Source organism: Streptomyces sp. 4N124 (assembly GCF_052245395.1).
Lineage (GTDB): Bacteria > Actinomycetota > Actinomycetes > Streptomycetales > Streptomycetaceae > Streptomyces.
On sequence record NZ_JBQQBS010000001.1, the window covers coordinates 226,578 to 284,248 of the forward strand.

44 protein-coding genes (2 of these 44 cut by a window edge) are annotated in these 57,671 nt (G+C 69.1%); 21 read left to right on the forward strand and 23 right to left on the reverse strand.

The genetic code is table 11. The features are described from left to right. Positions 1–395 carry the end of an aromatic ring-hydroxylating oxygenase subunit alpha gene (locus ACTWQO_RS01055; RefSeq protein WP_443235253.1) on the forward strand. Its footprint begins 736 nt before the window's first position, so 395 of the gene's 1,131 nt are visible here — the last part of the coding sequence; its start codon lies beyond the left edge, outside the window; its stop codon occupies positions 393–395. A gap of 20 nt (positions 396–415) precedes the next feature. On the opposite strand, the gene ACTWQO_RS01060 is transcribed toward ACTWQO_RS01055, so the two are convergent. Continuing rightward, entirely contained in the window at positions 416–1,162 is a 747-nt protein-coding gene (locus ACTWQO_RS01060) for an IclR family transcriptional regulator (protein WP_443235415.1), read from the reverse strand. Positions 1,163–1,364: 202 nt separating this feature from the next. Between ACTWQO_RS01060 and betA the strand changes: the two genes are divergently transcribed. Then, complete coding sequence (gene betA, locus ACTWQO_RS01065; protein ID WP_443235254.1) at positions 1,365–3,041, forward strand: choline dehydrogenase; 1,677 nt, start codon at positions 1,365–1,367, stop codon at positions 3,039–3,041. 97 nt (positions 3,042–3,138) lie between these two features. Here the strand turns inward: betA and purU are convergent, their stop codons facing one another. Continuing rightward, entirely contained in the window at positions 3,139–4,020 is an 882-nt protein-coding gene (gene purU, locus ACTWQO_RS01070; RefSeq protein WP_443235255.1) for a formyltetrahydrofolate deformylase, read from the reverse strand. Positions 4,021–4,237: 217 nt separating this feature from the next. Between purU and ACTWQO_RS01075 the strand changes: the two genes are divergently transcribed. The 6 genes from ACTWQO_RS01075 to ACTWQO_RS01100 all read left to right on the forward strand — a co-directional run bounded on the left by ACTWQO_RS01075 (position 4,238) and on the right by ACTWQO_RS01100 (position 13,359). After that, complete coding sequence (locus tag ACTWQO_RS01075) at positions 4,238–5,707, forward strand: aldehyde dehydrogenase family protein (RefSeq protein WP_443235256.1); 1,470 nt, start codon at positions 4,238–4,240, stop codon at positions 5,705–5,707. A gap of 20 nt (positions 5,708–5,727) precedes the next feature. Then, a complete protein-coding gene (locus tag ACTWQO_RS01080) occupies positions 5,728–6,816 on the forward strand; it encodes a quaternary amine ABC transporter ATP-binding protein (RefSeq protein ID WP_443235257.1) in 1,089 nt (362 codons plus the stop codon). Continuing rightward, positions 6,816–8,819: an ABC transporter permease gene (locus ACTWQO_RS01085; protein WP_443235258.1), complete on the forward strand. Its 2,004-nt coding sequence runs from the start codon at positions 6,816–6,818 to the stop codon at positions 8,817–8,819. The genes ACTWQO_RS01080 and ACTWQO_RS01085 overlap by 1 nt, the downstream gene beginning before the upstream one ends. Before the next feature lie 15 nt (positions 8,820–8,834). Continuing rightward, complete coding sequence (locus ACTWQO_RS01090; protein ID WP_443235259.1) at positions 8,835–9,821, forward strand: ABC transporter substrate-binding protein; 987 nt, start codon at positions 8,835–8,837, stop codon at positions 9,819–9,821. A gap of 237 nt (positions 9,822–10,058) precedes the next feature. Next, positions 10,059–12,497 carry a GcvT family protein gene (locus ACTWQO_RS01095; RefSeq protein ID WP_443235260.1) on the forward strand — a complete coding sequence of 813 codons (2,439 nt, stop codon included), beginning with the start codon at positions 10,059–10,061 and terminating at the stop codon, positions 12,495–12,497. A 16-nt stretch (positions 12,498–12,513) separates the two neighbouring features. Next, positions 12,514–13,359 (forward strand): bifunctional methylenetetrahydrofolate dehydrogenase/methenyltetrahydrofolate cyclohydrolase, encoded by an 846-nt coding sequence (locus ACTWQO_RS01100; protein WP_443235261.1) that lies wholly within the window; start codon positions 12,514–12,516, stop codon positions 13,357–13,359. 23 nt (positions 13,360–13,382) lie between these two features. Here the strand turns inward: ACTWQO_RS01100 and ACTWQO_RS01105 are convergent, their stop codons facing one another. From ACTWQO_RS01105 to ACTWQO_RS01130, 6 genes are all read right to left on the reverse strand, one after another. Then, positions 13,383–13,775, reverse strand: a complete 393-nt coding sequence (locus ACTWQO_RS01105) for a VOC family protein (RefSeq protein WP_443235262.1) — start codon at positions 13,773–13,775, stop codon at positions 13,383–13,385. A gap of 130 nt (positions 13,776–13,905) precedes the next feature. Further along, positions 13,906–16,998: an alpha-N-acetylglucosaminidase gene (locus ACTWQO_RS01110; RefSeq protein ID WP_443235263.1), complete on the reverse strand. Its 3,093-nt coding sequence runs from the start codon at positions 16,996–16,998 to the stop codon at positions 13,906–13,908. Then, complete coding sequence (locus tag ACTWQO_RS01115; protein WP_443235264.1) at positions 16,995–19,091, reverse strand: TIM-barrel domain-containing protein; 2,097 nt, start codon at positions 19,089–19,091, stop codon at positions 16,995–16,997. The genes ACTWQO_RS01110 and ACTWQO_RS01115 overlap by 4 nt, the downstream gene beginning before the upstream one ends. A gap of 158 nt (positions 19,092–19,249) precedes the next feature. Continuing rightward, positions 19,250–19,969 (reverse strand): ABC transporter ATP-binding protein, encoded by a 720-nt coding sequence (locus ACTWQO_RS01120; RefSeq protein WP_443235265.1) that lies wholly within the window; start codon positions 19,967–19,969, stop codon positions 19,250–19,252. 6 nt (positions 19,970–19,975) lie between these two features. Continuing rightward, positions 19,976–21,361, reverse strand: a complete 1,386-nt coding sequence (locus tag ACTWQO_RS01125; RefSeq protein ID WP_443235266.1) for an ABC transporter permease — start codon at positions 21,359–21,361, stop codon at positions 19,976–19,978. Between the two features lie 106 nt (positions 21,362–21,467). Then, positions 21,468–22,742: an ABC transporter permease gene (locus tag ACTWQO_RS01130; protein ID WP_443235267.1), complete on the reverse strand. Its 1,275-nt coding sequence runs from the start codon at positions 22,740–22,742 to the stop codon at positions 21,468–21,470. 148 nt (positions 22,743–22,890) lie between these two features. On the opposite strand from ACTWQO_RS01130, the gene ACTWQO_RS01135 reads away from it, so the two are divergent. Both ACTWQO_RS01135 and ACTWQO_RS01140 read left to right on the forward strand, forming a co-directional pair. After that, a complete protein-coding gene (locus ACTWQO_RS01135; protein ID WP_443235268.1) occupies positions 22,891–23,553 on the forward strand; it encodes a response regulator transcription factor in 663 nt (220 codons plus the stop codon). Further along, entirely contained in the window at positions 23,544–24,749 is a 1,206-nt protein-coding gene (locus ACTWQO_RS01140) for a sensor histidine kinase (protein WP_443235269.1), read from the forward strand. Before ACTWQO_RS01135 ends, ACTWQO_RS01140 begins: the two co-directional genes overlap by 10 nt. Positions 24,750–24,807: 58 nt before the next feature. Here ACTWQO_RS01140 and ACTWQO_RS01145 read toward each other — a convergent pair whose 3' ends face one another. Continuing rightward, the gene (locus ACTWQO_RS01145; RefSeq protein ID WP_443235270.1) at positions 24,808–25,389 is read right to left on the reverse strand and encodes a TetR/AcrR family transcriptional regulator; all 582 of its coding nucleotides are present in this window, start codon (positions 25,387–25,389) and stop codon (positions 24,808–24,810) included. A gap of 50 nt (positions 25,390–25,439) precedes the next feature. Between ACTWQO_RS01145 and ACTWQO_RS01150 the strand changes: the two genes are divergently transcribed. The 3 genes from ACTWQO_RS01150 to ACTWQO_RS01160 all read left to right on the forward strand — a co-directional run bounded on the left by ACTWQO_RS01150 (position 25,440) and on the right by ACTWQO_RS01160 (position 28,307). Then, the gene (locus tag ACTWQO_RS01150; protein WP_443235271.1) at positions 25,440–26,399 is read left to right on the forward strand and encodes a quinone oxidoreductase family protein; all 960 of its coding nucleotides are present in this window, start codon (positions 25,440–25,442) and stop codon (positions 26,397–26,399) included. A 114-nt stretch (positions 26,400–26,513) separates the two neighbouring features. After that, complete coding sequence (locus tag ACTWQO_RS01155) at positions 26,514–27,065, forward strand: GNAT family N-acetyltransferase (RefSeq protein WP_443235272.1); 552 nt, start codon at positions 26,514–26,516, stop codon at positions 27,063–27,065. Between the two features lie 213 nt (positions 27,066–27,278). Next, complete coding sequence (locus ACTWQO_RS01160) at positions 27,279–28,307, forward strand: helix-turn-helix domain-containing protein (protein WP_443235273.1); 1,029 nt, start codon at positions 27,279–27,281, stop codon at positions 28,305–28,307. A 67-nt stretch (positions 28,308–28,374) separates the two neighbouring features. Here the strand turns inward: ACTWQO_RS01160 and ACTWQO_RS01165 are convergent, their stop codons facing one another. Further along, positions 28,375–28,926: a DUF3455 domain-containing protein gene (locus ACTWQO_RS01165; RefSeq protein ID WP_443235274.1), complete on the reverse strand. Its 552-nt coding sequence runs from the start codon at positions 28,924–28,926 to the stop codon at positions 28,375–28,377. Positions 28,927–29,187: 261 nt separating this feature from the next. Between ACTWQO_RS01165 and ACTWQO_RS01170 the strand changes: the two genes are divergently transcribed. Continuing rightward, positions 29,188–29,967 carry a DUF1963 domain-containing protein gene (locus ACTWQO_RS01170; protein WP_443235275.1) on the forward strand — a complete coding sequence of 260 codons (780 nt, stop codon included), beginning with the start codon at positions 29,188–29,190 and terminating at the stop codon, positions 29,965–29,967. A gap of 1 nt (position 29,968) precedes the next feature. On the opposite strand, the gene ACTWQO_RS01175 is transcribed toward ACTWQO_RS01170, so the two are convergent. The 5 genes from ACTWQO_RS01175 to ACTWQO_RS01195 are packed head-to-tail and all read right to left on the reverse strand — an operon-like array spanning position 29,969 to position 37,532. After that, positions 29,969–33,157 (reverse strand): glycoside hydrolase family 38 N-terminal domain-containing protein, encoded by a 3,189-nt coding sequence (locus ACTWQO_RS01175; protein ID WP_443235276.1) that lies wholly within the window; start codon positions 33,155–33,157, stop codon positions 29,969–29,971. Between the two features lie 50 nt (positions 33,158–33,207). Further along, positions 33,208–34,401, reverse strand: coding sequence for a glycoside hydrolase family 76 protein (locus tag ACTWQO_RS01180; protein WP_443235277.1), 1,194 nt, complete (start codon positions 34,399–34,401; stop codon positions 33,208–33,210). A gap of 36 nt (positions 34,402–34,437) precedes the next feature. Beyond that, a complete protein-coding gene (locus ACTWQO_RS01185; protein ID WP_443235278.1) occupies positions 34,438–35,253 on the reverse strand; it encodes a carbohydrate ABC transporter permease in 816 nt (271 codons plus the stop codon). 3 nt (positions 35,254–35,256) lie between these two features. Beyond that, complete coding sequence (locus ACTWQO_RS01190; protein WP_443235279.1) at positions 35,257–36,222, reverse strand: carbohydrate ABC transporter permease; 966 nt, start codon at positions 36,220–36,222, stop codon at positions 35,257–35,259. Beyond that, positions 36,219–37,532 (reverse strand): ABC transporter substrate-binding protein, encoded by a 1,314-nt coding sequence (locus ACTWQO_RS01195; RefSeq protein ID WP_443235280.1) that lies wholly within the window; start codon positions 37,530–37,532, stop codon positions 36,219–36,221. The genes ACTWQO_RS01190 and ACTWQO_RS01195 overlap by 4 nt, the downstream gene beginning before the upstream one ends. A gap of 240 nt (positions 37,533–37,772) precedes the next feature. On the opposite strand from ACTWQO_RS01195, the gene ACTWQO_RS01200 reads away from it, so the two are divergent. Genes ACTWQO_RS01200 through ACTWQO_RS01210 form a run of 3 tightly spaced genes read left to right on the forward strand, consistent with a single transcriptional unit; the run spans position 37,773 to position 41,501 of the window. Then, positions 37,773–39,494, forward strand: coding sequence for a class I mannose-6-phosphate isomerase (locus ACTWQO_RS01200; RefSeq protein ID WP_443235281.1), 1,722 nt, complete (start codon positions 37,773–37,775; stop codon positions 39,492–39,494). Continuing rightward, positions 39,491–40,426 carry an ROK family protein gene (locus ACTWQO_RS01205; RefSeq protein ID WP_443235282.1) on the forward strand — a complete coding sequence of 312 codons (936 nt, stop codon included), beginning with the start codon at positions 39,491–39,493 and terminating at the stop codon, positions 40,424–40,426. The genes ACTWQO_RS01200 and ACTWQO_RS01205 overlap by 4 nt, the downstream gene beginning before the upstream one ends. A 52-nt stretch (positions 40,427–40,478) precedes the next feature. Further along, entirely contained in the window at positions 40,479–41,501 is a 1,023-nt protein-coding gene (locus ACTWQO_RS01210) for a LacI family DNA-binding transcriptional regulator (protein WP_443235283.1), read from the forward strand. A gap of 39 nt (positions 41,502–41,540) precedes the next feature. On the opposite strand, the gene ACTWQO_RS01215 is transcribed toward ACTWQO_RS01210, so the two are convergent. The 3 genes from ACTWQO_RS01215 to ACTWQO_RS01225 are packed head-to-tail and all read right to left on the reverse strand — an operon-like array spanning position 41,541 to position 47,643. Next, positions 41,541–43,040 (reverse strand): glycoside hydrolase family 43 protein, encoded by a 1,500-nt coding sequence (locus ACTWQO_RS01215; protein WP_443235284.1) that lies wholly within the window; start codon positions 43,038–43,040, stop codon positions 41,541–41,543. A 17-nt stretch (positions 43,041–43,057) separates the two neighbouring features. Further along, positions 43,058–44,815 (reverse strand): ThuA domain-containing protein, encoded by a 1,758-nt coding sequence (locus ACTWQO_RS01220; RefSeq protein WP_443235285.1) that lies wholly within the window; start codon positions 44,813–44,815, stop codon positions 43,058–43,060. Between the two features lie 17 nt (positions 44,816–44,832). Further along, positions 44,833–47,643, reverse strand: a complete 2,811-nt coding sequence (locus tag ACTWQO_RS01225; RefSeq protein ID WP_443235286.1) for a PQQ-dependent sugar dehydrogenase — start codon at positions 47,641–47,643, stop codon at positions 44,833–44,835. Between the two features lie 366 nt (positions 47,644–48,009). Between ACTWQO_RS01225 and ACTWQO_RS01230 the strand changes: the two genes are divergently transcribed. Further along, positions 48,010–49,161 carry an acyl-CoA dehydrogenase family protein gene (locus ACTWQO_RS01230; protein ID WP_443235287.1) on the forward strand — a complete coding sequence of 384 codons (1,152 nt, stop codon included), beginning with the start codon at positions 48,010–48,012 and terminating at the stop codon, positions 49,159–49,161. Positions 49,162–49,191: 30 nt separating this feature from the next. On the opposite strand, the gene ACTWQO_RS01235 is transcribed toward ACTWQO_RS01230, so the two are convergent. The 5 genes from ACTWQO_RS01235 to ACTWQO_RS01255 form a co-directional block, all read right to left on the reverse strand. Beyond that, positions 49,192–49,713, reverse strand: a complete 522-nt coding sequence (locus ACTWQO_RS01235; protein WP_443235288.1) for a PaaI family thioesterase — start codon at positions 49,711–49,713, stop codon at positions 49,192–49,194. A gap of 31 nt (positions 49,714–49,744) precedes the next feature. Then, a complete protein-coding gene (locus ACTWQO_RS01240; RefSeq protein WP_443235289.1) occupies positions 49,745–50,719 on the reverse strand; it encodes an LLM class flavin-dependent oxidoreductase in 975 nt (324 codons plus the stop codon). Then, complete coding sequence (locus ACTWQO_RS01245; protein ID WP_443235290.1) at positions 50,716–53,133, reverse strand: bifunctional acetate--CoA ligase family protein/GNAT family N-acetyltransferase; 2,418 nt, start codon at positions 53,131–53,133, stop codon at positions 50,716–50,718. The genes ACTWQO_RS01240 and ACTWQO_RS01245 overlap by 4 nt, the downstream gene beginning before the upstream one ends. 90 nt (positions 53,134–53,223) lie before the next feature. Next, the gene (locus ACTWQO_RS01250; protein WP_443235291.1) at positions 53,224–54,180 is read right to left on the reverse strand and encodes an electron transfer flavoprotein subunit alpha/FixB family protein; all 957 of its coding nucleotides are present in this window, start codon (positions 54,178–54,180) and stop codon (positions 53,224–53,226) included. 26 nt (positions 54,181–54,206) lie between these two features. Then, positions 54,207–54,968, reverse strand: a complete 762-nt coding sequence (locus ACTWQO_RS01255) for an electron transfer flavoprotein subunit beta/FixA family protein (protein ID WP_443235416.1) — start codon at positions 54,966–54,968, stop codon at positions 54,207–54,209. A 165-nt stretch (positions 54,969–55,133) separates the two neighbouring features. On the opposite strand from ACTWQO_RS01255, the gene ACTWQO_RS01260 reads away from it, so the two are divergent. The 3 genes in view from ACTWQO_RS01260 to ACTWQO_RS01270 are tightly spaced (at most 4 nt apart) and all read left to right on the forward strand, a layout consistent with a single transcriptional unit that may run on beyond the window. Beyond that, positions 55,134–56,441, forward strand: coding sequence for a phenylacetate--CoA ligase family protein (locus tag ACTWQO_RS01260; protein WP_443235292.1), 1,308 nt, complete (start codon positions 55,134–55,136; stop codon positions 56,439–56,441). Then, the gene (locus ACTWQO_RS01265; protein ID WP_210569377.1) at positions 56,441–57,166 is read left to right on the forward strand and encodes a hypothetical protein; all 726 of its coding nucleotides are present in this window, start codon (positions 56,441–56,443) and stop codon (positions 57,164–57,166) included. Before ACTWQO_RS01260 ends, ACTWQO_RS01265 begins: the two co-directional genes overlap by 1 nt. 4 nt (positions 57,167–57,170) lie before the next feature. Further along, positions 57,171–57,671, forward strand: partial view of an SDR family oxidoreductase gene (locus ACTWQO_RS01270; RefSeq protein WP_443235293.1) — the 5' portion only. Its footprint extends 408 nt past the window's final position; only the first 501 of its 909 coding nucleotides appear in the window; the start codon lies at positions 57,171–57,173; its stop codon lies beyond the right edge, outside the window.

Below are 57,671 nucleotides of genomic sequence, written 5' to 3' on the forward strand. Positions count from 1 at the left end.
CCGTGGACGGCTCCGAGGGCCTTGACCGCATCCCCGGGGTCGCCGACGACCAGGACCGCCGCTACTACGCGATCACGGTCAGGCCCCAGGTGTTCATCAACCTCGTCCCCGACCATGTGATCTTCCACCGGATGTATCCGGTGGCCGTCGACCGCACGATCGTCGAGTGCGACTGGCTCTACCTCCCGCACGTCGTCGAGAGCGGCAAGGACGTCAGCCGGTCCGTGGAACTCTTCGACCGGGTCAACCGCCAGGACTTCGACGCCTGCGAGCGCACACAGCCCGGAATGCGCTCTCGCATGTACGCCAAGGGCGGTGTGCTGGTGCCCAGCGAGCACCACATCGGCGCCTTCCACGACTGGGTACAGGAGCGTCTGGGCACCTGGCAGCTGTGACAACGGGGTGCGGGGAGCACTCAGCCCAGGTGGCCCATCCGGTGGCTGATCTCCTCCGCGCCCTTACGCAGCACCGGGGAGAGTTCGTGCAGGCGCTCCTCGGTGAAGCGGTACGAGGGTCCGGAGGCGCTGAGCGCCGCGATGACCTGGCCGTCCCGGTCGCGGACCGGCGCGGCCATGGCGTGCAGGCCGACCTCCAGCTCCTCCAGGCCCAAGGCGTAGCCGCGCTCGCGGGCCTCCGCGAGGTTCTTCTCGAGCTTCGTCTTCGCGGTGATGGTGCGCGGGGTGACCTTGTGCAGGCCGGCCCCGGCGAGCAGTTTCGCGCGCTCCTTGGCAGGCAGGTGGGCCAGCAGGATCTTGCCGCTGGAGGTGGCGTGCAGCGGGGTCAACTGGCCGACCCAGTTGTACGCGCTGACGGCTCCCGGGCCCCGCACCTCGTAGAGGTTGACGGCGTAGTGCTCCTGCAGCACGGCGATGTTGACGGTTTCGCCGATCTCCTCGGCGAGCCGCTCGCAGACCGGGCGGCCCTGCTGGGTGATGTCGATGCGTCCCGTGACCGCACCGGCCAGACGTACGATGCCGAATCCCAGGCGGTACTTGCCGCGTTCGCCCGCCTGTTCCACCAGGCCGCGCGCCTCCAGAGCGCCGAGCAATCGGAACGCGGTGGACTTGTGCACCTCGATCTCGGCCGCCACCTCGCTGACGCCCGCCTCGCCACGCTGGGCCAGGATCTCCAGGACGCTGATGGCACGGTCGACCGACTGCACTCCGCCGGCCTGCGAACTTGACGTTTCGGGGTCTTGGCTGTGGTTGCTCACAGTAAAACTATACGCGTAGTAAACAACAGCGCTGCAAGCAACAGGGTCGAAACCCAGGAGTTGTAGGTTGCGTGTTTCGCAACCTAGTGCGTATAGCGCTACTGGTACTAGCATGCTTCGCGTATCTACGGCGCGAGCGAGACGAGGCATCATGGCTCCCCTGCAATACGACTTCGTCATCGTCGGCGGCGGATCGGCCGGCAGTGCGCTGGCGAACAGACTCTCCGCGGACCCGGCGAACCGGGTACTGGTCCTGGAGGCCGGCCGCTCCGACTACCCGTGGGACGTCTTCATCCAGATGCCGGCGGCGCTGACCTATCCGATCGGCAGCCGCTTCTACGACTGGAAGTACGAGTCCGAGCCCGAGCCCCACATGGGAGGCAGACGCGTCTACCACGCGCGTGGCAAGGTGCTGGGCGGCTCCAGCAGCATCAACGGCATGATCTTCCAGCGCGGCAACCCCATGGACTACGAGCGCTGGGCGGCCGATCCGGGCATGCGGACCTGGGACTACGCGCACTGTCTGCCGTACTTCCGGCGGATGGAGAACTGCCTGGCGGCCGATCCGGACGACGAGTTCCGAGGTCATGACGGTCCCCTCGTCCTGGAACGCGGCCCCGCGACCAACCCGTTGTTCGGCGCCTTCCTCAAGGCCACCGAGGAGGCGGGCTACGCGCCCACGGACGACGTCAACGGCTACCGGCAGGAAGGCTTCGCCAAGTTCGACCGCAACGTCCACCGCGGTCGCCGGCTGTCGGCCTCGAAGGCGTACCTCAAGCCCGTCAGGAAACGGCCCAACCTCACCGTCAGGACGCGCGCCCTCGTCACGCGCGTCCTCTTCGAGGGCAAGCGCGCCGTCGGTGTCGAATACCAGCGCGGCAAGAGTGCCCCCCAGCAGGTCCGCGCCAAGGAAGTCATCCTGTGCGGCGGCGCGATCAACTCCCCGCAGTTGCTTCAGCTCTCCGGCGTGGGCAACGCGCGGGAGCTGAGCGCCCTTGGCATCGACGTCGTCCACGACCTGCCGGGTGTCGGCGAGAACATGCAGGACCACCTGGAGGTCTACATCCAGTACGCCTGCAAGCAGCCGGTGTCCATGCAGCCGTACATGGCGAAATGGCGTGCCCCCTTCATCGGACTGCAGTGGCTCTTCCGCAAGGGCCCCGCCGCGACCAACCACTTCGAGGCAGGCGGCTTCGCCCGCAGCAACGAGGACGTGGACTACCCCAACCTGATGTTCCACTTCCTGCCCATCGCGGTCCGCTACGACGGCTCCTCGCCGGCCGGCGGCCACGGCTACCAGGTGCACGTGGGTCCCATGTACTCCGACGCGATCGGCTCGGTGAAGATCAAGAGCAAGGACCCGCGCGAGCACCCGGCTCTGCGCTTCAACTACCTCTCCACCGAGCAGGACCGGCGTGAGTGGGTCGAGGCGATCCGGGTCGCCCGCAAGCTGCTCAACCAGCCCGCGATGGCCCCGTACAACGACGGGGAGATCTCGCCCGGGCCCACAGTGGATTCGGACGAGGAGATCCTCGACTGGGTCGCCAAGGAGGGCGAGACGGCTCTGCACCCGTCCTGCACCTGCAAGATGGGCACCTCCGCGGACGAGATGGCTGTCGTCGACCCGGAGAGCATGCGCGTGCACGGGGTGGAGGGCCTGCGTGTCGTCGACGCGTCGGTGATGCCGTACGTCACCAACGGCAATATCTATGCCCCAGTGATGATGATCGCCGAGAAGGCGGCCGACCTGATCCTCGGCAAGGAGCCGCTGCCCGCCTCCAAGGCCGCGTACTACCGTCTCCGCGACGCCGAGAAGCAGGCCGGGTAGACCGGCGCGGGAGCCGTGACATTCGTATACGACGCCTTCGACCGTCGTATACGACAGGGGCGGGACCGGAATCCGGTTCCGCCCCTGTCATGCAGGCTCAGCGGAAGACCACCGTGCGGTTGCCGTCCACCATCACGCGGCTCTCGCTGTGCCACTTCACCGCGTGCGCGAGGACCTGCGCCTCGACGTCCCGTCCGACCGTGACCAGCTCCCCGGGGTCGAGCGAGTGGTCCACCCTGACCACGTCCTGCTCGATGATCTGCCCCTCGTCGAGTTCGGGCGTGACGTAGTGCGCGGTCGCGCCGACGAGCTTCACCCCGCGGTCGTAGGCCTGCTCGTACGGGCGTGCGCCCTTGAAGCTGGGGAGGAAGGAGTGGTGGATGTTGATGGCCCGGCCTTCGAGCTGCTTGCACAGGTCGTCGGAGAGGACCTGCATATAGCGGGCCAGCACCACCAGATCGATGTCCAGCTCGCGCACCAGCTCCAGCAGCCGCGCCTCGGCCTCGCCCTTGGTGTCCTTGGTGACCGGGATGTGGTGGAAGGGGATGCCGTAGGTCTCCGCCAGCGACTCGAAGTCGGGGTGGTTGGAGACGATCGCGGGGATCTCGATGTTGAGGGAGCCCGTGCTCCGGCGGAAGAGCAGATCGTTGAGGCAGTGGCCGAACCTGGACACCATGATGAGCGTCCGGGTCGGCGTCGAGGCGTCCCACAGGGTCCAGGAGATCCGGTAGGCCTCCGCCACGGGACCGAATCGGTAACGCAGAGTTTCCAGATCCGCGTTTGGGTCGGAAACGTCGAAGTGGACTCTCATGAAGAAGCGGCCCTGGAGTCGATCATCGAATTGCTGGCTTTCGAGGATGTTGCCGGAGTTCCGGACGAGGAAGCCGCTCACGGCGTGGACGAGTCCCACGCTGTCGGGACAGGAGAGGGTGAGGACGTACTCACGGCCAGGCTGTGATCGAGGGAACTTGGGGGACACGTCGGCCTCCGTCGGTGCGTATTGCACAACATGGTGAGCGATACGCAACATAGTTCAGGCGCACAGGGGCCTCGGTCAAGAGAGAAGGGGCCGATGGGTCCGTGCTGAATCGTCATCCATCAAACCCTTGACGTATGTCTGCACATTCGCCAAGGTGTTCCACCACAAGCAATTGGATGCACAATGCGCAACGAATTCCAGCTGAGAGGCTTGGCGCGTGGCACATCTGTATGTGGACGGTTCATGGCGGGATCCGGTGGCCGGAGGCCTCCGCGAGATCCGCTGCCCCGCTGATGGCACGCTCTCGGCGACCGTTGCGGAAGGGACGCGTCCGGACGCCGAGGCGGCGATCGCCGCGGCCCGCCGCGCCTTCGACAAGGGGCCCTGGCCGCGCACCCCCGAGCGCGAGCGCGGCGCGCTGCTGCTGCGCACCGCCGACATCATGGAGCGCGACGCCAAGGAGTTCGCCCGCGCCGAGTCGCTGGACACCGGCAAGCGACTGGTGGAGAGCGAGTACGACATCGCCGACGTCGTCTCCTGCTTCCGCTACTACGGAGGGCTCGGCGGCACCGACGCCGGCCGGGTGATCGACACCGGACGTGACGACGCCGTCAGCCGCGTCGTCTACGAGCCCGTCGGTGTGTGCGGGCTGATCACCCCCTGGAACTACCCGCTGCTCCAGGCCAGTTGGAAGGTCGCCCCGGCCCTCCTCGCCGGCAACACGATCGTCCTCAAGCCGAGCGAGCTCACCCCCTCCACCTCGATCCTGCTGATGAGGGCGCTGGAGGAGGCCGGTATCCCGGCCGGCGCCGCCAACCTCGTCCTCGGCACCGGGCCCGAGGTGGGCGCACCGCTCTGCGAGGACCCCGCCGTCGACCTGGTCTCCTTCACCGGCGGCCTGGAGACCGGAAAACAGATCATGGCCACGGCCGCGGCGAGCGTGAAGAAGGTGGCGCTGGAGCTCGGCGGCAAGAATCCGAACGTGGTCTTCGCCGACGCCGACTTCGAGACGGCCGTGGACTTCGCGCTCACGGCCGTCTTCCTGCACTCGGGGCAGGTCTGCTCGGCCGGCGCCCGGCTGATCGTCGAGGACTCGCTGCATGACCGCTTCGTCGACGAGGTCGTCCGCCGGGCCCGGCAGATCCGCCTCGGCGGCCCCTTCGACACCGAGGCCGAGACCGGTGCGCTGATCTCCGCCCAGCACCTGGCGAAGGTCGAGGCGTATGTCGCCGCGGGGATCGCCGAGGGCGCCGTCCTGCGCTGCGGCGGCGAACGGCCTTCCGACCCCGCCCTCGCGAATGGCTGCTACTATCCGCCGACCGTCCTCGACGAGTGTCGGCAGGACATGGGGGTGGTGCACGAGGAGTCCTTCGGACCCGTGCTCACCGTCGAGCGGTTCACCGACGAGGACGACGCCGTACGTATCGCCAACGACACCGAGTACGGACTCGCCGGGGCCGTGTGGACGCAGGACGCGGGCAAGGCCCAGCGGGTCGCCCGGCGGCTGCGCCACGGCACGGTGTGGATCAACGACTACCACCCCTATGTGCCGCAAGCGGAATGGGGTGGCTTCGGGCACTCGGGCGTGGGCCGGGAGCTGGGACCGACCGGCCTGGACGAGTACCGAGAGCCCAAGCACATCTGGCAGAACATCCAACCCCGGCCGCAGCACTGGTTCCGCGGCTGAACGCCGAAGAGAGGTCGATCGTGACCCCAACACAGACCGAGGTGCCGCAGCGGCGCGGCGCCCCCCAGGACTCGGATGGCACTCCGGTCATATCCGTGCGCAATCTGTGGAAGGTGTTCGGGCCGAAGGCGGACCAGGTGCCGGCCTCCGAGGAGCTGCGCGGGCTCACCCGACGCGAGCTCATGGACCGCGCCGGATGCACCGCCGCCGTACGTGACGTCAGCTTCGAGGTCGCGCCCGGCGAGGTCTTCGTCGTCATGGGCCTGTCCGGCTCCGGCAAGTCCACGCTGGTGCGATGTCTGACCCGGCTGATCGAACCCACCACCGGTGAGATCGTCTTCGAGGGCGAGGACATCCGCGACGCGGACGCGAAGCGCCTGCGCGAACTGCGCCGCCGTAAATTCTCCATGGTCTTCCAGCACTTCGGGCTGCTGCCCCACCGCCGCGTCGTCGACAACGTGGGCTTCGGGCTGGAGATCCGTGGCATGAGCAAGGCCGAACGCACCAAGCGGGCCCTGGAGGTCGTCGAGCTGGTCGGCCTCTCCGGCTACGAGAACTCCTACCCCGACCAGCTCTCCGGCGGCATGCAGCAACGCGTGGGCCTGGCACGGGCGTTGGCGGGCGACCCCGACGTCCTCTTCTTCGACGAGCCGTTCTCCGCGCTCGACCCGCTGATCCGCCGCGACATGCAGAACGAGGTCATCCGGCTGCACCACGAGGTCGGCAAGACCATGGTGTTCATCACCCACGACCTCTCCGAGGCCCTCAAACTCGGCGACCGCATCCTCATCATGCGCGACGGCAAGATGGTCCAGTGCGGCACCGGCGACGAACTCGTCGGCGCCCCGGCCGACGACTACGTACGCGACTTCGTCAAGGACGTCCCGCGCGGCGACGTCCTCACCCTGCGCTGGATCATGCGCCCCGCGGCGGAGGGCGACGCCCTGGACGGCCCCGAACTGGGCCCGGACGTCGTCGTACGGGAGGCCACCCGCGCCGTCCTCGCGGCCGAGAAGCCGGTCAAGGTCGTGGAGGACGGCAAACTGCTCGGCATCGTCGGTGACGAGGAGATCCTCGCGGTGGTCGCCGGGCAGGAAGGCGGCGCGTGATGACCGTCGCCGTGGAGAAACCGGACAAGACACAACAGACGGAGCAGCCTGCGCCGCCCGTCACCCGGGTCCGCCAGGTCAGTCGGCGCACGATGGTGGCCGCGATCCTGGTCGTCTGGCTGGTGCTGTTCGCCCTGCTGCGCGGCAAGCAGACCCTGACGCTCGCCGCGGCCGACCTGACCGACCTGCACCGGTGGTTCAACGACCTCAACGACTCGATCGGCGCGAACCGCAACTCCAACCCGCTCTTCCTCTACTTCTTCAACGAGATCCGGCTGGTCATCGACAACCTGGTGACCTTCGTCCAGGAGCTGATCTCCCAGCCCTCCGGCACCCGCCCCGTCCCGCAGATCGGCTGGCTCGGCGTCGTCGGTATCACCGGCTATGTCTCCTGGGCCATGGGCAACTGGCGGGTGGCGCTGCTGGCGGTGGCCGGCTTCACCTTCCTCGGGCTTCAGGGCCTGTGGCAGGAGAGCATGGACACCCTGGCGCTCACCCTCTCCGCGGTCTTCGTCGCGCTGCTGTTCGCGATCCCGCTGGGCGTGTGGGCGGGGCTCTCCGACCGGTTCAACCGGATCGTGACGCCCTTCCTCGACTTCATGCAGACGATGCCGACCTTCGTCTACCTGGCCCCGATGACCCTGTTCTTCCTCATCGGCCCCGCCTCCGCCACCATCGCCACCGTCATCTACGCGGCACCGCCGGCCATCCGCATCACGGCGCACGCCATCCGTTCGGTGCCTCAGACCACCGTCGAGGCGGCCGACTCGCTGGGCGCGACCCAGCGGCAGGCGCTGCTCAAGGTCCTGCTGCCGATGTCCAAACGGACCGTGGTGATGGGCGTCAACCAGTCGATCATGGCCGCCCTGGCCATGGTGACCATCACCGCCCTGATCGACGCGCCGGGCCTCGGCAAGACCGTCCTCCAGGCACTCCAGTCGCTCGACGTGGGTACGGCCTTCAACGCCGGCCTCGCCATCGTCGTCCTGGCGATCGTCCTGGACCGGGTCACCACCGCGGCGAGCACCCGTGAGGAGGCCGCCCGCAAGTCGTCCGGCCGGTTCCTCGCCTGGCGGCGGCCCCTGCTGGGAGCGGGCGCCGCGGTCACGGCCGTACTCGTCTACATGTCGCACACCTACCTCTGGGCGGCCGAGTTCCCCGGCGAGGGCACGACCGGAAGCAAGATCGCGAGCGCGGCGGACACCGCGACCACCTGGGCGCAGGACAACCTGTCCGGCCTGACCAACGCCTTCCGTGACGCGATCACCAACGGCCTGCTCAACCCGTTCCAGTCGGTGCTGACCGACTCCCCGTGGTGGCTCGTCGGCGCCGCCCTGATCGGACTCGGCGTGGTGCTCGGCGGTCCGCGCGCCGCGATCACCACCGTGGTGTGCGTGGGACTGCTCGTCGGCACCGGCGTGTGGTCGGACGCCATGACGACGCTCGCGTCCACCGCCGTCGCGACCGTCCTCGTGATGCTGCTCGGCACCGTCTTCGGGGTGTGGATGGGGCGCAGCCCGCTGGTGGACCGGCTGCTCCGGCCCACCCTGGACGCGGCGCAGGTCATGCCGCCGTTCGTCTATCTCGTACCGTTCCTGGCGCTGTTCGGCGCGACCCGCTTCACGGCGATCGTCGCCGCGATCGTGTACGCGGCTCCCGTGGCCATGAAGATCATCGCGGACGGGGTTCGGAACGTGCCCGCCACCACCGTGGAGGCGGCCACCTCTGCCGGGTGCAACACCTGGCAGATCATCACCAAGGTCCAGCTGCCGATGGCACGCGGCGCCCTGACTCTCGCGACCAACCAGGGCCTGATCTACGTGCTGTCGATGGTTGTGGTGGGCGGCCTGGTGGGGGCAGGTGCTCTCGGCTACGACGTCGTGGCCGGCTTCTCGCAGGGACAGCTGTACGGGAAGGGGCTTGCCGCGGGGCTGGCCATCGTCCTTCTCGGAGTCATGTTCGACCGGATCACTCAGGCAGCGGCGCGACGCACCAGTGCATAAAAGGAGCAACTGACCATGGCAAGGCAAGCAAGACAGTGGAGAGTCGGCGCGGCCGGCATAGCGGGCGTGGTTGTCCTCGGGATCACCCTCACCGCCTGCGGCGGTGCGAAGGTCGGTGACAGTTCCTCGGACGCCGGCAGCTCGGACAGCTCCGGCAAGTGCGGCGCCTTCAACCTCGCGGTCAACCCGTGGGTGGGCTACGAGGCCAACGCGGCCGTCCTCGCTCACGTCGCGGAGAAGGACCTCGGCTGCAAGGTCACCAAGAAGGACCTCAAGGAAGAGATCGCCTGGCAGGGCTTCGGGACGGGCGAGGTCGACGCCGTCGTCGAGAACTGGGGCCACGACGACCTGAAGAAGAAGTACATCACCGACCAGAAGACCGCCGTCGACGCCGGCCCGACCGGCAACGAAGGCCTCATCGGCTGGTACGTGCCGCCGTGGCTGGCCAAGGCGCACCCGGACATCCTCGACTGGAACAACCTCAACAAGTACGCGGCCGAGTTCAAGACGTCCGAGTCCGGCGGCAAGGGCCAACTCCTCGACGGCGACCCGTCGTTCGTCACCAACGACGAGGCCCTGGTCAAGAACCTGAAGCTGGACTACAAGGTCGTGTACGCGGGCAGTGAGACCGCCCTCATCCAGGCCTTCCGCAAGGCGGAGAAGAACAAGGAATGGGTGATCGGCTACTTCTACGAGCCGCAGTGGTTCATGTCCGAGGTGCCGCTGGAGAAGATCAAGCTGCCGGAGTACAAGGCGGGTTGTGACGCCGACGCCGAGAAGGTCGACTGCGACTACCCCGTGTACAAGCTGGACAAGATCGTCAGCAAGAAGTTCGCCGAGTCGGGCAGCCCGGCCTATGACCTGGTGAAGAACTTCACCTGGACGAACGACGACCAGAACGTCGTGGCGAAGTACATCGCGGTGGACAAGATGACCCCCGAGGCGGCGGCCGAGAAGTGGGTCGAGGCCAACCGCGACAAGGTGGACGCCTGGCTGAAGTAGCCCGGAGTCGACAGCCGGTCGGACATGCCCGGCGGGCGGTGCGCACAGGTGTGCACCGCCCGCCGGGCATTGCCGTGTCCAGGGCTGGGTTCACCCCGTGTTTCGGGCTGTTTTCCGGTGTCATGGACCCCTTGACACCCCCTCTCCGGGACAGGCACATTGAGTTGCGCAACCTGAAGCATGTTGCGCAGACAGCAACTTAACCGGCTGGGCTGGTTTTCAATCGGAGGTGCGGCGATGGCGGGACCCCGAGTGGTGATCATCGGAGCGGGTGTCGTGGGAGCGGCCCTCGCGGACGAGATCTCCGCACGCGGCTGGACCGAAGTGACCGTGGTCGACCAGGGCCCGCTGCCCGCCACCGGCGGCTCCAGCTCGCACGCCCCGGGCCTGGTCTTCCAGACGAACTCCTCCAAGACCATGACGGAACTGGCCCGCTACACCGTCGAGAAGTTCTGCTCCCTCGACGTCGACGGCAAGCCCTGCTTCCTCCAGGTCGGCGGCCTCGAAGTGGCCACCACCCCCGAGCGCCTCACCGAACTGCACCGCCGCCACGGCTGGATCACCGCCTGGGGCGTGGAGGCCCGGCTCCTGACCCCTGACGAGTGCGTCGAGCAGCACCCGCTGGTCAACCGCGACAGGGTCCTCGGCGGCCTCCTGGTCCCGACCGACGGCCTCGCCAAGGCCGTCCTCGCCGTCGAGGCACAGATCCGCCGGGCCACCGAGCGCGGCGTCCGCTTCCTGGCCCGCCACGAGGTCCTCGACGTCCAGCAGGCCGACGGCGAGATCACCGGCGTCCTCACCGACCAGGGCGAGATACCCGCCGACATCGTGGTGTGCTGCGCGGGCATCTGGGGCCCGAAGATCGCCCGCATGGTGGGCATGAACCTCCCGCTCACCCCGCTCGCCCACCAGCTCGCCTGGACCGGCCCGGTACCGGCCCTCGCCGGCCAGACCGAGGAGGCCGTCCGCCCGATCCTGCGCCACCAGGACGCCGACCTCTACTACCGCGACCGCTTCGACGCCATCGGCATCGGCTACTACGGCCACCGCCCGATGCCCATCACCGCCGACGAGATCCTCTCCGTGGACGAGGCCGACGAGATGCCGTCGGTCCTGAAGTTCACCGAGGAGGACTTCGCGGACGCCTGGACCGAGACGCAGTCCCTGCTCCCCGCGACGAAGGAGGCGAAGGTCGAGGAAGGCATCAACGGCCTGTTCTCCTTCACCACCGACAACTTCCCGCTGCTCGGCGAGTCCCCGGACGTCAAGGGCTTCTGGGTCGCCGAGGCCGTCTGGGTCACCCACTCCGCGGGCGTCGGCCGGGCCATGGCCGAATGGCTGGTCGACGGCCACTGCTCGTCCTTCGACCTGCACGAGTGCGACGTCAACCGCTTCGAGCCGCACCAGCTCACCCCGGAGTACGTCCTGGCCCGCGACTGCCAGAACTTCGTCGAGGTCTACGACATCCTCCACCCCCTCCAGCCCTCGGGTAAGCCGCGCCCGATCCGCACCAGCCCCTTCCACACCCGCCAGCAGGAACACGGCGCGTTCTTCCTGGAGGCCAACGGCTGGGAGCGCCCGCAGTGGTACGAGGCCAACGCGGGCCTGGTGGAAGGCCGTTCCATCCCCACCCCGAACGACTGGGCCGCACAGTTCTGGTCGCCCATCGTCGGCGCCGAGGCCCAGGCCACGCGCGAGACCGTCGCGATGTACGACATGACGGCCCTCAAACGCCTCGAAGTCAGCGGCCCCGGAGCCGCCGCCTTCCTGGAGCGCCTGTGCACCGGCAAGGTCGCCAAGTCCGTCGGCTCGGTGACGTACACCCTGCTCCTCGATCACGACGGCGGCATCCGCAGCGACATCACCGTCGCCCGCCTGGCCCGCGACGTCTTCCAGGTCGGCGCCAACGGCAACCTCGACCTCGACTGGTTCACCCGCCACCTCCCCGCCGACGGCACGGTCCAGGCCCGCGACATCACGCCGGGCACCTGCTGCATCGGCCTGTGGGGCCCGCTGGCCCGCAAGGTCCTCCAGCCCCTCACCGACGAGGACTTCACGAACGACGGCCTGAATTACTTCCGCGCCAAGCGCGCCCACATCGGCAGCGTCCCGGTGACGGCGATGCGCCTGTCGTACGTCGGTGAACTCGGCTGGGAGCTCTACACCACCGCCGACCTCGGCCAGAAGCTCTGGGACACCCTCCGGGCCGCCGCCCAGCCCCTCGGCGGCGTCATCGCCGGCCGCGGCGCCTTCAACAGCCTCCGCCTGGAGAAGGGCTACCGCTCCTTCGGCACCGACATGACCTACGAGCACGACCCCTACGAGGCCGGCGTCGGCTTCGCCGTCAAGCTCGACAAGGGCGACTTCATCGGCAAGGCGGCCCTTGAGCGCCGTAAGGCCGATGTACGACGCAAGCTGACCTGCCTCACCATCGACGACCCGCAGGCGGTCGTCATGGGCAAGGAGCCGGTCTACGACGGTGACCGGGCCGTCGGCTACGTCACCAGCGCCGCCTACGGCTACACGATCGGCAAGGGCATCGCCTACGCCTGGCTGCCCACGGAACTCACCGCCCCCGGCACCACCGTGCACATCGGCTACTTCGACCGGCGGGTCGAGGCGGTCGTCGCGGAGGAGCCGCTGTTCGACCCGACCATGTCCCGTCTTCGTGGCTAGTAGAGGGGTACCGCCGGTGACCGCACAACTCCTCGACGGCAAGGCGACCGCTGCCCGGATCCGCAGTGAACTCGCCGAACGAGTAGCCAAGTTGACCGCCGGCGGCGGCCGCCCGCCGGGCCTCGGAACCGTCCTGGTCGGCGACGACCCGGGCAGCCGCGCCTACGTCGCCGGCAAGCACCGCGACTGCGCGCAGGTGGGCATCGCGTCGATCCGCCGGGACCTGCCCGCCGACGCGTCCCAGCGGCAGGTCGAGGACGTCATCGACGAACTCAACGCCGACCCGGCCTGCACCGGCTACATCGTCCAACTTCCGCTCCCGGGACACCTGGACGCGGGCGCCGTACTGGAACGCATGTACCCGGCCAAGGACGCCGACGGTCTGCACCCCGTGAACCTCGGCCGGCTCGTCCTCGGCGGCGAGGCCCCGCTGCCCTGCACCCCGCGCGGCATCGTCGAACTGCTGCGCCGGTACGACGTGCCGATCGCCGGAGCCCGGGTGTGCGTGATCGGACGGGGCATCACGGTGGGACGGCCGATGGGGCTTGTGCTGACCCGCCGCAGCGAGAACGCCACCGTCACCCTCTGCCACACCGGAACCAAGGGCCTGGCCTGGCATGTGCGCGAGGCGGACATCGTCATCGCGGCCGCCGGATCGCCCGGACTGATCACCAAGGACATGCTGCGCCCCGGCGCGGCCGTCCTGGACGTCGGCATCACCCGGACCGACCACGGACTCGTCGGCGACGTGCACCCGGAGGCCGCCGGGGTCGCCGGATGGCTCGCGCCGATGCCCGGGGGCGTGGGCCCCATGACCCGCGCCATGCTGCTCGCCAACGTCGTCGAGGCCGCCGAACGGTAGGTTCTTCAGACCTGGGCGACTGCTCAGTTCTCCTGAAGCACGGACAGGACGTTGCCCGCCGGATCCTTGAACCAGGCGATCGCCGTCGGGCCGCCCTCGGGGCCCCGGACGATGCCCTTGGCGTCGGACCCGAACTCCGGGTAGCGCTCCATGCTCACGCCGCGCTGCGTCAGCCCGTCGACGGCCGCCTCGATGTCGTCCACGGGGAAGTTCAGGATCGTGAAGCTCGCGGGTGTGTGGTTGTCCTTGGGGTAGACGAAGACACTGGCGCCGCTGCCCAGCTTGATCGTGAGCATCCTCATGTCGCCCTGCCCGCTCTCCTCCACCTGGAGGCCGAGCGTCTCGCCGTAGAACTGGCCGGCCTTGCCGAGGTCGTCGACCGAGAAGCCGCTGAACGCCTTCGACTGTCCGAACATGCCGTTGTCTCCTTCGCGTGGTCCGCCCCGGATTTCCGAGGCCACCCCAGCGGACCACCACCCGGACACGCGCCTCGCGCGCTCGCGTCCGGATGGTCGCCACGCGTCACCCTCGGGGAGTGCTCGGGTGTCAGGAGACGGTGAAGCGCTCGAAGTCCGCGATGCCCCGGGTGCCGGTCCAGCCGTTCGCGGCGGTCATGAAGACGCCCACGTCCTGGGCTTCCGCCATGCCGCCGGGCGTGGCGGTACCGATCGTGGTCCAGGCCGTGCCGTCGGTGCTCGCCTCGCCGGTGTAGGTGCCGCCGGAGCGGGTCAGCCGCAGGTGGACCGGGGCGGTGAACGGGCCGGCCTGCCGGATGGAGTCGAAGGTGCCGTTCGCGCCGGAGTCCCAGGACAGGACACAGCCGTTGGACGGCGTCACCGCGAGGTTGACGTAGCCCGCCGACCCGTCCGTGGAGAGGTCGTTGCGCACGATCAGTCCCGCGCGGGCCCAGCCGCCGGTGGGGTCCTGGGAGGTGACGGTGACCGTGGCGGTGGCGTCGGGACCGAAGGCGCCCGGACGGTGGATGGCGCCGAACTGGTTGGTGCCGCCCCACAGGTCCGCGCCCGCACCTTCGACGGCCAGGGTGGCGCCGGACTGCCCGAAGACGGCGTCGTTGAAGTTCGCGGTCCGGTACGGGTCCCCGACCCCGGTGGCCGCCATCAGCCGCACGAACGTGGTGGCCGAGGCGTCGCCGCCGTGTGAGGCGGTGGCCGGGACCCGGGTGACCAGGTCGGCGGGGGTGCCGCTGAGGCCGATCTCGAAGGACGCGGAGAAGGTCTCGCCCGGTGCCACCGAGGCGGTGGTCACGGGGCCGAGCGGGCGGGCCGTCATCCCCTCGGGCGTGTTCAGGGAGAGGGTCAGTGAGGTGGCGGGAGCGAAGCCGTTGCGGTTGGTGAAGGACACGGTCACCGTGACGGGGCTGCCCTCCGCGACCGCGCCCCCGGAGGCCGAAGCGGTCAGGGTGACCTGGTGCGGGTCGGTGGTCAGCGTGTCGCGTACCCGCCGGGCCAGTGTGTGGACGTCGCCTTTTGTTCGCGTCGGGTGGCTGTCGTGCCGGCGCGCCCAGCCGTCCTCCACGGCGAACCAGTCCACGGACTTCGGCGGGCGGCTCTCCTCGAGGGCGCGGGTCAGCTCGGCGAAGTACGTCTTCCAGCGCGTCAGGTACAGCCCTGCGACCAGCCCCGACCACTCCCGGTTGGCGTAGTCGTGCAACCCCTCCTCGCTGCTGGCCCGCCCGCCCCACGTGGTGAGGATCGACCTGGCGTCGTACTCCAGTTGGTCCTTCTCCGCCCGGGTCGATCCCCAGGAGCGGGCGTCAGCCAGCCACCTGCCGAGCAGATGCTGCTCGCTCGTGGCCAGCACCTCGTCCATGAGCCTCATCCAGTTCAGCCAGGTCCGGGTCAGGGTGGCGAAACGGGCGAGGTCCTTTGCCTCGTACGCCGCCTTGATCTGTGGCAGCAGGATCCGGCTCTTGTTCGACAGCACCTGCCGGGCGACATCGGCCAGGTCGTGGCGATAGGCCGAAGACTTCCGCAGTGCCGGGGCGACCAGCAGAAGTTCGGAGAGCGCGGTGTCGAAGGCGGTGGTGTCGTAGCGGTCGGTCGCCGGGCCCCAGGCGGCGGCCTTGTCGGCGCTCAGACTGGGCCGGGCGCCGAACAGGCCGTCGGGCGCCTCGCTCCAGGAGTCCGCGCGGGTCATGCCGTAGGCGGTCTCGCCGATCACCTGCCAGGCGGCGAGGGCGTGCGGGTCCGCCGCGCCGTACCGTGACGTGGCGTAGGAGGCGAACCACTCGCCGAGGTCGATGGTGCCGGGCGTCCACGCCAGCTCGGTGAGGAGCGCGAACGCGGCGTGGTTGTTGCCGGCGGCCTCGGGCATCGCGGCGATGCCGGCCAGCGAACTGCCTTCCTTGTCCCGCCACTTGGGGTACCACTCCACCCAGTCGGGCGCGTTGGCGCCGATCGGGGTGTGTCCGCCGAAGTTCCAGATGCTGCCGTAGGCGTACGGCGTGCCGCCCCAGTCGTTCTCCCGGTCGGTGACGGTGGTGTACCGGTCCGACAGCCCGTCGACGATGAGCATCTTCTCCTTGTCGACGGCGTCGAGGATCTCCGGGCGCGGGTTGGTCTGCCAGCCCAGGATCGCCCAGATCGCCCCGGGGTGGGCCTTCTGAAGCGCGGACTCGACCGCCCGCGCCGCATCGGGCACAGGGACGTCGCCGGGGTCGCCGCCCTCGTGCAGCAGGTCCATCTTGTACATCGTGCTGGCGCCGAAACGCTCCGACTGGGCCCGGTAGAAGGCGGCGGCGACCTCCTCGAAGGCCGTGGTGCGCGGATCGAGCCAGTCGGGGCGTTTGAAGGCGCCCCAGGTGCCCTGGGGGACGACCGCCGCGTCGCCGCCGTTCCTCGGCACGAAGTCGTCGGGCACGGTGCCGAAGTAGCCCGGCAGCACGGGAGTCATGCCGAGCTCCCGTACCCGGTCGGTGATCCTCCGGGCGAGGGCGGCGCGCTGCTCGATGAGCCGCCGGGACACCGGGCCGCCGAACTCCGACATGTTCTGCAGCAGCCACCACGGTTGGTGCGCCGGGGCCGGGATCCATGCCCGCAGTTCGGCGTCGGAGTACCCGAACTCGCGGAAGGTGTCGTAGTAGACCGCGTCGCCGCCCAGGTAGACGAGGACCTCGTTGATGCCGTGCAGCGCGAGGACGTCCAGCTCGCGCTCCCAGGCGTCCCAGTGCCGGTACGGGCCGGTGTAGCCCTCGTTCGTGTCGTTGAAGGCGAGCCGGTGCGGCACATTCGCCGACGCGGTGATCTCGGCGCCGGGCACGGGCAGCAGCCGGGGGAGGTTCAACTGCTCGCCGTTCCAGGAGATGTCGGCCTTCGCGGCTCGCGCCAGGTAGGTGTTGAAGCCGGTGAGCAGTACGGCCGGACTGGTGCCCTCCACCGTGATGTGCCCGTTCCGGCCGGTGACCCGGAACCGGTCCTGACCGTCGGCGGCCAGCGCGCGCAGCGTCACCTGCCGGTGATGGGCGGGCAGCAGCCGCCGTAGCGCAGCCTCGGCCCCAGCGGTGTCGAACACGGCGGGCGCTGCGTGCGCGCCCGCGGTCGGAGACAGCAGTACCGAGCCGCCCACCGCCACCACGCCGGTCAGCAGGCGTCTGCGGCTGACGGATTCACTGAAGTTCATGACGCACCTCGGGCACCTAGGGCCCTTACGGCCTTGGCGGCACCCTTCGCCTTCAGGTTGACGAAGGCCGGGGTCACGCCGAGTGGGGTGGGGTAGCCCGTAAGCGTCTTCGGGCCGCGGATCACGGTGCCGTGGTTGACGTCGTACCAAGTGCCGGACGGCAGATGGACGGTGCGGTGGCCGCCCGCGCTCAGCTGGGGCGCGGCGAGCACGGCGGGGCCGAGCATCCACTCGTCGGCGACGGTGTACGCGGCCTTGTCCCGAGGGAAGTCGAAGAACAGCGGCCGCATGATCGGGTCACCGGTCTTGAGGGTCTGCTGGACTTGGTCCCAGATGTACGGGGCGAGCTTCTCGTGCGTCTCGACGGCGTCCCGGTAGAGGTCGACGGTCTGCTGGTCGTAGTCGACCTTCTGCCCTGTGGTGACGTCGTTGGTGTCCACCGGGGAGGTGGAGGAGTACATCAGCGGCATCAGGGAGGCGGACTGCGCCCAGCGCACCAGCACGTTCTTCGTCGGGGCGGCCTGGCCGCCGGAGCCGCCGATCATGTCGGACTCGACGAAGGGGTAGCCGATGGTCGAGATCGCCAGGTTCTGCGAGGCGGACGCGGCCAGCGAGTCCCAGCCGGTGCCCTTGTCGACCTGGCGGGTGACGAAGCCCGCCTCGTGGGCGGTGGAGTCCCAGTGCACCCGGATGCCCGCGCCCTGGAGGTCGAACTCGTCGGCGAGCTGCGCGCCGAGCTTCTGGTAGTCGGTGGGACGGTGGCCGTCGCGCGGTGCGCACTTCTCGTCGAAGAAGCGGGTGTCGAACTTCAGACCGTCGATGCGGTAGTCGCTCATCAGGCCCTTGAGCTTGTCGACGTACCAGGCCTTCGCCTCGGGGTTCGCCAGGTCGATGATGCCGGCGGTGCCGTTCCACCAGGTGACCTCGCAGGGCTTGGTGGTGTCCTCGGCGTCCTTGAGCAGATAGCCCTTGTCGACCGCGACGTCGTAGTTCTCCGAGTCGAGGTTGATCCACAGGGTGACCCAGAGTCCGAAGTCGAACCCCATGTCGTGGATCTTGTCGGAGAGGCCCTTGGGGTCGGGGAAGGTGGCGGGGTCGAAGGTCAGATTGCCGTAGTTGGACTCCCACTTGTCGTCGAGCTGGATGGTGTGGCCGTCCAGTCCGTTCTCGTGCAGGTCCGTGGCGTAGTCGAGCAGTTTCCCCTGGTCGATCTTTGTGTAGAACTGCGCCCAGGAGTTCCACAGCGGCTTGGCGTACTGCTCGTACGTGGCGTCGCTCTTGGCGGGCTTGCCGACGATGCCGATGTAGTCGCGGTAGACGTCGAGCGGGGTGGACTCCACGAAGACGGTGGCTTCGTAGGTGTCCGCCGACTCGACGGTGAAGCGGCCGAGTCCGTCGTCGCCGCTGTTGATGGACACGTCCATGACGTCTCCGGTGTCGACGCGCAGCCCCGTCGAGTCGGCCGTGTACCAGAACGGGTCGATCATGTTGTACGAGGCCGGGCCGAAGGTGGCGTGCTCGACCTCCCCGCTGTCCAGCGGCCAGGGCTGGTTGACGCCGGGCCCTCCCTGCGAGGTCGCGGCCTCGCCGTGGCCGTACCAATGGCCGGCCGAGGCCAGGTCGTAGGCGAGGCCCAGTTGCTCCGCGTGGCCGCTCTCGACGTCCCAGCTCAGCTGGTAGCGGTCGGCCTCAGGGGTCAGACGCGCCTCTACGGTGGCCCCGGCGAGCGTGGTGTCGGCGGTGAGCGTCAGTACGCCGTCCCGCCAGCTCCAGTCGGTGACTTGGGTGGCGTGCTGCCACTCGTCGCCGGACCGGAACCTGAGGGCTCCAGTGTCGCCACCGGCGGTCGCGAGGACGGTCTCGCCGGCGCGCTCGGTGGTGAGGGTGAGCGTGCCGGCAGTGGTCACCTCGACCGAGTAGCCGGGGGAGGTGCGGGTGGCCGGCACGGACACGGTGACGGTGTCCGCGCCCTCGGTCACCGCGGGGCCCGGGGGAGCCGGCTCGGGCCCGGTCGTGGCCTGCGCGGGTTGGGCGAGGGTCAGGGTAAGGGCGGCGGTGAGCAGTACGCCGAGTCTGCGGGGGTGTGCACGCACTCGCGTCCTCCTGCTGGCAGGATCATGACATTGTGAGCAGAGGTGCAAGATGTTGGCTGTTTCCGCGCATCTTCTTGCAGGAGATTCCATGTGTCAACGCCGCGACCCACGATTCGGCCGAGGCGTCTTCGAGGGCTGGCCCGTTGTCGCCCCGCACCTCACCTGTGGGGGCGGCGGGCGTTCACCTGCTCCGTGAGCTTGCCCTTGCGCAGGTTGAGGACGCGGTCGGACTGCGTGGCCAGCTGCTGGGAGTGGGTGACGACGACCACGCATTTGCCCTGCTCGTGGGCGAGTTCGCGGAAGGTGTCGATGATGCCCTGGGCGGTGTCCTCGTCGAGGTTTCCGGTGGGTTCGTCGGCGAAAAGGATGTCGACGTCGCAGGCGAGGGCGCGGGCGATGGCGACACGCTGCTGCTGGCCGCCGGAGAGCTGCAGCACATTGCGGGTGGCCATCGGCTTGTCGAGGCCGATCTTCTCAAGGAGCTGCAGGGCGTGGGCCTTGCGGCTTCCGGTCGCGGGCTTGGCGCCGGTGATTTCCATGGCGGTGGTGACGTTCTGAAGGGCGGTCATGTAGGTGAGGAGGTTGTACTGCTGGAAGACCGTGGCGGCGTGCTTGTTGCGGTAGTTGCCGAGCCCGAGCTCGGTGAGGTCCTGCCCGTCGAAGCTGATCGCGCCCTTGGTGGGGGTGTCGAGCCCGCTGGCCAGGCTGAGCAGGGTGGTCTTGCCGCTGCCCGAGGGGCCCAGGATGGTGTAGAACGTGCCGCGTTCGAAGGCGTAGTCGATGCCCTTGAGGACCGTGGTCCTGCGGCGCTGGCCGGCGTAGGTGTGGCTGACGTCGGCGAGGCGCAGGACGGGCGGGGTGGTGGTGGCGCTGGTCATGGCGGGTCACTTGCCCTTCGTGAGGATGGTGCGGGGGCTGAGGCGCAGCACGGCGCCGGCCGGGATGGCGGTGGCCAGGAGGCCGATGCCGAGGCCTATGGCGCCTACGGTGACGAGATCCGCCGGGTCGAGCGCCACGGTGATCTTGTCGATGGGATCGGCGTTCTCGACCGGCTGGTCGTCCATGTCGATGCCCTCGCCGAGCCCGGTGCTGCCGGGGCCCGGGGGCTGCCACGAGTCGAGCTTCCGCTTGGCGGCGGAGGCTTCGTCGCCGAGCAGGGACTGGCCGGCGCTCTGGGTCAGGCTCGGGGCGAACAGGGAACTCACCCCGATGGCGATGACGGCCACCACGACGATCTCCAGGGCCTGTTGGGCGATGAGCTTGCTCTTCTTCTCGCCCATGGCCAACAGGACGCCGTACTCCTTGCGACGTTGCTTGACGGCGAGGTTGACCAGGAGGGCCAGGACGGCCGCGCCGGCGACGGCCATCAGCCACATGGCGACGGTGGCCGTGGAGCGGATGCTCTTGAGCGGGCCCGTCATCTGCTGGACGGCCTTGTCGTTGGCGTCCAGCTTGAAGCCATCGAGCGCCGAGCCGGCGATCCGCTTCGCCTCGTCCTTGAACGCGCCCTGCACATCGGCGTCCTGGAGGAGGAACGTCGCCTTGCCGACCTGCAGCGGCCCGTTCCCTTCGGGCGCGAGTGCGGAGAGGCCGCCCACCGTTCCGTACACCATGTTGGCCGGGCTGACGCCGTACTCGGCGTCGGGTTCGGTGCTGGGTCGCGGGTCGCGGTAGATGCCGCCAACGGTGAAGTCGGCCGTGGTCTTCTCGTCGTTGCCGGTCAGTGGGATCCTGTCGCCGACCTTGAGACCGTTCTTCCTGGCCAGCCGCTCCTCGATCAGCAGTTGCTTCTTGTCCTTGTCGGCGGCCGTGAGGTGCTCACCGGACAGGAGCTTGAACTTGCCGCTGCGGAAGTCGGGCAGCAGCGAGGAGTCGAGCAGGCCGATGCTCGCGGTGCCGCCCGGGCCCATGGGGTCGGCCGGGCCGCCCTCGACCAGCTTGTACTTGCCCTTGAGGATGGCGCGGTCCCACATCGAGTAGGTGTACTTCTGCACCTGGGGCAGAGCCCCGAGCTTGTCGATGGCCGCGGCGTCGATGCGCGGGGCCTGCAGGCCGCCGCCACCGGCACCTCCCAACTGGCCCATATCCATCTCGAGGTTGACCTCGGCGCCCACGGAGCGCTTGGCGTCCTGCTCGGCCCGGGCCGTCGCGTCGTTGATCAGGACACCGGCCAGCACCATCACGGAGATGACGAGGAAGGTGGCGAGGGTGATCAGGGTGCGGCCCTTGCGGGCCCACAGGCTGAACCCTGCGCGTTTGACGAAGTTCATGGGTATCTCGGCTCTCTCGGTGCGTGCAGGTGGGGAGGTGGGTGTGCGCTGTTGGCGGCTGGTCCATGCGGCGATGCCGGCTGGTCCATGCGGTGTCGGTGGCCGGCTACTCGGTGTCGGCGAGGATGGAGCGGGGGTGCAGACGGAGGATCCCGATGCCCGGGATGACCGTGGCGACCAGGGAGATCCCGAGCCCGATGCCGGCCACCTTGCCGACGGTGGAGGGTTCGACGCGCACCATGGGCGGAGCGATCTCGGCATCCGGCGCACCGGCCGACGCGACCGGCTTGCCGCTCTGGCCGCCGAGGAGCGCGTCACCCGCGGACTGTCCGGCGAGCGAGCCGGCCAGAGCGGCGATCGCGACGGCGGGCAGGGCCACGGCCGCCACTTCCACGGCGTGCTGGCCGATGAGCTTCCACTTCTTCTCGCCCATCGAGAGCAGCACCCCGAGCTCAGCGCGCCGCTCGCGGATCTGCAGTGTCACGATGAGGCCGAGGATCAGCGCTCCGGCCAGGGCGATCACCCAGACGATCAGTCCCGCGAACGTGCCGACCCGCTGGATGGGGCGGACCTGGTCCCGGTACGCCTTGTCGTTGACACGGAAGTCGAACCTGCCCTTGCCGAGGAGTCGCTCGGTCTCGGCGTGCAGCTGCTTGGCCTGGCCCGGCGAACCGATCTTGAACACCGCCTCGCTGACCGTCTCGCTGCCGGTTCCGACTTTCTGGGCCGTGCTCACCGGTACGTACAGCGCGTTGCCGGGCAGTTCGTGCGGAGGTATCCAGTTCGTCGGATCCTGCATCGGGTCCTGGAAGATGCCGAGGACCGTCAGCGGTACCGTGCGCTTGCCGTCCGACGACCGCACCTGCAGAGTGTCGCCGACCTTGAGGTGGTTCTCGTCGGCCAGGCGCTGCTCGATCATGGCGACGTCGCGGTCCGCGTCCTCGGGGGTGATGCCGCGGCCCGCCGTGATCTTCGTCGAGCCGTACGAAAAGGGCAGCAGCATGCCCGAGTCACGGACGCCGTTCACGGCCAGCGGGCCCTGTTCCTTCTCCTCGGATCCGGTGCCGCCCGGCCTCGGCGCATTCGACGCCAGTGGTGTGAAGCCGCGCGCCCCGGCCCGTACCCGAAGCTCCGGGTTGTAGCGGTGCACCAGGTCCGAGGCGCCGAGCCGGTCGGCGAGGGCCGGGGTGAGGCCCTTCTGCTTGACGGTGACGTCGACGCCGATGGCGCGCTGCGCGTCGGCCTCCTGGCGGGCGGCGGCGGCCTGCAGCAGGAAGCCGGCGAGGAGCAGGGTGCAGATGACGACGAAGATCGCCAGCAAGGCGGCGGTCCTGGATCTTCTGGCACCCAGGCTCATCCCGGCGCGCTTGACGAAGTTCATGCCCAGACAGAAGCAGCCTGCTGTTTGCAGCGGGATAAGGGTGTTACGGCGGCATAAGGCCGGTCCGGCCCGTACAGCGCCGACAGGCTTGGAGCACACCGCTCCGCGTCCTTATCCGGCTGAACCATGACCTTGGTTTCATGTGGACATGAGAGTCCTGGTAGCCGAGGATCACCGCGTTCTCGCCCGCACCATCGCCACTGGCCTTCGCCGGCTGGCGATGGCGGTCGACATCGCCGCCACCGGGGCGGAGGCCGAGCGGATGTGCCTGCTCACCGCCTACGACGTGTTGCTCCTCGACCGCGACCTCCCGGTCATGAGCGGTGACGAGGTGTGCAGGCGGCTGCGTGAACTCGCCGACCCGCCGCGGATTCTGATGCTGACCGCGGCCGGCGAGCTCACGGACAAGATCTACGGCCTCACGACGCTCGGCGCGGACGACTACCTCGCCAAGCCCTTCGACTTCGCCGAACTCGTCGCCCGCGTACGGGCGCTGAGCCGCCGCGCGCCGAAGCCGCCCCCCGCCGTGCTGCGCTTCGGGCGCATCACCCTGGATGAGACGCGGCGCGAGGTGTCCGTGGACGGCCGCCCGCTGGAGCTGACCGTGAAGGAGTTCGCGGTCCTGCGCCTGCTTCTGAGCGCCGGTGGAGCGCCGGTGCCGCACGACGAGCTCGTCCGCACCGTCTGGGACGAGCACCTCGACCCGCGTACCAGCGCGGTCCGCGCCGCGGTCAGTCGGCTGCGCGGCAAACTCGGCGACCCCGGCCTGATCGTCGCCGACAAGGGAGAGGGATACCGGCTGTGCGACTGAGTCCGCGGGCACTGCTGAGCAGGCTGCCCTTCCGCGCCCGCCTGGCCGCCGCGTTCTGCGGGCTCTTCCTGCTCGCCGGCATCGCCCTGCTGGCTTTCGTGGTGCTGCTCGCGCGCTACGGAACGGATCAGCAGGTCGAGGGGATGGCGGTCAGCTATGGCGATGCGCCGCACGGCGATGCGCCGAGTGGTCCTGCGACGCCCTTCGAGCCCGCGTACCCCACTCGCCCGGATCACGCACCCGCGGCCCTGAGCGACGTCGCCATGATCCAGAAGGTCGACCAGACCGTGCAGGCCGTCCAGGACACCGCGCTGCGCCAGATGGTGCTCTGGTCCGCCGTCGGACTCCTGATCACGGCGTTCCTTGCCGGACTGCTCGGCTGGTGGCTGGCCGGACGGGCCCTGCGTCCCGTCGCCTCCATGACCGAAGCCGCCCGCCGCATCAGCGAACAGAACCTGCACCAGCGCCTCGCGCTCACCGGCCCCGACGACGAACTCCACCGCCTCGCCGACACCTTCGACACCATGCTCGACCGGCTCGAGAAGTCCTTCGAGAGTCAACGCCGCTTCGTCGCCAACGCCTCCCACGAACTCAAGACTCCCCTCGCGGTCCAGCGCACCAGCCTCCAGGTCGGCCTCGCCGATCCCCTGCCCGACGGCCTCGTCGGCGTTCGCGAGGACCTGCTCACCGCCAACCGCGAGGCCGAACAGCTGATCAACGCCCTGCTTCTGCTGGCCCGCAGCGACCGCGGCCTGGAAGCGACGGAAAGTGTCGACCTCGCAGCCACCGCCCGGCTCGTGACCGCCGAACTCGCCCCGCAGGCAGCCGAGAACGGCGTACACGTCGACCTCGACGCCGACACCCCGCTGGCTGTCCCCGGTGACCCTGTCCTGCTGCGCCACCTGCTGACGAACCTGATGCGTAACGCCATCCAGTACAACCACCCCGGCGGCCACGTCCGCGGACGTCTCGATGCCCGCGCCGTGACGGTGACCAACACAGGCCCCCACGTGCCCGCCGAACGGATCCCCGAACTGTTCGAGCCCTTTCGGCGCCTCGACGGGGACCGCACCGCCGCTACCGGTCACGGCCTGGGACTGTCCATCGCCGCTTCCATCGCCGAGGCCCACCACGCCACGCTCACTGCGCACCCGGGCGCCGAGGGCGGGCTCGCCCTCACCTTGCGCTTCCCCTGAGCACCGCTTGAACGTGGGCGAGCGGGAGGTGATCGTCCAGCCACCGTTGATCGTGCGTCTACGACAACAGGTGGTCGAGGCAGAGGTTCAGCCCGGCCTCGAGGTGCTCTGCGGAGCCGGTGGAGAGCAGGACGGTGACGCCGCCTTGGACGGCGGCGATCACAGCTGCGGCGGTGCGGTCGGGGTCGAGCGTCGGGTTGGCTTCGCCGGCTGTTTGTGTGGCCTCGATGCCGGCGCGGACGCACTCTTGCCACCGTCGCACCAGCTGCGCCGTGACGGCCTGCGCGGCCGGGCTGTACCGGCCCACGTCGGCGATCAGCACCCCGAGCGGGCAGTGCAGCCCTTGGTCGCGGTACTGCTCGACGATGAGGTCGCGCCACGCCTCCCAGGCCGCGCGCGAGGTGAGTTCGCTCAGGTAGGGCTGCTGGTCGTCGAAGACACGCTCGGCTTCATGTTCGGCGACCGCGAGCAGAAGTTGTTCCCGGCCTTCGGGGAAGTAATAGAACATCTGCCCCTTGCCGGTGCCGCTGCGCCGGCCCACGTCGTCAAGCGTGGTGGCGTTCGTGCCGCGTTCCCGGATTTCGGCTGCGGCGGCTTCGACGATGCGCAGGCGGGTGGCGGCGCCTTTCCTCGTGGTCACCGCCCAAAGTGTACTTGCAGGTACATTTTCTGGTGCCTACCTTCGGCCGCATGAAAGCGATAGTTGTCAGTGAAGCAGGGGGACCGGAAGTGCTGCGGCTGCGTGAGCGGTCGGCACCTCGTCCGGGCCCGGGGGAAGTTCTGGTGGACGTGCGCGTGGCGGGTGTGAACTTCTTCGACACCGCCATCCGCAGACAGGCCCTGGCCGAGGTGCCGGGCGCGGAAGGCGTCGGCGTGGTGGCGGAGACGGGCGAGGGCGTGCACGGGTTCGCCCCGGGTGACCGTGTCGCGTGGTTGACGATCAACAGCCACGGCAGCTACGCCGAGCAGATCGTGGTCCCGGCGAGCGGTGTCGTCGCGGTGCCCGACGCCGTCGACGACGAGACGGCCGCAGCCGTGCTCTTGCAGGGCCTGACCGCGCAGCACTTCGCGACCGTGTCACACCCGGTGCGACCGGGGGACATCGCACTCGTGCACGCGGCCGCCGGCGGGGTCGGCGTGATGCTCACTCAGGTCATCAAGGCCCGCGGCGGCACCGTGATCGGTCTGGTGTCGCGACCGGAGAAGGCCAGGTATGCCACCGACGCGGGTGCCGATCACGTCCTGGTCTCCTCCGGTGACGCGTTCGTCGAGCCGGTGCGCGACCTGACCGACGGGGAGGGCGTGCACGTGGTGTTCGACGGTGCGGGCGCGACCACGTTCGCCGCATCGCTCCAGGTGCTTCGCACACACGGCACGATGGTGTTCTACGGGCCGCTGATCGGTGACGTGCCGACCATCGCGATGAACGACATCCCCCGCAGCACCCGCCTCACCTACGGCGTGACCGAGGACTACATCCGCACACCCGAGGAACTCAAGGCGCGCACGGCCGAGTTGTACGCGCTCGTCGAGAAGGGCGAGCTGATCGTCCGGATCGGCGGCCGCTACCCGCTGGCCGAGGCCGCGAAGGCCCACGCGGACATCGAGTCGCGCACGACCACCGGGAAACTCCTGCTGATCCCAGGCTGAACTGCCGGCGCACGCATGCGTATGGACGAGTATCACGGGAGCATGTGCCTCCCGGCCGACCGCTGGTTGACTCGTCAGTGGACGTTGAGAAGCCCGATCATGAAAGGCACATCGGTGACCGACGACGAGACACTCCGCATCGAAACTCTCTCTCCGGCCCACGCCGAAGACTTCGATCTCATGTCAGCGGTGACCGCGCTGATCAACGAGGTCTACGAAGTGGCCGAGGAAGGCTTGTGGGCCCCTGGCACAACGCGGACCAGCCGCCAGGAGGTCGCGTCGCTCACCCAAGCGGAGGAGATCACCGTGGCGCGGCTGCGCGAGGAGGTCGTCGGCTGCGTCCGGATCCAACAACTCGCCGCCAATGTCTGTGAGTTCGGCATGCTGGCTGCTGCGCCCAAGCGGCGTGGCACAGGAATCGGCCGAGAACTGGTGCGGTTCGCCGAACAGTACGGTCGGGAAGCCGGACTCGACGTCATGCAGCTGGAGTTGCTCGTTCCGCGCACCTGGTCGCACCCTGCCAAGGAGTTCCTGGCCGACTGGTACGGACGCATCGGCTACCGGGTGGTCCGCACAGGTTCGATCGAGGAGTCGTACCCGGAGCTGGCTCCCAGCCTGGCCACCCCTTGCGACTTCGTGATCTATCACAAGTATCTGTACGCCTAGATCTGCTCGACGGTGCCCGGTTCCGCACTGTCCGTTGCTTCACGAGTGTCTCGTCTTTCGTATCACCGAGCCCAGAACCGCAGGAGCTTGCGCCTGCCCGCCGTAGCCTAGGAAGGCCGGCACGGCAGGCGCTTGAACCACAGCGGCGTCCGCACAGAACATGTGCGCCGGAGAAGGTGTCGGAACAGCGAACACGAGGTGGATCGACCGGAGATGGACAGCACTGGATCGGAGACCGACGGATCGCGCGGGGCGTTCGTCATGGATTCCACGGTCCCAGGTGCCGCACCGCGAGGATTCGACGCCTTCCGTCGTGGATGGCAGACGCAGATCGGCGATGTCTTCATGGTGCCGACCTTCAACCCGGCCACGATCGCCGACTTCCGGCTCAAGGGACGCGTCGCCAGGGTGCACGACGCGGCGATCGGTAATCTCCACGGCGCGTCGGCCACCCGGACCACGGACACTCCAGGCGGCGTTGAGGATCTGGTGCGGATGTACGTGGTGCGGCGCGGTGCATGGACGTTGGGCCGCCCGCACGATCGCGGCGAGCACACCGTATCGGCCGGACAGTTCCTCCTCCGGCACTTCGAGCGCCAGTATCCCTTCGAGACGGCACCGCACACCACGGCCCAATTCCTTTTCCTGCCCTCCGCGATGCTCAGACCCCTGCTCGGCAACCGGATCATCACCGGGCCGGCGGACTCGGCCGAAGTGCGCCTGCTGACGGCCCACACGAACATGATCCACGCGACAACGACCGAGCTTGGCCCGGCCGGTGTGCACGCAGCCCACAGCGCCCTGATCGAACTGGCGAAGGCGGTGGCGGTGCGTCGCTTCGACGACGTGGAACCACAGCTGGCTCCCGCACTCTCCCGGGCCGCGAAGGACCTCGTCGACAGCCATCTCGCCGATCCCGAGTTGTCCCCGACGATGCTGGCGCGCGAGCTGAACGTCTCGGTACGCACCCTGCAGCGGGCATTCGCCACGGTGGGGGAGTCGGTGACCGCCTACATCCGCCACCGGCGGCTGGAAGAAGCCCGGCTCGCCCTCACCGCGTCATCCGGCCGGTGGAGCGTCTCGGAGCTGGCCGCCCACTGGCAGTTCGCCGACAGCAGCCACTTCATCCGCACCTTCAAGAAACACTACGGCCAAACGCCCACCGAGTACGCTCGCTCGGTCGTCCCCAAAGGACACGGACCATTGGTCTCTGGACCTACCCGCCCGACAATGCGACGGTGATCGGCACTGCACGGCTGCTGTGGCCCCTCAAGATGGTCCAGGGGCCACAGCCGTGCTGCCTGCTGCGTCAGTTGGCGGGCTTGTAGAAGGTGTAGGTGGCGGAGTAGGGGACGCTGACCTGGTCGGTACCGGTGCAGGCGGTGGTGGGGGCGACGCCGCCGCGGGTATTGAGGCGCTGGATGTAGGAGACGTCGGCGAAGGCCCCGGTGCCGCGGGTGGCGGTGGACTTCAGGAGGAGTTCGGGGATGGTGCCGGTCTTGGGGGAGGTGGCGACGGCGGCGGCGGTGACGGCGCTGCCGTCCACCGTGGACACCCAAACGGGGCCGCGAGAGTGGAGGGCAACCGGGCGCTGGGAGCGGTCGTTCTTGGCCGAGAGGGTGGCGGCGGGCTCCAGCAGCTTCCAGGCGCCGTCGGTGCACGTGTAGGTCTGGACGCCTTCGGCGGAGAAAACGCCGGAGAGGCGGTTGCCGTCGGGGACTTTCAGGGCGGCGGGAATCTCGACGCCGGTGCGGGCGGGCTGCGAGGGTGTGGCCTGGCCGACCGTCGCACTCAAGAGCGTGCCGGCGGTTACGGCGGCTAGAGCCGTGGTGGTGAGAATGAGACGCTTGGCGAGCTTCATCAGGTGTGTCTCCAGAACATTTTCTGACTGTGTTTCGCGGGTATGGACGCGTCTTCGTGGCTACCACGAGGATTTTGACGCGTCGTCACGTTCATTGCGTTTTTGGGCCTTTTCTCACGATGCCGTGTCAAGAACTGCATATCGACTCAACCAGTTATCGGGCCAGGATGCACATACTTCAGTGATGCCACTTGATATGCGTGCGTTCACAGTTGATGCGCTCCGGCACGCTTGTCAGTGGCCCGTGGCAGGATCCCGGGCATGACTTCGATCGACGAACGGCTCGTTCACGAGATGGCAAACGAGTACGGCGTCCCCGGCGCTGTCGCACAGGAGATGATGGGGCACTCCCGCCCGTGTCTCTATCTGGTGCTGCACGAGGAACTACCCCCCGCCCAGCGGGAGAACGCTCGGCCGGCCGCCCGCACGGGCGGGCTTCCCTCATTGCCGAACGGGGTGGGCTGGCCCGAGAGGAGAAAGCCTCTCGTGCTGACCATCGACTGCGCGGCCCTGCCCCGCAATGTTTTGGACATCGAACTGCCCGCCGGTGGACACTTGTTGTTCTTCACCGAGATCGAGTACCCGCCGGAGGGGTCCGCGGTATTCCATGTCCCCGCCGGAGTACAGACCACGGAGCGAGCCGCGGCGTATGAACTCGACGGTGAGGACTGGCAGGTGAAAGTCTATGAACCACGCACGCTGTATCCCGTGACCGGACTGACCCTCGACCCCGACTGGCGAGAAGCCCCGGAGACCAGCTCATTTGCGGACAGCGACGGACAGAAGGAAGTACTGGACCGTTTCGCGGACGCCGTCCTGGATAAGGCCTCCGGCGGAACCCGGCATCTGATCTGCGTTCAGATTGGCGGGTTCTCCGACCCTTGGGACATGGCACCGGACGAGGACGACCTCGTGCTCCTCGCACAAATAGCCGGGCAGGCGATTGACGACGATGTCCCCACTATGAACCTGATCGTGGGCACCCGGGAGGACATCGCCGCCCAACGGTATGCCAACCTCCAGTACGAGCAGCAGACCTGACTCAGGGGGCGGGCGCGTCAGCTTCGTCTTGGCGCAACTGGAGGGTGACTGCTGCCGTTCCGAATGCCGGCACATCGACCGAGATGACGCCATCCGGTTCCGGGTCGAGTTCGCTGGGAACCAGGCCGAGGTAGTTCGTGCGGAAAGCCTGGGTCAAGGGGAACGGGGTGCTCAGACGGCAGGTGACCGGGACATCGGCGATGGACTGCAGGCGGATCATGAGGCTTCCTTCGCTCGGGACGGTCAGGCCCACGAGACGTACGCGGGGATCCTCCACGGTCAGGAACTGCGTCTGCGCCGGTGGCTTCGGCTGAGCCTCGGCGCGGGCGCGGACCGCTACGAGCGGGTGGCTCGTGACGGCCGCGGTGCGCATGGCCAGTTGCTCGCCGAGCCCGCCGGAGGTGTGTGCGGCACTGGAAGTCCCCTCGGCGGCGGCGAAGCCGACGCTGTAGCGAAAGGCGTGATCAAAGGCCTGCTGAGCGGGGAAATTCGTGTCCCAGATGTTGTTGTGCACCCAGGAGAAAACGGTGGCCGGTTCCTCTTGCGGCAACGACTGCGGATAGGGCACGTAAGGCATCGCGATCCCGCCGAGCTGGACGAGGGGCGCGTCGGCTGTGGCCAGCGCGGCGTGGTGGCGGCCGTCGCTCAGACTGATCCAGCGCCGGACGGCTCGCATGTGGGTGGCGGACCCTGGCACGGTCGCAAGTCCGGTACCCGTGACGCCGCCTGTCGCTTCCATGCGTATGGCGGGATCTTCCAGGGCGAAGGGGAAGGCGAAGAACGCACTCTCCTTGGTCAGCGTCGCGGTTTTGTCGATGCGGTTCTCTATGTCGATGCGAGCCGCGTCGTGGGGGAGGCGCACCGTCACGCGGAGTCGGCGCGTGCCGGCCGGGGCGCATTCATAGACGAGCGTGTGGCCGGTGGCGTCGACGCGACGTTCGACGAGTGCTGCGGGTGGTGCCGTGTGGCGCGAGGCGAGCAGGTGCATCGAGTCGTCGGCGACGGTCTTGCTGGACTGGTGATTGAACGCCCCGGCAGTGGCGTACTCGTCGTACACGTAGCCGTTGAAGCCGATGACGGCGTCCTGCCGGACGAGTTCGCGCCCGGTGTGCTTGTCGAGGATGGAGCCGATGCAGGCCTGGCTCAGATCAACAGTGACGCGTAGGTGATGGTTCTCCAGGACGGTCGGATCCGCAGGCAGGTCGGTGCTGTCACCGTTTTCCGTGGAGGAAGTGGCACCGGGGAGGATGTCCAGGCGTACGGCTCCGCAGGCCGGCACGTCAGTGAGGGGCACATGCAGGAACCGGCCGGCTGCCCGGTGGCGGTCGTTGCTCTGGGCTTCCTCCGTAAAGGGCAAGGACGTGCCGGTGCGGGCATCGAGAACCTGCACTGCCTCGCTCAGGGCCACGGTGCTCTCGGGCAGGAACAGCCGTGCCGTCTCCGTACGGGGCCAGCTGCAGGTGTTCACGATGTAGTAGGAAGCCAGAGCGCCTGCGGGGGGTGCGAAGGCTTCGCCGAGCAGCGCGGCGGCGGAGTCCAGCAGGGTCTCCGCGTCGTCGTGGGCGCGCAGGGCCTGGGAGTACTTCCAGTGCCACTGCTTTTCGCCGGAGCCGTGTCCGTGATCGCCGTGGGTCCAGGGGTCGCCGGCGCCCCAGGTGTGTTCGTTGAACAGGGAGGCCGAACGGTAGACGGCCGGCGCGGTCTCGGTGATGACCGGGCTGCCGGGCACGCCCATCAACTGAGCGTAACCAGCCACGGTCTGCGCTTCGGTGAGGGCTGCCTGGCCGCGGCGCGTGGCTGCGAGCGGGACGGCCCCCGCACCGACCCCGTCGACCCACCAGTCGCTCCAGTCGCCCTGGTAGGTCTCCAGCCGGTCCCCGACACGTTTTTCGGCGTCCTCGAAGAAGTCCTGGTTCCGGGAGGCCCGCAGCTGCGGGAACGCCCACTGCTCGTTCCAACGGCGCACAGTGTCGGAGATGATCCGCCGGGGCGGGCCGTTGTCCGCGAACTTGCCCAGCACACGCAGGTGCAGCACGTCCCAGGGATACGGGTCGGATGTGACGCCGTGATCGAGAATGGGGAAGCCCGGGATCCCGCGGCCTTCGTGCGGGTAGGGGAACTCGGCCAGCGCGCTGAGGTAGGCGGGCAGGAGGTCGTCGACGTGGTCGTAGGACTCGTCGAAACCCAGAATCGAGCCCTCCATGTACGCCAGTCCGTGCGGTGTGTCCGTGCGCCAGACCAGGATGCTGTTGCCGCTGGGTGCCTGCCAGCGGAAGAGCCGTGGCAGGTGTTCCCCGCCGACGAGGTGCGGTACGGCGCGCCCGGCCCAGTTGTGCGCCACGGAGAGGTAGCGGATGCCGTTGCCCGCCAGGACGTCGGGCAGGCCGACCACTTGGCCGGGCACGTCGGTCTGCATGGCTGTGCGGATGTCGATGCCGTGCCGGTCGCGCAATTCCAGCACGGGGCGCATGAGTTCGTGCAGTTCGTCGGTGGAGCAGGTCTCCGTATGGAGGTTGAACGGCATCGCCGTGAGTTCGATGCGGCCTTCGCGCACCCGGTCGAGGAACCGGTCGACCTGGCGGCGAGGGCGGTTGGACTGCCAGTCCTGGAAGGAGTGGAAGCCCTCAACGGCCCACCGGAACCGGGCGGGTTCCGGCCAGTCGTCGGTGTCGTGGCACAGCTCGAGCAGCGAGTCGAGGTAGGCGCGGTGCTCGGCCATCACCCGCCCCTGGGGGTCGGTGTAGCCGATGTCGAGGTGGGAGTGCTGCACCAGGTGGAGCGTCCAGTGACGCTGCGGGCGCGCCTCGAAGTCGAACCGGGTGCCTTCTTCCAGGTCGGGCAGCTCGATCAACAAGGGTGTCGGTGCGTCCACTTCCGGCACCAGGATGCGGGTGTCGGAGCCGGGACCGGGGAGGATTTCGCAGGTGACCGCAGTGCCCCCGCTCGTGGTGACCCGGGCCCGGGTGATGCGCGGCAGAGCGTCGTGCGAGTCCGCGCCGCGGCGGCGCAGGCGCAGTCGGATGGACTGGAGCAGTCCACCCTTGCCGTCGCGACGCAGCAAGGGCTCGCCCGACAGCTGCACCTGCACGTCGCCGATGCCGGCGCTGGTGGTGACCACGCGGTCACGCAGGATGTCGCGCGCGATGTCGGAGTCCCACCAGGAGGGCCGGGTCAATGGTGCCTTGGGCATGGTGCGTTGGTGTCCTTTTTGGGTCGGTCAGCCGACTGCGGATGCTGGTCTCAGCGTCTGGTGCGGGCCAGAGTGGCGAAGATCTGGATCATGGCGGACTGTTCGAGGGTTTCGGCCGGAATCCTGGGGTCGTAGTCCCCGCCGCCCGACGGCTGGAAGTGGAACAGCCCGGTCGCGGCGTTCCGGTTGGTGGCGTACGTGCTGTCCGCGTAGGTGCTCATGGCCTGCCGGTAGGCGGGGTTGGGGCGTACGGCGTCCAGGGCGAGCAGGTCCTTGAAGTAGAAGGCGTTGAAGATGGCCGGCTGATCGTGCAGGCGGCTGCCCTGGGTCCAGTACGCCAGGGAGCCGCGGGCGTCCTCGACGGCCTTGTTCAGGTAGTCGGCGTTGCCGGTGCCGCGGTAGAGGGCGGTAGCCGTGCCGATCATGGAGCCTGAGTTGTAGGTCCACAGGGTCGGGTTCGTGCTGCCGTCGTCGCCGCGGTCGTTGGCGTACAGGCCCGGTTCCTTCCGCATGCACGAGTACACCCAGCCGTACCACTGCTCGGCCTTGTCGAGGTAGGCGCGCTTGCGGGTGTGCTCGTAGAGCCTGGCGGCGAGCTGGGCGGACAGGGCCGTGACATTGGTGGCGCGGACGTTGTTGTTGGGGGAGTCGAACCAGTCCATGCCGCCGGGGCAGGGCTTGGCGGGGTCGCCGTCCCAGGCGCGGGCGACGATGGGCACGACCTGCTCGGCCCGGTTCAGGAACTTGGGGTCGCCGGTGCTCTCGTACTGGTCGAGTTGGCTCAGCGCGACCACGGCGTTGTCGTCGTAGTACACGTCACCGCCCGTTCCCAGCGGGGCCGGCAGGTAGGACTGGTAGCCCGGTCGGGCGCCGGGCGCGAAGTAGAGCTCAACGGTGTCGAAGCGCTCGGCCGCGTCCGGGCGGTAGGCCGGGCCGGTGCCCGGGAGGCGCTGCATGTCCACGGTTGCTGCGGCAGCCTCGCGCAGCGGCCACAGGTAGGAGTGCTCCCGGTCCGTGGGCTGCCGGGGCGTGCGTTCCAGGTACAGGCCGTGGTTGTCGGCGCCCTCGTACAGGTGGGTCTGCAGGGCGTCGTAGGCGTTGGTGGCACGGTCGGCCCACACGGCGGAGGACACGGGGCGAGGGCGTGTGGGAGGAGTGGGCTGGGCGTGCGCGGGGACGGCACTCCACAGCAGGCCTGCGCAGGCGGCGGTCACGGTGGCACGGCGGAGCAGCGATCTCAGCATGGTTGCCCTTCGTGGCTGGAAGGAAGCGTGCGGGGGTCAGCGGTGGATCTTGAGGCTGCTGATGAAGAAGCGCTGGGCGGAGAAGAACAGCACCAGGGTCGGCAGGGAGACGAGGAGGGCGCCGGCCAGCACGACCGGGGGCCCGACGTTGGAGTAGTTGCCCTGGAGATCGGCGAGCGCGGCCATGATGGGCCGGATGTTGCGGCTCGTGGTGAGCGTGATGCCGAACATCAGGTCGTTCCAGACGGCCACGAACTGGAACACGAACACGGCGATCATGGCGGATTTGCTCAGCGGGACGTGGATCTGCCAGAACAGCCGCCACCAGGAAGCACCGTCCACGCGCGCGGCTTCCACGACTTCCCGCGGCAGCGTGAGGGCGTAGTTGCGCATGACGAAGAACGCGAAGGGAATCGCGATGGCCGTGTAGATCAGAACGAGCCCGGTCTGGGTGTCGTAGAGGGAAGTCTCCGCGTAGGAGAGGAACAGCGGCCGGATGAAGACCTGCAGAGGCAGCAGCGTGCCTGAGTAGATCACCCAGAACCACAGCACCTGCCGCTTCACGGGCATGATGATGGTGGCGAAGGCGGCGCACGTAGCCACCCCGACAGCGGCCAGCGCGCTGACAACGGCGTACAGCAGACTGTTGCCGAGCGCCGGGCCGAGTTGGGCCTTGTCCCAGGCCTGGGACATGTTGTCGAACAGTCCGAAACTCTCCGGCAGCCAGTGCGGACTGCCCGAGTAACTCTCGGCTGGAACCAGCGCGTTGACCACCAGGAGCCAGGTCGGAACCAGCCACAGCACGGCGAGCACCACGACGGTGCCATTGCGCAGAACTCGGCCCAGAGACATGGGTTATTCGCCTTTCACGTCGAGCTGACGGCGCAGATAGAGCCAGGAAGCCGCCAGCACGATCACGGTGAGAACGACTGCGATCGCCGCTCCCGCACCAGGCCGCAGTTCCAGGAAGGTCTCGTTGTACATGGACACCGCAAGGGTCTCCGTGGCACGGCCGGGGCCCCCTTGGGTGAGCACCCAGATCAGGTCGAACGACTTGAGGCCGTTGACGAGACTCATGCCGATCACGATGATCGAGACAGGCCGGAGCTGAGGCAGCACGATGTGGCGGAACTGCTGCCAGCTCCCCGCGCCGTCCAGGGCGCCGGCCTCCACGGTCTCCGGCGGGATGGACTGCAGGCCGACCAGGAAGAGGATGACTGCCACGCCGGTGGCCTGCCAGGCGTTGGCGAGGATCATCACGACGGTGTTGCCCGGCCAGGTCAGCAGCCATCCCTGGGCGAGTGAGTCCAGATTCAGCGAGGTCAGCACCTGGTTGACGGCGCCGTCGGTCGTGAGCATGAAGTTCCAGACCACTGCCACCGCGGAACCCGAGAGCGCATAGGGAAGCACGACGCACAGCCGGGCCAGACGCGACCAGCGGGTGGCGTTGGTCATGCAGGCGATGGCAAGTCCCAGCGCGAAGGGGAGCAGGACTGTGCCCACCACCCACATCAGAGTGTTCTGGATGGAGCGGGACAACGCCGGGTCGGAAGCGAACAGTGAGTAGTTGTCGAACCAGCTGAGGGACGAGGTCCGGGTGTCGCTGAAGAAGCTTCGGTAGACGGTCCAGACGAACGGGGCGAGCAGGAAGGCGGTGACCAGGAGTACGGCCGGAGCCATGAACGTCCCGGCCGTCAGGCGCTCACGCCTCTTGCGCCACGTGTGCGTCGTGGCCGAAGGCGGTGCACTGCCGGGTGAGGGCGTTATGGGGAGTCCGCCGCCGGTGGCGGCAGTGCGTTGGTCGGTCGAGAAAGTGCTCATGCTTCGTCACGCCTCCAGGCGGCCCATTCGTCTTGTGCGCGCTCCTGCATCCGGCGCAGCGTGGTGGCCGGGGAGGTCTGCCCGGCCATGAAGCCGCCCAGGTCGTTGGAGTTGCCCTGGATGAGGCTCGGGGGGCTGGCTTCCCAGTACCTGATCAGCGGGAGCCGGCGCTCCCGGGCGATGTCCCGCTGCAGCTCCGCCACGACCGGGTTGCTCGAACGCACCGTCGGGTTGGCGGAGCTGTCCTGCAGAAAATCGCTCCACACCCGCTGGACCGACGGGTCGAGCCAGGCTCCGACGTTCTTCATGGCCGGGGCGAGCGACGAAGCGCGGGCGGGCACCGCGAAGACACCCGACTCGGTGATCACACTCTTGGGGGCGGAGGGCCGCACCGTGGGAAGAATGAAGGCGCCGTAGTCGACGCCCGGTTTCATGCCGACGGCGCTCATTCCCTGCGCCTGCCATGTGCCGTGCAGGAACATGCCCACCGTGCCGGCCTTCAGCGCGCCGGGGCCGCGGGCCTGGTCGAAGTCGGGCGATGTCATCCAGCCCTTGCGCATGAAGTCGTGCCAGATGTCCATCGCTTGGCGCGCCGCGTCGTCGAGATAGGAGGCCTCGCCCGCCACCAGCTTCTGGTAGAAACGCGGGTCGACCTTGGTGACCAGCTCCTGGAACCACTCGATCGCGGGCCAGCCCCCGACCTGGCTGGCCAGGAACGGCGTGATCTTGTTCCGCTTGAGAACCTCGGCGCAGTGCAGCAGTTCAGCCCAGCTGGACGGGGCGGACAGCCCCAGCTTCTGGAACACGGGCTTGCTGTAGAACAGCACGTAGTACGACTCGTACAGCGGGACGCCGTAGACCTTCCCGTCGTACGACATCGTCTCCCGGGTCGCGTCGCGCACCCACCCCCTGGCCGCGTACTGCGCCCAGACGCCCGACAGGTCTGTGAGTCCGCCCGCGCGGGCCAGACGTTTGAGCTGATAGCCCGAGGCCCACTTGACCATGTCGGTGGCCTTCGAGGTCTGCAGGGTCATCTGCACGACCTGCTGATACGAGGTCACCGAGGGATTCGACAGCGGCCGCAACGCATACCCGGTGATCTTCTCCAGTTCGCGCCCGGCCGAGCGATACCCCTCGTCCCAAGTGGCGTTGTCGTTGGCGATGCTCGTCGTCCCTGGCTGCGGGGAAGTGCTTGCCCCGCGAGCGCAGCCCTGTACGGCGAGGGTGACCGCACCTGCGGTCATCCCGGCGAGGAAGCGACGCCGAGCGAGCGGCGCGGCTGCGCGGCGGGGCGTACCCGATGCTGTCATTGATCACCTTCACCGAACGGGCCACCTGGCATGGCCGGATCTGACCCTGGAAGTTAACGACAACATTCCAGCGGTAGCAAGGGTTCGTCACCATGTGATGTTGCTGCCGTGGCGCTTCCTGGAAATAACAGCAGGTAGAGCGCGACTTGGATGAAGAAGCGACCCGGGAGAAAGAGTGGATCGTTCTCGTCGCGCACTGTTATCGTTAACTGAGATGACGGAGCCTAGCGAGGAGAAGAAGTGCATTCCGCCTCTCGTGCGTACGACCCCCACCCCAGCTACGCCCCTGTCGACGGGCAGGTGACCGCAGGCTGGCCGGCTGCCGTCGCCACACTGCCGCCCGGCCCGCTCGTTCTGACGGTGGACGGTCCTTCAGCGCTGGACTGGGGTGCGCTGGCCGACGGCTTGACGACGGCCCTGCGCTCCGCGGGCCGTGAGGTGGAGTTGCTGGACGTGCGCAGCCACTGTGCGCCGTCAGCTGCCGAGCGGATCACCGCACGCCCCGTCCCTGCCGACGACCCGTTCTTCACCCCGCTGTCCCAGGCGCAGGTCGCCGACCTGTTCGACTCCATTCCGCAGGCTGAAAGGCCCCTGAACGACGGCGTGTTGGTGGTGTTCGGGCCGGGCGCGGCGCTGTTCGGGTCGGACGTGCTGTGGTACGCGGACCTGCCGAAACGGTACGCCGAGGCCGCCGTGGCACACGGGCATCTGCCGGTAGGCGTCAACCTGGGCCGCTTCGGCGAACCTGGTGATCTGGTGCGGCTGTTCTACACCGACTGGCCCGTCCTGGACCGGCACCGCGACGCGTACGCCGGCCGGATCGAGCGGTGGATCGACATGCAGGACCCGGCATCGCCCACCTCGCTGGACGGCACCGCGCTGCGCAGCACCCTGGCTCACTTGGCCCGCGGGCCGGTGCGCACCCGCCCGTACTTCAACTCCACCCCGTGGGGAGGCCAGTGGGCGGCAAGTGAACTGGGCTTCACCCCGCAGGCAGGCAACACCGCTCTCGGCTACGAGCTGATCGCTCCCGAGGCGGGAGTCCTTGTCGGCGAAGAGGGCGGGGCGCAGGTCGAGGTCCCCTTCCAACTGCTGTGCGTCCTGCACCCGACGGACCTGCTCGGCCAGGAGGTGCACCGCCGGTTCGGCACCTCCTTCCCGATCAGGTTCGACTACCTCGACACGATGCAGGGCGGCAACCTGTCCCTGCACTGCCATCCGCGGGAGCAGTACATGCGGGAGGTGTTCGGCTGGCCGTACACCCAGCACGAGACCTACTACGTCACGGACAGCGAGGCGGGCGCCCAGGTGCTGCTCGGTCTCACCGACCATGCGGACGTCGACGCCATGCGCCGCCAGGTGGAGGACGCCATCACCCACGGCACCCCGCTGCCCGTCGAGGACCACATCCAGACCCATCCGGCCACGGTGGGCCAGCTGTTCATGATCCCCGCCGGCACCCCGCACGCCTCCGGCGCGGGCAATCTGGTGCTGGAGGTGAGCGCGACGCCGTATCTGTACTCCCTGCGCTTCTACGACTGGCTCCGCAAGGACGCCACCGGTGCATCCCGGCCCTTGCCCTACGAACACGGATTCGCCAATCTGGACACCGCCCGGCGAGGGGAGGACGTGACGAAAGACCTGATCCAGCAGCCTCGTACGCTGCGCGCGGGCGAGGGCTGGCGTGAGGAAGTCATCGGCGCCCTGCCAGAGATGTTCTACGCAGTGCACCGCCTGGTCGTAGCCCCGGCCTACGGCATCGTCGACGACACAGCCGGCCGCTTCCACATCCTCAACCTCGCCTCGGGCCAGGGCGCCGTCATCGAGACCAGTGACGGACGCACCCACTTCCTGGCCTTCGCGGAGACCATCACCGTGCCCGCCGCGGTGGGCTCCTACCGCATCCGTTCGGTGGGCGACGCCGAGGTGCACCTCGTGAAGGCTCTGGTGGTTGAGCCGTGACCAGTGCCGTCGCCGAGCGGGCCCATGCGCCGATCCCCGTTCTCGACATCGGCGGAACGCACGTCACCGCTGCCCTCGTCGACCCTGCGGCCAACCGCCCCATCTCTTCCTCAGTGATCCGCAGGCCCTTGGGCTCGCACGCCCCGGCCGCCGGCATCCTCGACGCCATCGCCCTGGCCGCCCTGGAACTGCCTCCGGGGCACCGGCTGTGCTGGGGCGTGGCCATGCCGGGCCCCTTCGACTACGACAATGGGATAGGCCGGTTCACGGGTATCGGGAAGTTCGAGTCACTGTCCGGCGTCGATGTCGGGGCCGGTCTGCGTCAGCGGCTGGTCCACCGGGCTGAGCGACTGTGCTTCCTCAACGACGCCGACGCCTTCGCCCTCGGCGAATACCGCGCCGGCGCCGCCGCTGGGCACGAGCGTGCGGTGTGCCTGACCCTGGGGACGGGCGTGGGCTCCTCGTTCCTGCGCAAGGGCCTACCCGTGCACGACGGCCCTCAGGTGCCTCCCGGCGGACATGTGCACCGTCTGACCGTGCAGCACGTCCCGCTGGAGGATCTGGTCTCGCGCCGTGCCATCCGCGCGCACTACGCCCGCCTCGCGTCCCTCCCGGACGATCGCGTCCTCCCGGACGTCCACGAGATTGCCGCGCTGGCCAGGCAGGGCGATACCGCGGCTTCGGAGGCCTTCCGCTACGCTTTCGACGCCCTGGGTCAGGCCCTGGCCCCGTGGATCGCCCGTTTCCAGGCCACTGCGGTGGTCATCGGCGGGTCTATGGCCCAGTCGTGGGACCTGATTCACCCTGCGCTCTCGACCGGGCTGGCTCAGGCCGCCGAGCCCGCTCCGCGCGTCCTGGCGGCCAGGCAGCCCGCGGAGGCGCCGCTGATCGGGGCCGCCCACTGGGCACAGGGCACACAGAGTGCTCCATGAGGGCCGACCCCAGGTCTGGGACGCCTTCGCAGGCAGAGGAAGGTGAAGGAGCATGACTGGTCGCCGAGGTGGCGGGCCGACCATGCATGACGTCGGGAGACTCGCGCAGGTCAGTGCCATGACCGTCTCCCGGGTACTCAAGAATGACCCCGGCGTGTCCGAAGCCACGCGCGAACGCGTCTTCGCCGCGGTGGACCGGCTCGGCTACCGCCGCAACGAGACCGCGCGCAGCCTGCGGCTCGGCGGCACCGGGATGATCGGTCTTGTCGTCACCAACCTCGCCAACCCCTTCTACTCGCGTCTCGCGCTCGGCGTCCAGGAAGTCGCCACCGAACACGGCTTGCGGATGATGCTCAGCAACACCGCCGAACAAGTGGAGCGGGAGCCCGGCCTGATCGACGGCCTCATCGATCACCAGGTCGAAGGGTTGATCGTCGTCCCCGCCGGAAGCCGGCAGCAGCACTTGGCCGGCGCCATGCGTCATGTCCCCGTCGTCCTCGCCGCACGGCCGCCGGCCGGCCTCGACACCGACTGCGTGCTGGTCGAGGACTTTCACGGTGCCCGCGAGGCCACCGCGTGCCTGCTTGCCGAAGGGCACACCCGCATCGCCTTCCTCGGCAACCCGCCGGCTCTGTATACGGGGGCTGAACGGCTGCGTGGGTTCTGGGCAGCCCACGAGGAGGCCGGCGTCGAGCCCGACAACGCCCTCATCTGCCAAGGTCTCGTCGACGCCGCGACGGCCGAGCGAGCGGCGCTGGAAATCCTCAGCCGGCCCGCGGGCCCTACCGCGCTGTTCTGCACGAACAACCGCATCAGCCAAGGCGCGATCCGAGCCCTCTACAAAGCTGGGATCACACTTCCCCTGGCAGGCTTCGACGATTTCGAGCTCTCCGACGTCCTCGGCCTCCCACTGACACTCGTCTCGTACGACGCCGACGAGATCGGCCGGCAGGCCGCACGCCTGCTGATCGACCGCCTGAGCCACCGGGATGGCGAACCGCCCGCCTCCCGCCGCATCACTGTCCCGACCCGCGTCATTCGCTACGGCCCACAGGCTCCCACGGCGGGCAACTGACGCGTTTTCCCGACCCCCACCTCCACGCCCCGTCCAGTGTCACCGGGCCGGCCCTATGGCCACGTTGTCGAAGGAGGCGGCGGAGTCGAAGACCCGGACGCCGTTCGCACCGCTGCGGTAGGTGTCGTCGGTGACGGAGATCTTGGGCTTCGTCATGTCGTCGACGTACACCTTGATCGACGAGCCGGCGGCGGTGACCCGGATCCGGTGTGTCGAGCCCGGTGCGACGGATGTCCGGGCGGTGCCCAGTTCGGTCCAGGAGTCGTTCGCCCGGCCCAGGAGCACCTTGCCGCTCGGGCTGATGCCCGCGTAATAGCCCGAGTAGCTGTCCAAGCCGACCGAGGGCCTGCTCACCCGGAACGTAAGCCCGGCGTCCCCGCGCCCCGAGGCCACCGTGACGTCGGCGTCGTACGTGAAGTCCGCGAAATTGGTGTCGAGGAGGGACTTGCCGCCCAGGCTGCGGCCCACGCGGTACCGCCCGTCGCCGACCGACCAGGTCCCGCCGTACGTCTTCCAGCCCAGCGCGTTGCCGTCGGCGAAGTTGTCCTTCACCTGCATCGCGATGCGCCGGATCGTGCCGTCGGGGTTGAAGTACATGCGGTCGTAGGCCAGTTGACGGTGGTTGCCGTCGCTCTCGCTGAGCGGGCGGCGGTGGTAGAAGATGTACCAGATGTCGGTACCCGGCACGTTGACGACGGAGTTGTGGCCCGAGCCCTTGGCGACCGCCGGATCCTGGGCGAGCACCTTGTCGATCCTCCGGAAGGGCCCCGTCGGCGAGTCGGACATGGCGTACGACACCGAGTAGTCGGGGCCGGTCCAGCCGCCCTCCGACCACATCAGGTAGTACTTGCCGTTCCGTTTGAACATGTAGGAGCCCTCGGTGTAGTTCTCCGGCGTGATCTCCTTGTAGGTCGATCCGTCCTCGAAGGTGCCCAGGCTGGTCATGTCCGGGTTGAGCTTGACGACGTTGGAGTGGTGCCAGCCTCCGTAGTACATGTACGCCTGGCCGTCGTCGTCGATGAACACGTCCTGGTCGATCGGCTGGGCCCCGTTGTGGAACTGCGAGATCAGTGGCTTGCCGAGGGCGTCCTTGTAGGGCCCTTCGGGGCGGTCGGCGACGGCCACGCCGATGCCGCCGAGGTCGGAGTTGTTCTGGATGTCGTTCGCGGCGAAGTACAGGTAGTACTTGCCGCCGCGTTGGACCGGCGCCGGCGCCCACACCGCGTACTTGGCCCAGGAGACGTTCTCGGTCGTCAGGACGTTGCTGTGCTTGGTCCAGTGGACAAGGTCGGTCGAGGAGAACGCGTCGAGGTAGGTCTGCTCGGCGTAGGGCTTCGACGCCGTGGGAAAGACCCAGTACTTGCCGTCGTAGATCTGGATGTCGGGGTCCGCGTACCAGCCGTCGACGAAGGGGTTGCCGGCCTCGGCGGTGGAGTACTCGGGCACCGCTACGGCGCCGGGCAGGGCCGCGACCTGGGGAGTCATGCAGAGCGTGGCGCCGGTGAACAGGCCGATGAGGGCTTTGAGCGGGGTACGCATCGTGCGTCGCCTCCTTGTCACGGCAGGGTCCACTTCTGGTTGGGGCCGGTGTGGCAGGTCCAGAGGTGGACCAGGGTTCCGTCGTTCCAGGTGTCGCCGGAGGCGTCGAGGCATTTGCCGGACTGGGGGTTGCGGACGGTGCCGTCGGCTTGGGCTGCCCACTTCTGCGCGCCGGAGTTGTTGCAGGTGTACAGCTGGATTTTGGTGCCGTCGGCGGTGCCTGCGTTGTCGATGTCCAGGCACTTGCCGAGTGCCTTGAGGGTGCCGTCGTCGGCGACGGTCCAGCGCTGTGCGGCGCTGGTGTTGCAGGTGTAGAGCTGGATTTTGGTGCCGTCGGCGGTGCCCGCGTTGTCGATGTCCAGGCACTTGCCGTTGACGCCCCGCACCTCACCGGAACGCGGGCCGGGCGAGGTCCCGGCCTGCTTGATGCGGACGTTGCGGAAGGCCACCTCATCGCCGTCGCCGTGGTTCTGGAGGCCGATGTGGCCCTGCTTCAGGCTGCGCGCCGGGTCGGTGTTGGTGAAGTCGTTGATCTTCCGGCCGTTCAGGAAGATCTCCAGTCGCTCCCCGGTGACTCGGATCTCGTAGGTGTTCCACTCGCCTGGTGGGTTCAGCGCGGCGTCCCGGGCGGGGATGTCGGCGGACTGGAACCCGTACACGGCTCCGGTCGTGCGGTCCGTGGTGTCGGTGGCGTCGATCTGGATCTCGTAGCCGTTGTTCACCGCCGACCACGGGTCGTCGGATGCCGGAAAGCCCACGAGGACACCGGAGTTGTCGTCGCCGCTCGCCTTCCAGTCCAGCTTGAGGGAGTAGTCGCCGGTGAACTCCCGGGCGTTGTACCAGAGCATGCCAAGGCCGCCCTGCGAGGTGAGGGTGCCGTCGGCCAGGGTGAAGCCGCCGGGCCCGGCCTGCTTCCAGCCGGTCGTGCCGGTGCCGTCGAACAGGGACGTGTAGCCGGTCTCCGGGCGGCAGTCGGCCTGGGTGGTGCCGGCGGCCCAGCGGACGCCGCCGAGCAGGTGCCGTCGGAAGGCCGGGTCGGCGTAGGACTCCTCGGTGTGGCCGCCGCCGGTGTAGAAGGCCCGGCCACCGGCGTAGTCCTTGCACCAGGCGATCGGGTGGTCGCCGGACATGGTGCCGCCGGAGTAGCTGGACTCGTCCAGTGAGGCCAGTACGTGGGCCGTGGTGCGGGGGTTGGTGCGGTAGTTGTACCACTCGTCGGTGCGCTGCCAGGTGCGGCCCAGGTGCGCGGTGGCGTCGTGCGCCCGGTCCTCGACCTTGACGGTGGCGGGCTGGATGGCGGGGTGGGACTGGAAGTAGGCGCCGGCCAGTCCCTCGTAGAAGGGCCAGTCGTACTCGGTGTCGGCTGCGGCGTGGATGCCGACGTACCCGCCGCCCGAGCCGAGGTACTGCTCGAAGGCCGTCTGCTGGGCGTTGCCGAGTACGTCGCCCGTGGTCGACAGGAAGACGACGGCCCGGTACTGGGCCAGGTTGGCCGTGGTGAAGGTCTGCGGGTCCTCGGTCGCGTCGACGGTGAAGTTGTTCGCCGCGCCGAGGTCGCGCAGTGCCGTGATGCCCTCGTCGATCGAGGAGTGGCGGAAGCCCGCCGTCCGGGAGAAGACGAGGATCCTGTACGCCGGGTCGGCTGCCGCCGGTGCCGCGTCGCGCGGGGCGGTGAGCGCGGCCGGTGTGGCGCCGGGCAGGGCTGCGACCTGGGGGGTCATGCAGAGCGCGGCGCCGGTGAACAGGCCGATGAGCGCTTTGAGCGGGGTACGCATCGTGCGTCGCCTCCTTGTCACGGCAGGGTCCACTTCTGGTTGGGGCCGGTGTGGCAGGTCCAGAGGTGGACCGGGGTTCCGTCGTTCCAGGTGTCGCCGGAGGCGTCGAGGCATTTGCCGGACTGGGGGTTGCGGAGGGTGCCGTCGGCTTGGGCTGCCCACTTCTGCGCGCCGGAGTTGTTGCAGGTGTAGAGCTGGATTTTGGTGCCGTCGGCGGTGCCTGCGTTGTCGATGTCCAGGCACTTGCCGAGTGCCTTGAGGGTGCCGTCGTCGGCGACGGTCCAGCGCTGTGCGGCGCTGGTGTTGCAGGTGTAGAGCTGGATTTTGGTGCCGTCGGCGGTGCCCGCGTTGTCGATGTCCAGGCACTTGCCGTTGACGCCCCGCACCTCACCGGAACGGGTGCCGCCGGTGGTGGTGAAGGAGAACTCGTCCACGTCGAACAGCGCGCCGCTGCCGCCCTTGAAGACGAGGTAGAGGGTGGTCGACCCGGTCGGCTGGTTGACCAGCGACGCCGTGACGTCCTGGAAGGTCTCCCAGTCGCCGGTGACCGGTGCGGTGGCCGTGCCGAGCAGGGTGCCGGTCGGGGAGCCGGTGCGTACCTCGATGGTGCCGCCGGTGCCCGCCGAGGACACGCGGGCGGTGAAGTTCGCGGCGTTGTCGAGCGTGTACGGCGTGAAGGATATCCAGTCGCCGTTGTGGATGTCGCCGACCGTCTTGCCGCCGTGCGCGGGGGTGTGGTTGATGACCGACACACCGGACGAGTCGCCGTAGTGCTCGGCCTGTCGGTGGCTGGGCTGGGTGATCCGCTGGTCGTGCGTGGTGAGCGCGGGCTGGCCGTTCGCGCCCTTGTCGGTGTACTCGGCGTCGAGGACGCCGAATATGTTGGCGTTGGGGTCGTGTTCGCCGTCCGCCAGCGTCTGCAGGGTGCCGGTGCAGCCGGTGGCCGAGGTCTGCGGGTGCCCGTGACTGTCGTGGCCGACGATGAAGTTGACCTTCACCTTGGAGCAGTCGATCGCGCCGTCCTCCGGGTCGGTGACCGTCACCTTGAACGGGATGGCGGCGCCGAAGTCGTAGATCCGGCCGTCGGAGGGCGTGTCGATCCGCACCGTCGGAGCGGTGTTGCCGACGGTGATCTGCACGGAGGCGGTGGCCGACTTGCCGGTGGGGTCGGTGACCTTCAGCGTGGCGGTGTACTGGCCGTTGGCCGTGTAGGTGTGGGACGGGTCGGCCGCGGTGGAGGTGGCGCCGTCGCCGAATGTCCACGCGTAGGCCAGGGTGCCCCCCTCGGGGTCGGAGCTGCCGGCCGAGGAGAAGGAGACGGCCAGGGGTGCCTTGCCGGAGGTGACGTTCGCCTTGGCCTGTGCCAGCGGGGCACGCCCGCCGGTCACGTGCTCGATGCGGTACAGGGCGGAGTTCTCGTCGCCGTTGAAGTAGCCGGTGCCGTAGTCGAGGACGTAGAGGGCGCCGTCCGGGCCGAAGGCCATGTCCATGACCTGGGTGCCGCTCCAGGGGAAGGCGTTGATGGACTGCACGGTGCCGTCGCCGCTCGCTTCGATGCGCTTGATCCAGCGGCGGCCGAACTCGCCGGCGAAGAAGTCGCCGTCGTACTCCTGCGGGAACTTCACGTCCGAGGTGGACGCCGCGTCGTAGCGGTAGACGGGGCCGCCCATGGGGGACTCGGAGCCGTTGCCGAACTCCGGTACGGAGTTGCCGTCGTAGGGGATCCAGGCGGGCTGGGCGGGCGGCAGGTCGGTGAGGCCGGTGTTGCGCGGCGAGGTGTTCCTCGGTGCCGCGCAGTTGAAGGCCGAGCCCGAGGCGCCGGTCGCGAAGTCGAAGTCGACGTAGGCGTCGTTTTTGCCTGTGCAGTACGGCCAGCCGAAGTTGCCGGCCTTGGTGATCCTGTTGAACTCGACCTGTCCGCCGGGGCCGCGCGAGGCGCTGGCGGTACCCGCGTCGGGGCCGTAGTCACCCACGTAGACGATGCCCGTGGCCTTGTCGACGCTCATCCGGAACGGGTTGCGGAAGCCCATCGCGTAGATCTCGGGCCGGGTCTTCGCGGTGCCGGACGGGAAGAGGTTCCCGGACGGGATCGTGTACGAGCCGTCGGCGTCGACCTTGATGCGCAGGATCTTGCCGCGCAGGTCGTTGGTGTTGGCGGAGGAACGCTGGGCGTCGTACGCGGGGTTGCGCGAGGCGCGTTCGTCGATCGGCGTGTAGCCGTCGGAGGCGAAGGGGTTGGTGTCGTCGCCGGTCGACAGGTACAGGTTGCCCGCGGCGTCGAAGTCGATGTCTCCGCCGACGTGGCAGCACAGGCCGCGGGAGGCGGGCACGTCGAGGATCTTCTTCTCGCCGGCGAGGTCCAGGGTGTTGTCGGTCTTCAGGACGAACCGGGACAGCCGATTGACCCCGTCGAACGGGGTGAAGTCGGAGGCCGCCCCGTCGCTCGGGGCGTCGCCGCCCGGCGTGCTCAGCTTGGGGGCGTAGTACAGGTAGACGAAACGGTTGGAGGAGAAGCCGGGGTCGACCGCGATGCCCTGGAGGCCCTCCTCGTCGTGGCTGTAGACGCCGAGCGTGCCCGCCACGGTGGTGGTGCCGGCCGCGTCGGTGCGGCGCACCGTGCCGTCCCGCGACGTGTGCAGCACCGAGCGGTCCGGCAGGACCGCCAGGGTCATGGGCTCGCCCGTCTCGGCCACGCCCTTGGCGAGGGTGACCTGTTGGAAGTCCTCGGCCGCCGCGGCACGAGCTGTGCCGCCGGGGGAAGTCGGGGCTGGGGCGGGAGCCGCGGCGGCGGGGCTCAGTGGGAGCGCCAGGCCCATGGCACACGCCATGGCCGTGAGCAGCGTACGGACACGTCTGTGTCCTAGCAGTCTCGTGCGCACAGAGTTCTCCCGGAGAGGTGGGGGTGGCGGCAGGCCGCAAAGGGCCTGCCATGGGGAGTGCCGGCGCGCGCCGTCGCGCCGTCAAAACAGAGGCCCGTGGGCTCTGTTGGAGCTCTGACTGCTTCAGTTCCGGGAAGTTAGCGGGCTTGGTCCGTACCCGTAACCCCTTTGACGCAAGATCTCGGAACTTTTTCCCCGCGAGAGACAAAGTGCGTGAGCTGTCCGGCGCGCGCCTGCACCTCAACCTCGAGATATCAGCTAACATAGAATAAAGAGTTAGATGAATGCGCTGCTAGCGCACGCGAGGGAGTGGCCGTGGACTTCGGGCTGACCGACGAGCAGGACCTGTTGCGCGCGACGGCACGGCAGTTCGTCGCCGATGTGTGCCCGGCCGAGAAGGCCAAGGAGTGGGACGAGCAGGGTGTCGTACCGCCGGAGCTGTTCCGGGGTATGGCGGAACTCGGCTGGTTCTCGTTGCCGTTCACCGAGGAGGAGGGCGGCGACGGCGGGGGGCCGCTGGAGCTGATCCTGATCGCCGAGGAGCTCGGGCGGGCCAGCTTCGATGTCGCCATGTGCTACATCGGTGTGCTCATTCCCGGGATCACGGTGTTCCGCTGGGGCAGCGAGGCCCAGCGCACGTTCATCCGTGAGCAGGTCATGACCGGGCGCCACCGGCTCGCCGTGGGCCTGAGCGAGCCGGACAGCGGTTCCGACGCCGCCGCTCTGCGCACCACCGCCGATGACCATGGCGACCACTTCCTCGTGCGCGGCCAGAAGGCCTGGTGCACGGGCGGCGGACTGCCCGACACCACGATCGCGACGTACGTCCGAACCGGCTCCCGCGAGCCCAAGCACGGCGGGATCAGCCTGCTGCTGGTCGACCCCACCACGGACGGCGTCGAGGTCCGCCGGACACCGACGCTGGCCCGGCACATCCTCGGCACCAACGAGGTCTTCTTCAACGACGCCCTCGTGCCCAGGCAGAACCTCGTCGGCCCCCGCGACGAGGGCTGGAAGGTCATGCTCTCCAACATCGAACTCGAGAAGGTGATCATCACCGGCGGCTATCTGGGCGCCGCCCAGGCCACCCTCGACGAAATGCTGGAGTACTCCCGTACCCGGCACGCCTTCGGACGGCCGATCGGCAACTTCCAGGCACTCGCCCACGCCATGGCCGACCTCCAGACCGACATCGACTCCGCCCGGCTGCTCGCCTACCGCGCCGCGTGGCTGCTCGCGCAGGGCAAGCCGTGCACACGGGAGGGTTCGATGGCCAAGCTGAAGGGCTCGGAGACGTATGTGGCGGCGGCCCGCCTCGGCATGCAGGTCTGCGCGGGACACGGCTTCTCCACGGAGAGCGTGATGAGCTTCCGCTACCGGGAGTCGATCGTGGCGACGATCTCCGGGGGGACGAGCCAGATCCAGCGGAACGGGATCGCCCGGAGCATGGGGTTGCGGTCGTACTGAGCCCCAGCGTCGCTCTGAGCCCGAGCGTCGCTACTGCCCCTGGGCGTCCGCGTCCTGCCCCGCCAGCCACTCCTTGTGCCGCGCGAAGTGCCCCTGGTCCCGTGTCACCCAGATCCCGGACGCGCGGGCCAGGACGGCGCGGGTCGGTAGCAGGACCATCTCGCCCTCGATGTACCAGCGCCTGCCCTCGCGCTTCGCCACCCAGGCCCGTACCTCCAGTGGCCGTTCCACCGGCACCGGCTTCACGAAGCTGACGCTCAGCTCCGCCGTCACGCTCAACACGCGGTGCAGCAAGGGGAGATGGCCGAGGCAGTCGTCCAGGACGGCCGCGGTCCAGCCGCCGTGCGCGACGTCGGGCCCGCCTTCCTGATCGCGCGGGCAGTGCAGCTCGAACCGCGCCGACCCGTCCTCGTCGAGCCGCTCGTGCTCCACGCCCAGCCGGCAGGAACCGGCGGCCCGGCACGCCCCGCACAGTGCCACACCGCCCGGTGTACGCGGCGGTTCCTGGAAGTCGGCCCCCGCCCAGGGCCCGGTCGACGTCGTCGCAGACATGGCGTGACTCCTCGTGTCGGACATGCGGAGATCAGACTTCGGCAAGCAGCGGACGCAGCTTCCCCGCAATGAGCTGGACCTGCCGGGCCACCATCTCTTCGGGCATCCCGGCCAGGGACGCCCACAGGAACACTCCCTCGACGGGCAGCCCGGTCACGTACTCCCGGATGGCCGCGGCGGTGTCCTCCGGTGTGCCGTAGAGGAACTGGCCGAACCCGGTGGCGCCCAGCCCCCGCTCCCGCCACTTCTCGGGGTCGATGGGGCGGGGGACGGGCTGGTCGGTTCCCTCGACCATGTACCGGCGATAGCTGTCCCACTGGTACGACAGATGCTTGCGGACCACCGGCCAGTCGGCGTCGGGATCCTCGGTGACGAAGGTCGTGAACGAGCCCTGCATCCGGGCCGTCGAGATGTCGTGCCCGCTCTCGGCGAGCCCGTCGCGGTACGGGGACAGCAGAGCCGGGTTGAGCGACAGCAGCCCCGTGCCGAGCCGGCCGGCGCGGCGGGCGCCCTGCGGGCCCTGGTAGCCGAGCCAGATCGGCAGCGGATCCTGGACCGGACCCGGGGTGACCAGGGACTCGGCCCACAGACTGCGGATCTCGCGTACGCGCTGATCGGTGGTGGAGTAGCGCTTGCCGAGGTCGCCGCCGTAGAGCCGGTACTCGGGGACGCGGTAGCCGGTGCCGAGCCCGAGGTCGAGCCGCCCGTCGCTCAGGATGTCGACGAGGGCGGCCTGTTCGGCGATCTCCGGTGCCGCGTGCAGCGGCGCCGGGATGACGGCCGTACCCAGCCGGACCCGGCGGGTGCGGGCGGCTGCCGCGGCCGCCATGGTGAGCGGCTGCGGAAGGTAGCCATCCTCGAAGCCGTGGTGCTCGGAGAACCAGACCGAGTCGAGGCCCAGCCGGTCCGCCTCCTCGCACATCTCCAGCGCGAAGCCGTACACCCGCGACCAACTCTGCCGCCACGGCGGCGGATTGCGCAGGTCGAAATAGATGCCCACCTTCATGACGGGCTCCCTCCCGGTGAGTTGTCGGTCAGCCGGATCGTCACGTGCGCGACGGCGACCCCGTCCCCGGGCGGCAGCAGCCGCACCGGACGCAGTTCCAGTGCCTCGATCTCCGGCAGGTCCTCGACCATCGCCGAGATCCGCAGGACGGTCTCCTCCAGCGCCGCCAGATCCACTCCCGCCAGCAGCGGCGCCGCGCGCAGCGACCGGACCATTTCGCGGGCGTCCCGGTCGCTGAGCGGAGTGATGCGGTACGCCACGTCCGCCATGAGGTCGGCATAGTCACCGGTCAGGCCGAAGGAGACCACCGGCCCGAAGACCGGATCGGCGCTGACGGACACGAACGCGTCGGGGCCCCGGCTCTCGGCGTCCGCCACCGCGATGCCGTACGAGTCCAGCAGCTCGACCGCGACATCCGCGGGCACGGGACCGGGGCCGCACCCGCCGGCCAGCGACCGCGCGCGGTCCGTGTCGACTCCCGTCAGGTCCGGTACGACACCGGCGGGCGTACTGCGCCACGCCTGATACGCCGCCGCGTGCCCGAGGGACGCCGCCGCCGATTCCGGGAACGTGTAGGTCGGTACGACGAGTTCGTCCCGGCGCAGCAGATCCGCGACGCCCCCATCACCGAGGAAGCTGGTCACGACCGGCTTGTCCGGGACGGCGGAGGCGGCATCGAGGATCGCCGAGGCCACCTCGTCGGCCTTGTCGGCGAGCGGGGGCATGAACAGCACGATGGCGGCGTCGACTTCGTCGTCGGCGAGTACGGCGGCCAGCGCCTGCCGGTAGTGGTCGGCCGTGGCCATCGGGGTGAGGTCGATCGGGTTGGCGACATCGGCGCGGGACGGCAGGGCCGAGCGGAGCGCCTCCCGGGTGGGCTCGCCGAGCGCGGGCACCCGCAGTCCGCTCGCCGCGCACGCGCCGGCGGTCAGCGCGGCGGGTCCGCCGGCGTTGGTGATGACGGCGACGCGGTTGCCGGGCGGCGGAGGCTGATGGGCGAGCAGCAACGCCACGTCGAACAGCTCCTGGAGACTGTGCGTGCGGATCGCGCCGGACTGGGCGAACAGGGAACTCACCGCCGCGTCCTCGTGCCCGGGATGCACCGCGACGATCGGCTTGCGCGGCGCGACCTGGCGGGCGATGCGGGCGAACCGGCGCGGATTGCCGAAGTGTTCGACGTGCAGCAGGATCACCGAGGTCTCGGGGTCCTCGTCCCACCACTGGAGCAGGTCGTTGGTCGACACGTCCACCGCGTGACCGACCGACACGAAACCGGAGAAGCCGAGGCGCAGGCGCCGGGCGAGGTCGAGCACCGCCAGGCCCAGCGGACCGGACTGGCTGGACATCGCGACCCGGCCGGGAGCGGGCAGCGCGGGCGAGAAGGTGGCCGCGAGCCGGGCCGCGGACGTCGTGTTGACCACGCCCATGCAGTTCGGGCCGACCAGCCGCATACCGGAGGCCCGCGCGAACCGGGCCAGCTCCAGCTCGGTCGCCCGCCCGGCGGCCCCGGTCTCACCGAAGCCCGTGGACACGACGACCACCGCCTTCACCCCGGCGTCCGCGCACTCCCGTACGACATAGGGCACCGCCTCCGCCCGCACGGCGACGAGCGCCAGATCCGGCACCTCGGGCAGATCCCCCACCCGCGCATACGCCCGCACCCCCGCGACCTGTCCGGCGTGCGGATTCACCGGGAACACGCCGCCCTCGAAGCCGCCGCGCAGCAGGTTGGCCACGATCTCGTGGCCGATGGTCAGCGGGCTGCGGTTGGCGCCGATCACCGCGACCGACCGGGGTTCGAGCAGGGGCCGCAGGGAACGCCGTACGGCCGTGTGTTCGCGGCGCTCGGCCCGGGCCACGGCATGCGCCTGCGGGTCGATGGCGATGTCGAAGTGGAGGATCTGGCCGGGCGGCCCGGCCTCGACCCGGTAGCCGGAGCCGAGGAACACGTTGATCATGCGGGTGTTGTCCGCGAGGACGTCGGCCTCCAGCACCCGGATGCCGCGGGCCCAGGCGGCGGCAGCGATGTGTTCCAGCAGCAGCCTGCCGAAGCCCTCGCTCTGGTGGTCGTCCCGGATGGTGAACGTGACCTCGGCGTGGTCGGGTTCACCGGGGTCGCGGACGTAGCGGACCAGACCCGCGATCTCGTCCCCGGCCAGCGCGACCAGCGCCAACTCGTTGAGGTAGTCGACGTGCGCGCCGCGCCGGATGACGTCGTCGCGCATCCGCACCACCGGGCCGAGGGAGCGGTAGGCCAGTGTCGCCCGCGACAGACCGCCCACGAAGGCGACCAGGCGATCGGCGTCCTCCGGCCGGATGGGCCGGACGAAGGTCGACCGCCCGGTCCGCACCAGCCCGGGCTGCTCCAGGTCCTCCGGATACGACGGGTATGAGGCGTACGGGGGAGTGGTCACGGGCGCCGGATCTCCGTCATGGCGCTCCTTCGGGTCAATGGACTGAATCAGTTAGCTACATTAGATGTATCAGCCCGCTGTACGGAAGCCTCAGGCCCCGCGCTTGCCGATCTCCTCCACCAACTGCGGCAGCACCTGGAAGAGATCGCCCACCACGCCGTAGTCGGCCAGCTCGAAGATCGGCGCGTCCTCGTCCTTGTTCACGGCGACGATCGTCTTGGACGTCTGCATGCCGGCCCGGTGCTGGATCGCGCCGGAGATACCGGCGGCGAGGTAGAGCTGCGGGGAGACCTGGGTGCCGGTCTGGCCGACCTGGTGGCTGTGCGGGTACCAGCCGGCGTCCACCGCGGCCCGGGAGGCGCCGACGGCCGCGCCGAGGGCGTCGGCGACCCGCTCGACCACGGAGAAGTCCCCGTTCACGCCCCGCCCGCCGGACACCACGATGTCGGCCTCGGTCAGCTCGGGCCGGTCGCTGCGCGTACGCGGAGTGCGCTCCACGACCTGCGCGGCGGCGGACACCGGACCGAAGGCGATGTCCACCTTCTCCACCGTCGGCGTGGCAGGGGCGGGCTCGGGGGCGGTGGCGTTCGGCTTGACCGTGATGACCGGGACGCCCTGGGTGACGTGGGCGGTGACCTGGTACGTCGCCGCGAACACGGACTGCTCGGTGACCGGTCCGTCCTCGCCCGCGGTGACATCCACGGCATCGGTGATCAGCCCCGACTCCAGCCGGAGCGCGACGCGGGCGGCGGTCTCCTTGCCGTCCAGGGTCGACGGCACCAGGATCGCGGCCGGTTCGGCGCTCGCCGCGATCTGTGTGAGGGCGTCGACGGCCGGGGTGACGAGGTGCTCGTCGACCGGCGGGGTGTCCACGACGTAGACCTTCTGTGCGCCGTACCGGCCGAGCGTCTCGGTGGCGGCGTCCGCGCCCGCCCCGAGGAAGACGGCCGACGGCTCGCCCAACCGACGTGCCAGGGTGAGCAGTTCGAGGGTCGGCTTGCGCAGGTTTCCGTCGACGTGGTCGACGAGTACGAGGATCTCAGCCACGGTGATGTACTCCCGGCTCGGCGGTGTCAGATGAACTTCTTGGCGGTGAGGAACGCGGCGAGACCGGCGCCGCCCGCTCCCTCGTCGACGACGATCTCGCCCTGGGTGCGCGGCGGACGCTTCGCCGCGCGGTCGACGGCCGAGCGGGCGGCGCTCCGGCCGACCTGCTCCGGCTCGATGCCGAGGTCGGACAGGTCCAGGCTCTCCAGCGGCTTCTTCTTCGCCGCCATGATCCCCTTGAAGGAGGGGTAGCGGGCGTCGCCGCAGCGGTCGGTCACCGACACCACGGCCGGCAGCGCGCTGTGCACCCGCACCGACGCGGTCTCGCCCTCCCGGCGTCCGGAGACCGTGCCGTCCGCCACCGTGACCTCGTCGAGGTGGGTGACGGCCGGGACGCCGAGCCGCTCGGCCAGCAGCGCGGGCAGGACCCCCATGCCGCCGTCGGTGGAGGCCATCCCGCAGACGACCAGGTCGAAGCCGTGCCGTTCGATCGCCTTGGCGAGGACGAGCGAGGTGCCGAAGGCGTCGCTGCCCTGGATGTCCTCGTCACTGACGTGCAGCGCGGAGTCGCCGCCCATGGCGAGTGCCTTGCGCAGTGCGTCCTTCGCGTCGTCGGGACCCACCGTGAGGTAGGTGATCTCGGCGTCCTCGCCCGACTCGCCGACCCGCAGGGCCTGTTCGACCGCGTACTCGTCGAGCTCGGACAGCAGTGAGTCGACCGAGTCGCGGTCGGTGGTGCCGTCCTCGGTGAAGGTCCGGTCCGCCGTCGCGTCGGGCACGTGCTTCACGCAGACAACGATCTTCACTGCGGCACCTCCGGGTAGCCTGAATGAGTGCTAATAGTTAGCTATATAAGCCGAGGGCCTGCTGGAGCGGAAGTGATTCCGTCGAATTAGTTGACTGATTGCGCTGATAGCTGGAACATCTGAGCAGTCGGGACGCGAGGAGGCGCCATGGTCGGTGACAGGTACTTCGAGCCACAGGTGGAGACCATGCCCCGCGAGCAGCTGGGCGCGCTCCAGGAAGAGCGCGTCCTGGAGCTCGTCGAGTACGCCTATGCGCACTCCACGTTCTACCGAGAGCTGTGGGACACGCACGGGGTGCACCCACGGGACATCCGGACCCTGGACGACTTCCGGGTCCGTATCCCCTTCATCACCAAGGACATGATCCGCGCCCACCGGGCCCGCACCGGCGACCCCTTCGGCGGTCTGCTGTGTGTCCGGCCCGACGAGCTGACCTCGGTGTCCTCCAGCTCGGGCACCACCGGTGACCCGGAGTTCTTCGCGGAGATCTGGGAGGACGCGCCGCCCCTGGTGACCGCGCAGGTGCGGGACCTGTGGGAGCTGGGCCTCAGGCCCGGCGACCGGGTGCTGAGCCCGCCCGGCACCTTCCGCAACCTGATGGACCCCGGTTTCCAGGCGCTGGGCGCCGTGGTGATCGAGGTGGACACCTGGATCGGCCGGATGCACGAGGTGGTCGAGGCGCTGCGGAAGTACCGGCCCGCCTATCTGCAGATGATCTATCCGCAGATGGTCGAGCTGGAGCACTTGGCCGAGAAGACGGACCTCAAGGAGGCGTTCTCCTCTCTCAAGGGCGCCTCCTGCGCCGGCCAGCCGCTCAGCCGGAAGATGCGTGAGCGGATCGTCAACGACTGGGGCATCGAGGTCTACGAGTACACCAGCGCCGCCGACACCGGCACCGCCTGGGAGTGCCGGGAGCACGACGGCTTCCACCTGTGGGAGGACACGGTCTTCGCCGAGTGCGTCGACGTGAAGGACGACGGGTGGACCGACGCCGTGGAGGGCGACCTCGGCGAACTCGTCGCCACCGACCTCGACAACCGGGCCGCCCCGCTGATCCGTTACCGCAGCGAGGACCTCGTCCGGCTGTCCCGGGACCGCTGCGGCTGCGGACGTACCCACGCCCGGATGTGGGTGGCGGGCCGGCGCGGCGACGAAACCCTCGTCCGCGGACGCTCCGTCGTCCTGCGGGACATCTGGCAGGCGGTGGAGGACCAGCCGGAGACGGGCGCCGGGGTGTTCCAGATCGTCCGGCAGCGCCGTGAGGTGGAGGAACTGCGGCTGCGCGTCGGATACGACCCGGAGCGCACCGCCGATGTCGACGCCCTGGCCGGGCGGCTGAGCGAAGCCGTGCGCGAGCGGACCGGGGTGAAACCGGTGCTCGATCTGCGGACCGAGGAGGAACTGTTGCGGACCATGCCGAGCGTCGCCAAGTTCCCCCGGGTGGTGAAGAGCTGATGGCACGCGCCGACACCCTCGCCCGGGCCAGGAACCTCGACCGGCCCCCACTCGCCTACGTCGTACGCTTCCCGGCGGCCACCGGCACCGTCGACACCGAGCTGACCTGGGCCGAACTCGCCCGCGACACCGCCTGGGTCAGCGACCGGCTGCGCGGCCACGGCCTCGCCGCCGGACAGCGGGCCCTGCTCACCACCTCCGGCTTCGAGGGCTTCTGGTGCCACTCGGTCATCGGCGCGCTGCGCGGCCTCAAGGTGACGTACGGCATCGCGGAGGCGATGGGCTGGGACCACCGCCGTACGTCCGTCTTCCACCGTGAACTCGCACCGCATGCGGTGATCGGCCTGTCCGCCGAGACCCTGGAAGGGCTCAGCGGCACCGCCGACATCGGCGAGATGTTCCGTACGACATCGGTCGTGCTCGCCCGGCCAGCCGCGGTGCCGGTGCTCCGCGCGGCCGGTGTCGGCGCCTTCCTGATCGCGCCGGTGGGACCGGCCCTGGCGCTGGAGTGCCCGGAACGCTCGGGGGCGCATGTCAACGCGGCCGAGTGGCGGGTGGGCGAGCGGGACGGGGAGCTGTTCGTGGCCGCGGGGGAGGGGCGCACGTCCACGCTGCCCGAGACCCCGCTGGGCCTGCCGGGGCGGGTCGAGACCGGCCGCTGCGGATGCGGGAGCGAGGATCCGCGCGTTCTGTTCGCCGACTCGCCGTCATCACATAGGAGTTGAAGAGATGTCTGAAGGAGTGGCCGACGGCCGGGTCGTGGTCGTCACCGGCGCCGGCAACGGGATCGGCCGGGCCCACGCGCTGGCCTTCGCCGCACAGGGCGCCAAGGTCGTGGTCAACGACCTCGGCGGCGCCCGCGACGGAGGCGGTGCCTCGACCGGGCCCGCCCAGGCGGTGGCGGACGAGATCACCGCGGCCGGCGGCGAGGCCGTGGCCAACACCGACGACATCGCGTCGTGGGACGGCGCCGAGCGACTCGTGCGCCAGGCCGTGGAGACATACGGCGGGCTGGACGTGCTGGTCAACAACGCCGGCATCCTGCGGGACCGGACGATCGTGTCGATGACCGAACAGGACTGGGACAGCGTGATCGCCGTCCACCTCAAGGGCACCGTCGCCACCCTGCACCACGCGGCAGCCCACTGGCGCGCTCGCACCAAGGCGGGCGAGGCCAACGACGCCCGGGTCATCAACACGACCTCGCCCTCAGGTGTCTTCGGCAACCCG

What these genes read in the sequence shown, in the direction of transcription:
- ACTWQO_RS01120 (WP_443235265.1), bottom strand. Translation starts at nt 19,969, where the DNA reads ATGACCAGCGCCACCACCACCCCGCCCGTCCTGCGCCTCGCCGACGTC.
- ACTWQO_RS01185 (WP_443235278.1), bottom strand. Translation starts at nt 35,253, where the DNA reads ATGTCTCTGGGCCGAGTTCTGCGCAATGGCACCGTCGTGGTGCTCGCC.
- ACTWQO_RS01235 (WP_443235288.1), bottom strand. Translation starts at nt 49,713, where the DNA reads ATGTCTGCGACGACGTCGACCGGGCCCTGGGCGGGGGCCGACTTCCAG.
- ACTWQO_RS01240 (WP_443235289.1), bottom strand. Translation starts at nt 50,719, where the DNA reads ATGAAGGTGGGCATCTATTTCGACCTGCGCAATCCGCCGCCGTGGCGG.
- ACTWQO_RS01180 (WP_443235277.1), bottom strand. Translation starts at nt 34,401, where the DNA reads ATGCTGAGATCGCTGCTCCGCCGTGCCACCGTGACCGCCGCCTGCGCA.
- ACTWQO_RS01215 (WP_443235284.1), bottom strand. Translation starts at nt 43,040, where the DNA reads ATGCGTACCCCGCTCAAAGCCCTCATCGGCCTGTTCACCGGCGCCACG.
- ACTWQO_RS01210 (WP_443235283.1), top strand. Translation starts at nt 40,479, where the DNA reads ATGACTGGTCGCCGAGGTGGCGGGCCGACCATGCATGACGTCGGGAGA.
- ACTWQO_RS01095 (WP_443235260.1), top strand. Translation starts at nt 10,059, where the DNA reads ATGGCGGGACCCCGAGTGGTGATCATCGGAGCGGGTGTCGTGGGAGCG.
- ACTWQO_RS01085 (WP_443235258.1), top strand. Translation starts at nt 6,816, where the DNA reads ATGACCGTCGCCGTGGAGAAACCGGACAAGACACAACAGACGGAGCAG.
- ACTWQO_RS01190 (WP_443235279.1), bottom strand. Translation starts at nt 36,222, where the DNA reads ATGAGCACTTTCTCGACCGACCAACGCACTGCCGCCACCGGCGGCGGA.
- ACTWQO_RS01170 (WP_443235275.1), top strand. Translation starts at nt 29,188, where the DNA reads ATGACTTCGATCGACGAACGGCTCGTTCACGAGATGGCAAACGAGTAC.
- ACTWQO_RS01225 (WP_443235286.1), bottom strand. Translation starts at nt 47,643, where the DNA reads ATGGCGTGTGCCATGGGCCTGGCGCTCCCACTGAGCCCCGCCGCCGCG.
- ACTWQO_RS01090 (WP_443235259.1), top strand. Translation starts at nt 8,835, where the DNA reads ATGGCAAGGCAAGCAAGACAGTGGAGAGTCGGCGCGGCCGGCATAGCG.
- ACTWQO_RS01160 (WP_443235273.1), top strand. Translation starts at nt 27,279, where the DNA reads ATGGACAGCACTGGATCGGAGACCGACGGATCGCGCGGGGCGTTCGTC.
- ACTWQO_RS01195 (WP_443235280.1), bottom strand. Translation starts at nt 37,532, where the DNA reads ATGACAGCATCGGGTACGCCCCGCCGCGCAGCCGCGCCGCTCGCTCGG.
- ACTWQO_RS01220 (WP_443235285.1), bottom strand. Translation starts at nt 44,815, where the DNA reads ATGCGTACCCCGCTCAAAGCGCTCATCGGCCTGTTCACCGGCGCCGCG.
- ACTWQO_RS01130 (WP_443235267.1), bottom strand. Translation starts at nt 22,742, where the DNA reads ATGAACTTCGTCAAGCGCGCCGGGATGAGCCTGGGTGCCAGAAGATCC.
- ACTWQO_RS01105 (WP_443235262.1), bottom strand. Translation starts at nt 13,775, where the DNA reads ATGTTCGGACAGTCGAAGGCGTTCAGCGGCTTCTCGGTCGACGACCTC.
- ACTWQO_RS01150 (WP_443235271.1), top strand. Translation starts at nt 25,440, where the DNA reads ATGAAAGCGATAGTTGTCAGTGAAGCAGGGGGACCGGAAGTGCTGCGG.
- betA (WP_443235254.1), top strand. Translation starts at nt 1,365, where the DNA reads ATGGCTCCCCTGCAATACGACTTCGTCATCGTCGGCGGCGGATCGGCC.
- ACTWQO_RS01165 (WP_443235274.1), bottom strand. Translation starts at nt 28,926, where the DNA reads ATGAAGCTCGCCAAGCGTCTCATTCTCACCACCACGGCTCTAGCCGCC.
- ACTWQO_RS01175 (WP_443235276.1), bottom strand. Translation starts at nt 33,157, where the DNA reads ATGCCCAAGGCACCATTGACCCGGCCCTCCTGGTGGGACTCCGACATC.
- ACTWQO_RS01135 (WP_443235268.1), top strand. Translation starts at nt 22,891, where the DNA reads ATGAGAGTCCTGGTAGCCGAGGATCACCGCGTTCTCGCCCGCACCATC.
- ACTWQO_RS01110 (WP_443235263.1), bottom strand. Translation starts at nt 16,998, where the DNA reads ATGAACTTCAGTGAATCCGTCAGCCGCAGACGCCTGCTGACCGGCGTG.
- ACTWQO_RS01265 (WP_210569377.1), top strand. Translation starts at nt 56,441, where the DNA reads ATGGCACGCGCCGACACCCTCGCCCGGGCCAGGAACCTCGACCGGCCC.
- ACTWQO_RS01260 (WP_443235292.1), top strand. Translation starts at nt 55,134, where the DNA reads ATGGTCGGTGACAGGTACTTCGAGCCACAGGTGGAGACCATGCCCCGC.
- ACTWQO_RS01125 (WP_443235266.1), bottom strand. Translation starts at nt 21,361, where the DNA reads ATGAACTTCGTCAAACGCGCAGGGTTCAGCCTGTGGGCCCGCAAGGGC.